We start from the raw sequence: 57671 nt of genomic DNA, 5'->3' as shown, positions 1-57671 counted from the left end.
TCGGCCGTAACCTGATCGTAGCGCTCGCCCATGAAACGCTTGATCGAAAAGACCGTACGTTTGGGGTTGGTGATGGCCTGACGCTTAGCCGGGTCACCCACCTTACGCTCGCCGTCCGCCGTGAAAGCCACCACAGACGGGGTCGTGCGGTGTCCCTCGGAGTTGGGAATAACCACGGGCTCGTTGCCCTCCATCACTGCTACGCAGGAGTTCGTAGTACCTAAGTCAATACCAATAATTTTTGCCATAATCGTATATAAGTTTAATGATATTTTTTACGTTGCCCTGTGCCCCGCCCCTTCGCCCTGCGGTTCCGGTTGCCGGTCACGCCAGTAGATCGAACAAAGGTTGTACCAAACAGCAATCCCTGCCAAATTGTCAGCATAATGGCAGAATTTCCCCGTGCGACCGTCCCGGCAACTGCGCCCAGGGTGTTATTTTGGCAGAAAGGCCGGGGAGGAACGGGAGGTGCAAAGCAGGAAGGCAAGCAACCGGGCAGCGGACGAAGGCATACGGCAGCGACACGGGCAATCAGCAGGGGCGTCGGACAGGGACGGGGAAAGGAACAGCCGGGAAAAGAAGGGCAGTCGGGGAAAGAAAGGGTTGCCGGAAAAACAAGGGGCGCCGGAAAAACAAGGGTTACCGGAAAAACAAGGGGCGCCGGAAAATAGAGCGAAAAAAACAGGCCTGCGTTTTCGCAGGCCCTACGACCCGGCCCGAAGGCCGGACTAACTCTTAACAACTATTTGTTCTGGTCGCCAAGGATACGCATTGCAACATCGAGGATCGTCGTGTCGTCCAGTGTAACGACTCCACCGTCCGGGCCCGGTTCGAAATGAACCCCCACGCACTCCTTAGCCTCGTGCTTGCCCCCGAAATAATTGCGGACGGTTTCTACGTCGAGTCCCAGTTCATCTGCAATGCGTTGCGAGCTGCCGCTGGGCAACCTGTCCTTGATACGGCGCAACTCGTTAAATGTGATAATCATATCCGTTGAATTTTAAGTTGAAGTTCTGCATCACTAAGTTAATACAATTTTGCGGAACTGCAAAATTTCTGCCTTAAAAAGTGAAATAAAAACGTAACAAGAACGGAACATAAATAAAACCGCCCCTTCTATTGCGAAAGGACGGTTTTTCCACACCGGCAGCGAAGCCGGATCAATCTTCCGGTTCGATGTAAAGCTGGAAAATAAGGGGCGTGAACGACGGGATCTCGGTGGTGATGGTCGTCACGGTGGTACCCGTGCTGGAACTGTCGTAGCCGGAGCCGTACATGCTGTCGTAGTAACCGCCGTAGTAGCTGCCGTAATAGCCGCCGTAGTAACCGCCGTAGTATCCGCCGCTGCCGTAGTAGCTATTGGCGTAATTGAGGTAGTTGAGATAATCGAGGTAGCTCGACGAATAACCGCTCGACCCCGAAGTGGACGAACTCGACGAGCCGCTCTTGCCCGACGAACCGTAGGCGTTGGTCGACGTGGTGATGAGCTCCGCCCACTGGCCGAACTTGAGGTTGGGGATGGCGTAGTAGAACGCCTGGATCATCCCGCCGCTCGACGGGGTGTATTCGAGCGCCGTACCCGTTTGCGCGACCTCGCCGTAGATGATCTTCTTCACCTCGTCGATGTTCGTGTCGAAGATGAACCCGTCGAGGAAACGGCCGATATACCAGATTTTGGCCGTGCCTTCGAGCGTCACGGAGTCGGCTTCGAGTTTCTTGACCCCCTCATACTTCTCGTAATCGTCGCCCTCGCCGTGGAAACGTTTTTTAAGTGCCTCGGCGATCTGCATGTCGATATCCCTGACCGAAGCTTCGCTGACATAGGGCTCGTAGCCCACGTGGTAAGGCGCAGGGAAGGAGAGCTGATCCCCGGGCTCGGCCGGGTTGTAGCGCACGTTGACATAGACCTGGGGGATCGAGTCGCAGGCGCTGACCCAGCGCTTGGAAGTCTCGCTGTAGGGGTGTTCGGGATCCTCGGGGTCTTCCGGCACCTCCGTGGCGGGCGTGTCGTCGTCGCCCTTGCTGTAAATCTGCAGGCCGCCGTTCAGTTCGCAGAAGTCATCCACATCGGTACCCTCGCGTTCGAGCGGGTTGCTGACCGTGTCGCGGATCTCCATGGTCACGATGAACGGGCGTTTGGAACTGAGCGAATAACCTTCCTGCCCCTCATATCCGCCCGTACCCTCGACGCCGTTGCCGACCACCGACGAAGGCATGTAGAGCCGGATTTTCGAGCCGTAGCGCAGCGTCACCTCGGGGGAGGTGATGCCCAGCCGGTCTTTGTTATTCCGGAAATAGGTATCGCCGAGCGTCAGCGTACGGCGCATGGCCAGCCACGTCCCTTCCATCAGTCCTGAGTTTTCCGAGCCGCAGTAGCGGTAGAAAGGCACATAGTGGGTATACTTGGAGAAAGACCCGGCCAGCACGGCATCGTCGGCATTGCGCGTGAGGATGATGTTGCCGCTCAAATCGCGCCCCGAAAAATCGAAAGACACCCAGATGTCCTCGGTGTTGATCGGATCGGACGCAAGGTCGCCCGCATCGAGCAGGTCGATATAGTACAGCCCTTCGGACTGGAGGTTCTCCACCAGGTCGCTGCGGTGCTGGGTCATCCATGCCTCGAGCGCCTGGTTCTCGAATTTGTCGTAAGATTCCGTTTCTTCTTTCGCGCAGGACGTCAGCACCAGTAGGCCGGCGAGCGGCACGTACAGAAAACGAGCGATAAATTTCATATGTTCGGTTTGTATTTTACTCAACATTTAATTCGCCGGTTCCACGGGGCCGCCCGGATTCTCCGGGTCGACCGGGTCGACCGGATCCACTGCATCCACCGTAAAAAACCAGGCTATGGGACTCTCCTTCGGGATAATGCCGAAATAGTCGTCGCCATAGGCCATATTGTATGTCATATACACCTCGACGGCATCGCCCTCGCGGCAACCAAGTAACGCATCGGCCATCCCTTTTATTATACCGGGGTGTCGCATATCCACCGTCAGCGGCTCGAACGTCCACCATTCGGTATTGAGCCCCCGCCCTTCCAGAAAACTTTTCAGGGCGGCATCGTTCGTATAATAAGGTACGGTCCAGTTATTTTCCGAACCCGTCGTCACGATATTCGCATAGGTGAAGACATAGGCGCGGAAGGTAATCTTCACGGTCGAGGTCGGGGTTACCTCCGGCCAGTTGACCCGGTCGGGATTGTAGATATCGGTAATGTAGCGGTATACGGCATCGCCTGAAACCGTGTAGTAGGGCTGGTTGCTGCCCTCCTCCAGGTTCTCCTCGGCGACGAGCCGGGGGGCGTGCGTCCCGGTCAGGAAAGAGACTATCTTCTCCTTCTGCGCGGGCTGGATGTCTTCGTCGTCGGAACAGCCGGCCAGCGACACGAGCGCAGCGGATAGGCATATGATCAATAGTCTTTTCATCGTCGTATTATCGTGCAAATTTACAAAAACAATCCGATTTCAAAGCATGAAACGTAAAAAAAGCCCCGGTTAGCGTGCCGGGGACAAAAAAAAGACGGCTTCAGCCGTCATAAATCTCTTTCTGCAATCAGCGGTAATAGTCTTTCCGCGGGTTTTTAAGCCGCTGGAGCCGCCGTTGCTTCAGTACATAGATCCCTATTGCGACGGCGACGGCACCACAAACGATGCAGAGCAAGAGGATAATAAATCCAAGTGGGAGCGCCTCTTCCATTTAGCAAGCAAGTTTAACAAATATTACGGCGTATAAAAATACGATGCCGCAAATGTATAGCAAATAATCTGCCCTGCCAAATTGTGGGGGGGGGATTTTTTACACTTTTATTGATAAAAAAAGCTTTTTCATAGGATTTTTAAGGCCATTCGCACCAAATCCTCGACCGAAACGGCCGGATTATCACGCATGATGCCGCGCAACGCCTTCTCGGCCGGAGCCTTGGCGAATCCCAGCATGACCAGCGCCGAAAGCGCCTCGTCGAGCGACTCCCCGCCTGCGGACGGGATCGCCTGAGTATCGCCCTCGGCCAGTCCGGTGAGCTTGCCGCTCAGTTCGACGATGATTTTCTGGGCGGTTTTCAGCCCCAGACCCTTGACGTTTTTGAGCAGTACGGCATTGCCCGAGGTGATGATCCCCTGCAACTCGCGCGGCGAATAGGTCGAAAGGATCATACGCGCCGTATTGCCCCCCACGCCCGAAACGCTGATCAGATGGCGGAAGAATTCGCGTTCGACTTTCGTTGCGAAACCGTACAGGATCTGGGCGTCCTCACGCACGATGTAGTGCACGTACAGACGGGCGTTTTGCGCATGTTCGACGGCCGCAAATGTTTCGAGCGAGATATGGAGGTAGTAACCGACACCTCCGGCATCGATGACCGCATAGGCCGGGGTCGCCTCGGCGACCGTTCCGCTGATGTATTCGTACATGAAATTCAAAATTTACAAGGCGTGGGGCAAAAATAAAGATTTTTTTTTACCTTTGTGATTCAAAAGCCGAATATTTAACTAAAACAGATAAAAAACGACATGAAAAAAATGCTTTTTACGGCGCTCGTTGCGGCTTGCGCCATGACAGCCTGCGGTACGAAGACCACCGAGACGGCCGCCGCCGAGGAGGTTGCCCGCGAAGTCGGATCAAGCGATATCGCTTATGTGCAGGTCGAAGCCGTACTGGCACAATGCGACCTTTTCCTGAATGAAGGCGCAGCCCTGCAGGAAAAGACCCAGAAAGCTCAGAAGAGCTGGGCTCAGAAAGAGCAAAACCTGCAGGCCGAAGCCGCCCAGTTGCAGGAAAAATACCAGAAAGGGCTGATTACCACCAACGATGCACAGGCCCAGCAGCAGAGCATCGAAAAGCGTGTGGCTTCGTACCAGAGTTCCGCACAGAAAGAGGCCCAGGCGCTCGACGAAGAGAACTACGTGTTCACCAACCGTGCGCAGGATCTGTTGCACCGCGCCGTGCAGGAGATCAACGGCGACAAGAAATACAAGCTCATCATCAACGCCACGGCACTGATCGACGCCGATTCGACGCTCAACATCACGCCCGCCGTGCTTGCGAAGGTCAACGAGCTCTACGCAGCGGACAAGAAAGCCGCCAAGAAATAAGGGAGTGTGCATTGCCCCCCGCCGAGCCGTCCCGATCCGGGGCGGCTTTTTTTTTCGGGCGGCAGAGCAGGCAACATGCTGCGACGGGCGACGGCAGGCACACCAGGTAACGGGCGGTAGTACGCAGGCGGCGGGCAGCCAGGAGACATAATCGGAGCGCAAAAGCGGAATGTCCGTAATTTTTTATACATTTGCAGGCAAATTAACAGCAACACACAAGCAATGGGTTTCGTTCCGTTCACATTCGTCGATTTCATAGACATCATCCTGGTCGCCGTGATCATGTACTGGATCTACCGCATGACCAAAGGCACCAACGCGCCCTATATCCTCTCGGGGATCATCGCCATCTACCTGCTGTGGGTGGTGGTGCGGACGCTCAACATGGAACTGTTGTCGACGATACTCGGACAGCTGATCTCGGTCGGGGCCATTGCGCTGATCATCGTATTCCAGCCCGAACTGCGGAGGTTTCTGCAGGTGATCGGGATGCGCCAGAAGCACTTCAACTTCATCACCCGCATCTTCTCGACGGGCGACGACACGGTGCAGACCAACGTCGTGCCGATCGTCACGGCCTGCCGCGAAATGTCGGAAACGAAAACCGGTGCGCTGATCGTCATCGGCCAGCAGAGCGACCTGCGGCTGATCGCCGAGGGCGGCATCGCCCTCGACGCCAAGGTTTCGACGTCGTTGTTAAAAAACATATTTTTCAAGAACGCCCCCCTGCACGACGGCGCCGTACTGATCGAAGGCGACCGCATCGTGGCCGCAAAGTGCATCCTGCCGGTGACGCAGAGCGACGTCCCGAAATCCTACGGCACCCGCCACCGCGCTGCGATCGGCATGAGCGAGATATCGGACGCCATCATCATCGTCGTTTCGGAGGAGACGGGCGGCATCTCGATCGCGCAGGGCGGGGAGCTCCGCCGCGACATCGACCCCGTGCGCCTGCAGCAGACCCTGCAACGCTACCTGACGATCAACACCCGCAAACGCTCGAAAAAAGAGGTGGCCGAGTAAGGCCGGAGCCGGGGAGGGGCAGCAGAGCCTCAAAAACAGCGGCAAAGCCGACGGAAGATATACAAACCCGGTCGGATTACCCGGCCAATATCCGGCAAGCGACGACAAAGCCCGGCTGCGGCGACCAAATAACGGTAGGTAACCGGATAACGGCAGGCAGATGACGCTGACGGGAAACAGCGACCGGAAAACAGCAACCGGAAACAGTAACCGGAAACAGTAACCGGAAAACAGCAACCGGACGGCACGGCAAAAATCCCGGCAGGCTCAAAACGAAGGTACAGGGTCTGCGCTCGGTTCCGCCTCTATTCGAGACGCAACATTCACACGATAAAGATTAAAACTATGATTTTTCCGGCACAGACATCCCGCCTCGTACTGCGTGCATGGAGGGAGGATGATTTCGACGCGTTTGCGGCCATGAACGCAGACCCGCGCGTGATGGAGTATTTCCCCGCCCCGCTGACCCGGGAAGAGTCGGCAGCATTCTTCGGGCATATCCGCGAAGAGTTCCAAACGGAAGGGTTCGGGCTTTACGCCGTGGAAAGGATTTCGGACGGGTTGCTGCTCGGCTACACGGGTCTGCACCGCGTGACGTTCGACGGGCTGTGCGGCCAGATCGAGATCGGATGGCGGCTGCGTGCCGACGCCTGGGGCAACGGCTACGCCCCGGAAGCCGCGCAGGCGTGCCTTGCGCTCGCGGCAAAACTCGGCATCGAGGAGGTGATTGCTTTCACCGCCGTCGCCAACCTGCGCTCGCAGCGGGTCATGCAGAAAATCGGCATGGAGTGCGTGGGTCAGTTCAACCACCCAGCCCTGCCGGAGGGGCACCCCCTGCGGCGGCATGTGCTCTACTGGACAGGGATCAAAGGATAGGTTCCGGCAACGGGCGAGCCCCGCAGTTCACGCTGCGGCGGATATCGCAGGGCCGCGAAAGCCCGGCAACGACAACCCCCGCAAACCATCGAGTTTGCGGGGGTTGTTGCTATTTCGGGCACAAGGTAGGAGCCGCCTCAAGGGTGGTGCTCACCGCTGGCAGCGGCCGTAGCCTGTCCGCCGCACCCGCTCATTCCGCAGCGCCGGTTCCGCGACGCCCACGCAGCGGGGATTATTTCAGCACGAAATCGACGGTTCCGCGGATGTCGTCCGACGCGGCGCCGACATAGGCGGTGAATTCACCGGGCTCTGCGACCCAGGCACCTTTCGCATCGTCGTAACATGCGAGCATCCCGGGGTCGATTTCGAACGTGACGGTTCGGCTCTGGCCAGGCGCGAGGTATACCTTTTCGAAGCCCTTGAGCTCCTTCACGGGACGCGGCAGCGACGAGAGTTTGTCGCCGATATAAAGCTGCACGACTTCGGCGCCGGCACGTCCGCCCGTATTGGTCACGTCGGCAGAGACCCGGAGCCTGCCCGTCGTTGCAAGCGACGTGCGATCCGCCCGCACGTTGGCAATGTCGAACGTCGTATAGCTCAGGCCGTGGCCGAAGGCAAACAGGGGTTCGATCCGCTCCTTCTCGATCCAGCGGTAACCGACGAAGATCCCGTCGCGGTAGACGACCTGCCCCTCGCCGGGATACTCCCCGGCGGAGTGGGCGCTGCAATCCTCCAGACGCACCGGGAAGGTGAAGGGCAGTTTACCCGAAGGGTTGACGGCACCGAACAATACGTCGGCCAGCGCATTGCCGGCCTCGGAGCCCGAATACCATGCCTCCAGTACGGCGGGCACGCGGTCGATCCACGGCATCGCCACGGCATTGCCCGAGACGAACACCACGGCAAGGTTGGGGTTGGCTTCGGCCAAAGCCCCGATCACGGCATCCTGTCCGTAAGGCAGCCCGAGTTGCAAACGGTCGGCGCCTTCGGAATCCTGATGGTCGCCCTTGTTCAGGCCGCCGATAAACACCACGGCATCCACCTTGCGGGCTGCGGCGATGGCATCGGCGAGGAGCTGAGCCCCGGAGCGTCCTTCCGAGAGATCCTGTCCGGTCACGACCCCGTTGTAGTCGCCCGTCACGTCGCCGACGTAACCGCGCTCGTAGAGCACCTCGGCCTTGTCGCCGACGGCCGCACGGATACCCTCCAGCGGCGTACACTCGTGTTTCACCTTGAGCGACGAGGAACCGCCGCCGACGGTCATCATCTTCACGGCGTTCTCGCCCACGACAAGCAGTTTCTTCGTTTTCGAAAGGTCGACGGGAAGCACCCCGCCGTCGTTCTTGAGCAGCACCATACCCTCGCCCGCAATGCGGCGTGCCGCGGCATTATGCTCCGGCGAGCAGAGCGACCCGAAGGGTTTGCGGCTGTTCATCGCCGTGCGGAAGATCAGGCGCAGCACGCGGCGGGCCTTGTCGTCGAGCTCCCCGGTACCCACCTCGCCCCTGCGGAGCAGTTCGAGGTAGGGATTCGCCAGGTAGTAATTGCCGTAGGCATTGGTCGCGCCCCAGTTCAGGCCGTCCGTCCACGTGCCGAACTCCATGTCGAGCCCCTTGAAGATGGCCTCGCGCGTATCGTGCACGCCGCCCCAGTCGGAGATGACCACGCCGTCGAACGCCCAGTCACGCTTGAGGATGTCGTTCAGCAGGTATTGGTTGTGGCAGCAATGCTCGCCCTTGTATTTATTGTAGGCGCCCATGATGGCCCACGCACCGCCCTCTTGCACCGCAGCCTTGAAGGCCGGAAGGTAGATCTCGTGCAGGGCACGGTCGTCGACCACCACGTCGACCTCATGGCGCCGCAGTTCCTGGTTGTTCACGGCAAAGTGCTTCACGCAGGCGGCAACCCCGTTCTGCTGTACCCCCTGCACGTAAGGCACGACCATGCGGGCCGACAGGAAAGGGTCTTCGCCCATATACTCGAAGTTGCGCCCGTTCAGGGGCGTGCGGTAGATGTTGACGCCGGGGCCCAGCAGCACGTCCTTATCCCGGTAACGCGCCTCCTCGCCAATGGACTTGCCGTAGAGGGCCGACATTTCGGGGTTCCACGTCGCGGCAAGGCACGTCAGCGCCGGAAATGCCGTACACGAGTCGTTCGTCCAGCCGGCCTGATCCCACTCGTCCCACAAGACCTCAGGGCGGATGCCGTGCGGGCCGTCGGTGCACCACACTTCGGGTATGCCCAGCCGCGGAACGCCCGCCGACGAGAATTTAGACTGCGCATGCAGCAACCCGACCTTCTCTTCGAGCGTCAGGCGCGAAAGGGCGTCCTCGACGCGCTTTTCAAGCGGCTGCGACTCGTCCAGATAGACGGCCACATCGCCCCGGGGTTGCTGGACGCCCGTACAGGCGACCGCCGCGAGGGCACAAAATGCGGCAATGCCTTTTACATAAGTTTTGGTTTTCATTAGGAAATATATTTAAAATAAATATACATATACACGTAATATATTGATTAAAACTCTTGACATACAAAGATAAAAATTATTTTATAACCCACCAAAGATAAAGTTATTTTCAAAGAGTCAAAGCCATTAAAAACATTTATTACGATTCCGAGGCTATCACAGAGGAAGGGGGGGGGCAGAAGCGTGGAACGCGGAGAGGAGGCAAAAAGTGGACACCCCCAGGAAGAGGAGGCCCCAGGAAGAGGCTCGAAGAGGATGCAGTAGTAGGACGGCAAACGAAGATAGCAAAAAAATGAAAGATCGCACATGAACAAGTTATGCGGAACAAGAAGCACAGGCTGCAAGGGCAAAGCCGGAAAGGAAGGAGGGAGCAAACAGGGACAGACAGGGACAGACGAAAAAACCAAAGGCAGAAGCAGAGGAGGATGGGGGTGGGCAGATGGGGCAGAGAACGGAGAAGAACGGAGAAAATGCGGGGAACACCGGGAACACCGGGAACGCGGGGAACAGGCGGTGGAAGCAGAAAAGACAGGAAATGTATACAGGAAATGCACAATACAAAAAAAAGACCGCGGAATCGCTTCCGCAGTCTTTTGTCTTCTGTTCCCCGTCGTCAGGGGCAGCCTCCGGGATACTACCCTATTCGGCGGGCTGCTCCGCAGGGGTTTCGGCCGGAGCCTGTGCCGGAATCTCGGCCTGGGGCATCGTGGCGGGCGCCTCGGTCTCAAGGACACGCTCCTGAAGTGCCTTGGCGTCCTTCGAAATTTCGCTGTTGCTCTCTGCGACGCGCCCCTTGTCCATGGCGAGCGTAGCCACGAGGCTCAGCACAACGATAGCGATAGCCATCGTCCAAGTGAATTTCTCGAGGAAATCCGAAGTTTCACGCACACCCATAACCTGGTTGGACGCGCCGAAATTGGCGGCCATGCCGCTCTTGGGGTTCTGCACCAATACCGCAAGGATCACCAGAACGCTGGCAATGAGTATCAAGGCAATGCAAATCGTGTATAACATATCGTTGAAATTTAATTATTGTTTTCCAATTTGCCAATTAGCTCGGCAAAGTAAACACTTTTTTCGGGATTTCGCAAACTTAATTTGCGATAAATCGCTATGGCTTTGTCCCGAAGCCCCTGGGCAAGATAGATTTCCGCCAGTTCCTCGCTCACGACCTGGTCGTCGTCGTCCAGCACGGCCTCGGTGCACACCTCCTCCTCGGGTTCGCCGTCGGCGGCCACGATGCGCAGATCCTCCTCGCGCAGGAAACGGTCGATGATGTCGTCGGACGACAGCCGGCACAGGGCATCGGCATCGACCGCAGCCATGCGCAGCGAACTCTGCGCACGCCACGGGGCGGTCACGTCCAGCCGGGGATCGGGCCTGCCCGTGGCGATTTCGCGCACGATACGCGCCAGGTCGAACCACTCGCAGCGCGCGAGCAACGCGTCGAGTTCCGCCTCTGCGGGAAGTTCACCCGCGCCGGACGATGCGATATATTGTTTCAGGTCAGCCATTGCCGCGAAGGTTTACCAGTTCGAAGCCGAAGCCTGGAAAATGTCCGTCACCAGCTTGTCGACGATCTGCGGGATGAGCTCCCCCTCGACTTCGGTCAGCAGACGTGTGGATTCGTAGTCCTCGTAGGACGTGAAAGTCCTGTTCCAGGACTGTTTCTCGTCGAGGGCATTCGTGAAACGCACCTTGATGGTGATCGTCAGGCGGTTCAGCAGGGCGTAATCGTCGCTCGACACCGACGCCGTGGTGGAGGTATAGTTGATGATCTCGCCTTCGAAAGCGAAGTCGCCGCCCTCTTCGACCTGCATCAGGCGGGTACGGCGGGTGAACATGTCGACGAGCGCATCGGTGAGCGTCGAGCTGAGGATGGGCGCAACCATCGTGGCGTTGTTGGGGAAATAGGCCACGCTGAAAGTCCTGGCATCGGGCGGGATCGAGGCGCCCGAGAGCGAATATTTGATGGCCACGCCGCACCCGGTCAGCAGGGCGGCACAGAGGGCCGTGATAGCAAATTTTATCTTCATAGCACAAAAATTCTCTTCTCCGGGCGGCTCCGGCACGGATACGCCGTGCCCGGGCGGCCTAATTATCTTCGATGCCCAGCTCCTTGATCTTGCGGTAGAGCGTACGTTCGGACATGAACAATTCGGCGGCGGCCTCGCGGCGGCGCCCGTTATTGCGGCGCAGGGCGCGGATGATCTGCTCGCGCTGCATGTCGGCCTTGGTCATCTCGCGCGGCGGCTCGTCGGTGACATCCTCGCTCTCGGCATAGACCGCCGCAGGGGCATAGGCCGAAGCGGAGCTCTGGGCCGTGGTCGGCAGCAGCGCCTTGACGTCGTGCACAGGCCCGCAGGGTGCCTGGGTGTTGTGCATCAACTCGGACATCATCCGCTTGAGGTCGTTGATGTCGGCCCGCATGTCGAACAGCACCTTGTAGAGCAGTTCGCGTTCGGTGGACATCGTGTCGTCCGCGCGCATCCCGCCCATCGGTGCGGGCGTCCCGCCGTCCTGCGGCGGAAGATAGCGGGACAGCACGTCGGCCGTGATAAGGCGGGTCTGTTCGATGGCCGAGATCTGCTCGGCCACGTTTTTGAGCTGGCGGATATTGCCCCGCCAGTAATAATGCATCAGCATCTCGCGCGCCGCGGCATCGAGCGTCACGGCAGGCATACGGTACTGTGCGGCCACGTCGGCGGCGAATTTGCGGAACAGCAGCGGGATGTCCTGCGGCCGCTCGCGCAGCGAAGGCACCGTGATCGGCACCGTGCTGAGGCGGTAGTACAAGTCCTCGCGGAAACGCCCCGAAGCGATGGCCTGCTGGAGGTTCATATTCGTGGCGGCAACGACGCGGACATCGGTTTTCTGCACCTTGGACGACCCGACGCGGATAAACTCGCCCGTCTGCAACACGCGCAGCAGGCGCGCCTGGGTCGGGTGCGGCAACTCGGCGACCTCGTCGAGGAAGATCGTCCCCCCGTCGGCCTCCTCGAAATAGCCCTTGCGGGCTTCGAGCGCCCCGGTGAAGGAGCCTTTCTCATGCCCGAAGAGTTCCGAGTCGATGGTACCTTCGGGAATCGCCGCACAGTTGACGGCTATATATTTATTGTGTTTGCGCGCCGAATAGGCGTGGATGACCTGCGGAAAGAACTCTTTGCCCACGCCGCTCTCGCCCGTGACAAGGACGGTCAGGTCGGTGGGAGCCACACGCACGGCGACCTCCAGCGCCCGGTCTAAAAGTTCCGAAGTGCCGATGATGCCGAAGCGCTGCTTGACTGTGGTGATGTCCGTCATTTATTCCGTTATGGGTTGTTCGGGCGTCGCCGCGCCCGTGTCCGTTGCGGGCTGCGGGTCGGCGGGTTGTTCGAGGTACTGCATTTCGGCCTCCTTGTCGTTCGCTTCACGCAGATAGCCGAAAGCGATGGCGGCGACGGCGATGGCGGCGGCGATGGCGGCGACCCAAATGAAACGGTCGGCACGGCGCCGGCGCGGCGGCCGGTCGACATAGGTGTAGGCGGCGGTAGTCTTCGGCGGCTTGCCGTAGCGCAGGCCCCGCACCGAAGGGTCGGGGTTCATTTTGGCCGAGGGCGACACGCGCGGCTCGGAATAAGGCAGCTTCGGGGGCTTCTGCCCCATAGGGGCAGTCTGCGTCCCGGCCGGAACCGAGGCGGCACCCGGCGCTGCGTCCGCAGCGGACTGCACAGGCCGCGGCTCGTAGGCGAAGGCGATCGTCCCGTTGGGGCCGGGGCGCAACACCCCGAAGCCGTCGAGCCGGAACTCCTGCCCGTGCTGGGCGGCATGGCGCACCTCGAAGACGAAGCGGTCGATCTCGCCCGCAGCCTCCAGTTCACCGACGCCCGCCTCTCGCAGCAGGCCGCGCAGCACACCGTCGTCGCGTTTGAGCAACTCCGAAAAAACAATGCTTACGCCCGGCTCCTTGACGATGAACGTCCCGAGCTGGGGCACGACGAGCCGCTTGTGCGACCCGAGATATTGCGATATGGTCTGAACCAACACGATTGAAATCCACTTTTGAAATCCGGTTCAAAAATACCCTTTTCCGATGAAAAAAGCAAAATTCGGCACGGATTTTCAAAATAATCGGGCAAACTATTGGTTATACGAAAAATATTCGTTTGATTTGCATCCCGAAATTTCAAAAAATCCGGAAGAGCTACTTTGGCCCGAAATTACGGATGTAGCGAAGACGGATTGCCGAAACTTACACGAACCAGCCATGAAAGACAAGTACATCGACCTCATCGAACAGACGTTCGACTTTCCGCAGGATGAGTTCTCGGTCGAAGACAACGAGTTGAATTTCCATGACATCCCGCTCATGGAACTGATCAAGCAGTACGGTACGCCGCTCAAGATAACGTACCTGCCGAAGATCTCGCAACAGATCAACCGCGCCAAGCGCATGTTCAACGTGGCGATGGCGAAGGTCGACTACAAAGGCTCGTACAACTATTGTTACTGCACCAAGTCGAGCCATTTCTCGTTCGTGCTGGAGGAGGCCATGAAGAACGACGTCCACCTGGAAACGTCGTCGGCATACGACATACATATAATCAATGCGCTTTACGACGGCGGCATCATCGACAAAGACCGTTACATCATCTGCAACGGGTTCAAGCGCCCGCAGTACGTGGAGAACATCGCCCAGCTGGTGAACGACGGCTTCGTCAACACGATCCCCGTGCTGGACAACAAGGAGGAGCTCGACCTGTTCGAGGACGCCTTCACCAAGAAATGCAAGGTCGGCATCCGCATCGCCTGCGAGGAGGAACCCAAGTTCGAGTTCTACACCTCGCGGCTGGGTATCCGCTACAACGACATCATCGACTTCTACAAGGCCAAGCTCAAGAACAGCAAGAAATTCCAGCTCAAGATGCTGCATTTCTTCATCAACACGGGCATCAAGGACACGGCCTACTACTGGAACGAGTTGTCGAAGTGCATGAACGTCTACTGCGAACTCAAAGCCATCTGCCCCGAGCTGGACAGCCTCAACATCGGCGGCGGGTTCCCCATCAAGAACTCGCTCAACTTCGAGTACGACTACGAATACCTGACCGAGGAGATCATCGCCCAGATCAAGAACATCTGCCACCGCAACGACACGGAGGAACCCAACATCTTCACCGAGTTCGGATCGTTCACCGTAGGCGAAAGCGGCGCGGCGCTCTACTCGATCGTCAACCAGAAACAGCAGAACGACCGCGAGAACTGGTACATGATCGACTCGTCGTTCATCACTACCCTGCCCGACACGTGGGGCATCAACCAGCGTTACATCATGCTGGCGGTGAACAACTGGGACCGCGAATACCAGCGCGTGCTGCTCGGGGGACTGACCTGCGACAGCGAGGATTTCTACAATGCCGAATCGCACACCAACGCCATCTTCCTGCCCAAGCTCGAACCGGGCAACACGCAATACATCGGGTTCTTCCACACGGGTGCCTACCAGGAGTCGCTGGGCGGTTTCGGCGGCATCCAGCACTGCCTGATCCCGGCACCCAAGCACATCATCATCGACCGCGACAAGAGCGACAACGAGTACTACACGAGGCTCTTCGCCAAGGAGCAGTCCTACCGCTCGATGCTGAGGATACTCGGCTACTAAGGCCGCAGCCCCGGGGCTTCCTGCCGGCGGTCGCTCCCGCCCCGGGAACGGGGCGGAAATACATTTCTGCGGAATATCGACGCATTAATCCGCAAAAAAATAGGAATAACCGAATAATTTGATTACCTTTGTCGGCATAAACAAGGGTTTATATTGAATTCTTCTTTCGTGCGTATTTGTTTCCGCGGTACTTTGGCGGACTGTCCCATCTCAGAATAGATCTCATTATCAGCTTCTTTGTTCATAAACGGCCTCATGGAGGCAACAGGCATCGGAGGTGATGCAAAAAGGAAATGATGGTGAATTTTTTTACAGACAAGCACGAAATCCATGTCCCATAATTCCGTATACCGAGGGAAAGGCCGCCGAATCTGGCACCTTTTCTGCTTTTAACACGGGTATCGGGCAGCGGAAATACGACAAAACCGACGGATACAGTCCCGCGACAGGGGCGATAGCCGCATAACAACATAGAATGGCAAAACGAATAACGACAGGTAAAAGAGACCGGGAAAAGCTCAAGGAGCAAAAACGACAGGAAAAGCAAAAACGCAAGGACGAACGCAAAAGCGGCGGTACGAGTTCTTTCGAGGATATGATAGCCTATGTGGACGAGAACGGCATACTGCACACCACGCCCCAGGATGTCAAACCCAAGACGGAGATAGACGTCTCGCAGATCGAGATTTCGACACCCAAACAGGAGGAAATGGAAATACTGCCCTCCACAGGGCGCGTCGAGTATTTCACCGCCTCGAAAGGCTACGGCTTCATAAAGGATGCCGACAGCGGCGAAAAATACTTTTTCCACATCTCTTCCGCACCTGACACCATTGCCGAAGGAGACAAAGTAACATTTGAAATTGAACGCGGGACGCGCGGATTGGCCGCAGTACGTATATCAATTATAAACAAACAATAATTAAAAACAAGAACGATGAACATTTATGTTTCACATCTGAGCTGGGGTACGAAAAGCGACAGCCTGCAGAACCTTTTTTCACAGTACGGCGAGGTATCCTCGGCTAACGTAATCACCGACCGCGAAACGGGCCGCTCGCGTGGCTTCGGCTTCGTGGAGATGCCTAACGAGACCGAAGGACAGGCTGCGATCGACGCGCTCGACGGCACCGACTTCGAAGGCAAGACCATCGGAGTCAATGTCGCAAAGCCCAAGGCAGACAGACCTGCCGGCGGTTACGGCGGTGGCAACCGTGGCGGCGGTTACGGCGGCGGCTACGGCAACAGGAGATACTAAGCTTCCATACGGAATATATCACCCCTGCTTCATGCGATTGAGGCAGGGGTCTCTTTTTTGCCCGGTCAGTCAAGGCTATGAGGAAATCCCCGAAGGGTGCAGCGTATCGGAAAGGGGCAGACGGACGCCGGAGCATCGGAAGAAAGGAGGAAATTGCAGGCCGCACCGGCCGGGACTGGCATGCCGGGTCACACGGGGAGCACACCAGAATTTCGCCCGAATCACGACGAGGCTGAAAGCGGGGCACACACCGGATCGGAAATAAAGAGGAAACTGCAGGCCGCACCGGCCGGGGCTGGCATGCCGGCTCACACGGGGAGCACACCAGAATTTCGCCCGAATCACGACGAGGCTGAAAGCGGGGCACACACCGGATCGGAAATGAACAGGAAAAGAACAATCTTCCGAACAAACAGCTAACAAACAACGACTTGCAAGCGATTATGCATTGTCGGCCGGTAAACAGGATGGAAACGCGTCGAGCGACAAGGAACCGAGTTTGCGAACCGTCTCCTCGAAATTGTCGCCGCCGTTGAGCGCGGCTTTCTTGATTTTGCTTTTGTAATTATAGATCGTCTGCGGCGAACAGCGCAGGAAATCGGCGATCTGGTTCACGTCGGAAACCCCGAGCCGGATCAGCGCGAAGATACGCAGTTCGGTGTTGAGACGCCCTTCTTCGGGCGTATAGCGGCTCCGGGGGTTGAGCAGGGCGTTGAATTTCTCCACGAAATTGGGATAGAGGTTCAGGAAGGCACGGTCGAAATTGCGGCACAACTCCTCTTCCTCCCTGCCGGGAGCCTGCAACGAAAGGTCGTGCAGGCGGTCGAATTGTTTATTCCTGATCTTCAGGTTTATATCGCGGCGGTATTTGTCCAGTTTGTTGATATAGATGGCGCACTGGTTCATGAAATAACCCAGGTAACGCTCCTTGACCAGGTTCGCTTCGTCGAGGTTGCGGTTCAGGCTGATAAGCTCCTGCGTCAGTGCCGCCAGCTCCCGCCGGGCACGCGATATGACCTTCGTCTGGCGGAAATAGAAAAACAGCGCGATGGCCAGCGCCAGCACCAGCAGGCTCGACATGGTGGCATAGAAGCGCAGGTTGTGCCGCTGCTTGTCGAGCTTATAGAGGTAGCTGCTCTCGATGATCGGATAGAGGCGCGCGATCACGGTGTTCTTGAAACGGGAATTGTAGAAATTGGCATCGTTCAGCGCATAGGAGATATAGGAGTATGCCCGGTCGATGTCGCCCTTTTCGAACAGGCGCGTGGCCAGCGCGAGCAGCGCCTCGTTCTCCTTCACCGCAAGGCGTATGTCCATCGTGGCGGCCAGGGTCAGGTAGCGTTCCTCCATCGCGCTGTCGCCCGCCTGCCCGTAGGCTTTGGCCAGGCACATCGCACCCATAGCATAGGGATGGGTCTGGGGATCGCGCGAACGGAATATGCCTTCGAATATTTCGAGCGCCCCGTCCGGCTGCCCCTGCTCCATGAGCTGGAAAGCCCGCTCGGTCTGCCAGTCCGTGGAACCGACGGGCAGCAGCGACAACAGCGAATCGCGGCAACGGCCGATCTCCCCCTTATATTCGTCCGACAGATGGCTGTCGTTGGTGTATTTTATCAGATTCTCGTAATAGCGGATCGAGTTCCAGTAATAGCGGCATTTCTGGTCGGCAGGCAGCCGTCCGTAGTCGATAGACCGGAAAATGTCGTTGGCCTGCAGGAAAAGCCCCGACAGGGAGTAGAGGAACGCCAGCCGCAGCCTGCTCTCGGAGAGATGATCCGGGTTGCCGAGGCTGCGGGCGATCCGGATATTCTGCAGGACATAATATTCGGCCGAGTCGCACAGGAAGGATTCGTAGTTGTCGATGATTTCGCAGTTGATCCGGTAGATGTCCTCCGTACTCCGGGCACCGCTCTTGCGCAGCCGCAACTCCTCGATGCGCGCCTTTTTATAGCCGGTATAGACTTCGCTGCTGTCGATCGCCGCATTGAGCGTCCGCAGCAGGTCGCCCGGCATAGCGTCACCGCCGCGGACAGAGGAAGAACAAACCAACAGGGAAAAGAGTATGAGGGAAAATTGTTTCATTCGTCAAAAATTTCTCGTCCGGCAGTCCCGGGAAAGACTGCCCGAATTTGAGTTCAGGCCGGCAACCCGCCTTCCCGGGATTTACATGTACAAGTATACGAAATCCGGCCGGATTTTGCAATTTTTCGTCCGCTTTTTCCACGGTGCAGGCCGCAATCCGGGACAAACCGGCCGATCGGGAGGGCACCTATTCCGGCGGCGGCAGAACCACTGTCCGCGTGATGCCGGCCTCGCGGGCAAAATGCCGGTTGCGGGTGACGACGGGCAGCGTTCCCCGATACCCTGCAACGGCGCGGGCAAGGATACCGAAGCAGGCGGGGAAAAAGCCCGGAAGGGCAAAACCGGCAGGGCGCAACAGGACAGAGAAGCCGGAACCGACGAAACCGGAAAGCGGAAACGACGAAACAGAATACCTGCGGGGTATTTTTTCGGATCAACGCTTTGCACTCGCGTAAAAATTCGTAACTTGTGCGGTCAAAATACCGCGATTGGAGAGAATGCGACATATCATACGGAGGACGGCAGGGCTCTTTGCGGGGTGCCTGCTCTTCTTGTCGGCGGAGGCGACCGCCGCGGAGCCCGTACCCGCCCGGGCGGGCGGCGCCCCGCGGCAAAACGCACCGGCGCACCGGGATGCCGCGAGCGCCGGGGATGTCGGAAACGCCGAGCGCGCAAAACGCACAAAGGACGCCGCGAGCGCCGGGGACGGCACGTCCCGCAGCATGGAGCCGGATACGACAGGCATGGCAGGCGGGGCTGAGGCCGGCACCGTGTCCCGGGGAGCGGCACGCCGCCGCGCATCCGCCTACCGGACGGGCTACGATACGGGCTACCGTAACGGCTATGCCGCCGGATACCGGGCCGCCCTGGATCAGACGAAGAAACAAGCCTCAGCCACTACCCCGCTATTGTCCTCCTTCTCCGCGGACACGACAGGCCGGAGGCGGAGGCTCGTCCACAGTATCGGCGCGGAATTCCGCCCGGAGTACATTCCCCCAACGAACATCTTTCTGGCCGGAGCCAACATGGCAGGCGAGCCGATCCAGCGCTCGCTGGCCGCCCACCTGCGTTATTCGTTCCGCTTCCGCCCCGGGTCGCGCCCCGACTGCATCTACGGCGGCGTATACCAGGGAATTGGGGTCTCCTATTACAGCTTCGGCAACCGCGGGGAGCTGGGCAACCCGGTTGCCGTCTACCTCTTCCAGGGCGCGCGCATCGCACGCATCAGCCCGCTGGTATCGTTCAACTACGAGTGGAATTTCGGCCTGTCGTTCGGATGGAAACCCTACGACACGAACTACAACCGCGCCAACATCATGATGGGGTCGAGGGTCAACGCCTACCTCAACGTCGATTTCTACCTCAACTGGCTGCTCACGCAGCGGTTGGAACTCACCACGGGCCTTTCGATGACCCACTTTTCGAACGGCAACACCAAATTCCCCAACGCGGGACTCAACTCGATCGGCATGAAACTCGGGCTCGTATACAGTTTCGGAAGGGTCGACAACCCGCTCTCGCGGCCACGGGCACGGCTGCTCGCGGAACCCTTTCCCCGCCACCTGAGCTACGATCTGGTGCTGTTCGGCTCGTGGCGCCGCAAGGGAGTGGCGGTCGGCGACAAGCAATACGCCGCGCCCGATGCTTACGGCGTGGCGGGGTTCAACTTCGCGACGATGTATAATTTCGGGTACAAGTTCCGCGCGGGCCTGTCAGTGGACGGCGTGTACGACGGCAGCGCCAACGTCTACACCGAAGACTACATCGTAGGCTACGACGGGGACGACCCCGGGTACCAGTTCCATACCCCCTCGTTCGACAAGCAGATCGCACTGGGAATTTCGGGACGCGCGGAGTTCGTGATGCCCTATTTCACGGTCGGCTTCGGGCTGGGTTTCAACGTACTGCACAAGGGCGGAGACCTCAAGTCGTTTTACCAGATGCTGACGCTCAAGGTCGGTGTCACACGCAATACGTTCGTACATGTGGGCTACTGCCTCAAGGATTTCCAGACCCCGAACTACCTGATGCTGGGCGTCGGGTTCCGTTTCAACAACAAATACCCGAGGCTGCGGTAAGGCTGCGGCGCCATAGCGCGTCGAATACAGGGCGATGCCTCCGGTGTTTTCCGGAAGCATCGCCGTTTTTTCAGGCCGGGAAAGGGTTATTTCGACCACTTGCGGCGCAAACGCCCCACCGCCGTGACAAAAAAGCGTGCCGGAACCACGAACAGCGTGGCCGCCCACTGCCAGGCGCAGGAGAGGCGGAATCCGCCGAGGCCGAAATCGGCGAACGACCGGCCGTAGAGCAGGGGAATATACCAGACTTTGATGTTGATGCGGAAATCGTTGCTGACGTTGTCCTCGTGCACGATTTCGAGCCATTTGCCCCGGGCGGTGGAGAGATAGATGGTCGGCAATTGCCGGATGGCCTTGGTATGGCGGTAGGAAATGATGGTTTCGGCATGCGCATCGAACGGCTCGGCGAGGGTCAGGAAGTGATTGTTCGTATAGCGCATCTTGAGCGCGAAGCGGCGGTCGGTGAAATACTGGTAACCGTACAGCAGGCTGTAAATCCGTTTGCCGGGAGCGGGACGCAGCTCGCGTTGCAGCAGTTCGACGACATCGGACGAGAAGGCGTCGTCGTTATCCAAGTTAGTGGTGATCAGCAGCTTCGGGGGGGGGTTCTCCCCTTCCGGTCGCACGACACGTACGCTGTAATCGTCGTGCGGAGATTTTCCGTCAGGTTCGCCGCCTGTGCAGCCGTATAATAGACGGCTTCGAACTGCGGGCACCGGGCCTTATAGCCTTCGATACGGCTGCGGTAGGGCTCGGGCGTCGCGGCATCGAAAAGACATAGCCAGGTGAAGTTCCCGCTCGTCTGCGCTGCCACGGACGGCAGGCAATAGCGCTCGAAGACCTCGAACCGGTGTTCGAGCCACCGATCCGTACGGGTGGGCAGGTCGTGTTTGTCCTGCGCATAAAGGTTCAGGTTGAACCGGGTAATGATAAAATGAGAGTAATTTTCCATTGCGGAGATTTATATCGCCGCAAAGATAGGAAAAATTCCATACGGATTTCACACCACCCGTCATTTGCCATGATGCGGACGACGGCCGCGGCGAAAAGAGAAATATACGGCAAGAGCCGGACTCTGACGAAGAACCGGCGCATGGCCATACCTGCGATCGCAGATCAATGCAGAGGATAGCTGACGATGATCTCTTCGGCTGTCTCGGGATCGACGGATGCGGCGACGAGTCGGTCGCCGACAACCACCATCGGCCCGACAGGCATATCCAATACCAATCTGCGGATAAAGTTACCGTCCCAGTCATAGACATTGATCCGGCGGGGATCGAACGTCGACAACGATTTGCGGGCCCTGGCGGCATCGCGGATCTGCCCATAGGTCGTCTGCGAATATCCGATATAAAATGGTCGTCGTCCACCGCTATGCTGTTGCATCCGTCCTCGCAAGCATCATCGAAGGCATAAGGGTGTCCTTGTTCGCGGGTAGCATGCACCTGCGGCAGTTTGTCATACAAATAGCGGATGATCCGGATATGGTTGCCCTCCTCCAGTTCGAAAATAAAAAGGTACTTGAAATCCTGCGCATTGTAAACGAAGCGGTTTTTGCGCGGATGTTTGCGGATGCGTCCTGTCCAGACGACCTCCTGCACCATCGGGGATAACCCGAGGGGCAGGGCCGGATAGGAAAAATCGAGCGGGACGACCCGCCCGCCGTCAATATCGAGGAGCGAGAACATATTGAGCGAGTCCGTATGGTGTCCCATCGTCAGATAGGACGAGCGGTCGATCAGACAGGGTTCGCCCAATGAACAGTCACCGATAAACGACAACTGCCGGTACTCCCAGGTCGAGACATCGTAAAGATTTTCAGGAGGATCGAGCGAAACCCGGCAAAAGCGGTTCTCCCGGTTATAATCTGCCAGCATCGTGAGGCTCCGTGTATCGGGGTCGAACGCAACCCGGGCGATCATCATTTCGTACGGCCCCCGCCCGTAACCGAGGAACTCGCCCTCTTTTTTCAGGGAGTCGCCCGAAAACCGATAGACGGAAAATTTCTTCTCGGACACCCCAAGATTATGCATCACAATACGATCCCCGGCGACTTGAACCGGATATTCGCCCATATACTCCGTGCCGACGGGAATACGAACCGCATACAGCGAATCGCCCGGTGCGGCAGCATCGAATTGCCCGGCGGACAAAGATACTGCTTGCCGGCCGCAGCCGACAAGCAGTAGGGATAACAAGGAAAAACAAAACCGGGACATAACTACGATTATAGGTATTTATTCGCCTTTGGCAATGAGCTTATTTCACGCTCCGAACAGGAAGACGAACGGCTTGTCGCTCCTGCGGAATTCGGCCGTGGCGTCGCCTGTGAAGGTTCGGCCGCCGACGAGTTTCAGGACACGTTCGGGCGTCCCCTGGCCGAAGTCGATCTTCGAAAGGTCGACCCAGAAAGTTTCCATCGCCAGCGTAGGCTCGAAATAGTAGACCCGGTTCTTCTGGTCACAAACCGTGCGCCAGCGCGTCGACGAGATATGGGGCTTATCGGGGGTCGAGATGCCGTAGGGCACCGAGACGTTGCGCATTACGGACATCACGGCCGGCACGGCGACTTTCGGATCGGCGCTTTTGACGACGGCGTTGATATAGAACGACGCACGCACGAAGCGGTCGGGGGCGCGGTTGGTGCCGGGAAGCATCGTCAGCCCGCCGATCTGCTGCCAGTAATCGAGGATGGCGAGCTGCCGGTCGTAGAACGGCGAATTGGTCATCACCTGGTACTCACGGCCGTGATGCACCGACAGGCGGCCGTCGACATACTCAAAGATGGCGCTGTCGCCCGAGGCGTCGGAGATGGCCAGGTGCAGGCGCGACTTGACACCGTTCGGGAGGTCGGGGGCGTCGATGCGGAACTTCTCCTTCGAAAGCTCCGCAACGGCTTCGTCGACCGTGGCGAAATTATCCAGCACATACTGCGTCCAGATGCTCAGTCCCATGACCGGGCGCGTATCGCCCGGGCGTTCGTAGACGGATTCGGGCAGGAACAGCAGGTTGGCGACCAGCCCGGCCTCGTTCATGCCGTCGGTGATGCCGATGTCGTAGCCGGCAGCCGACAGGGTACCGTATTTCGAGGTCCAGAACACCGTGTTGTCTGTGTTCGCCCCGCGCCGCGCCGTACCGCGCGGAAAGATGTAAAGGTTGGTGAGCGGATCCTCGCGCCAGTCCATGGTACGCCCGGTGACGGTCATACCCTCGGGGCCGAGATAGACGGCCCGCGTGCAGGCCGGGGATTCGGTGGGAAGAAAGGCCAGCGCCGCAGCGCCGAGCACGATCGGAAACAGATTTTTCATAAGCATGATAAGTTAAGTATATCCGTCGCTGCAAATCGGATGCTAAAAGGTACGAAAAATTCACCGTTAAACCAAACCGGAAGGAATTTACGAGGCCCGGCACAGGGAGTCTGCCACGGAACCGCATGACACACAGCCGGTATCAGCCGGATTTATTTGGCATTCAACAGCGGATGTATTACCTTTGCGGAAAACCCCCTCCGGCATGAAACACCCCCTACGCACCCTCCTACTGGCCGTCTGCTGCGGCCTGGCTGCCGCCTGCACGCAGCGGCAGGAACGCCTGAAACTGATGTCCTACAACATCCGCAACGGCATCGGCATCGACAACATACAGGACATCGGCCGCATCGCCCGGGTCATCCTGCGCGAAGCGCCCGACCTGGTGGCGTTGCAGGAACTGGACAGCGCCACGCTGCGTGTGGACGGGCGTTACATCCCCGGTGAACTGGGGCGGATGACGGGTATGCACGCCACGTTCGGCCGCGCCATCGGCTTCGCGGGCGGAAGCTACGGCGTCGGGTTGCTGTCACGCACCGAGCCGTTCGCCGTACGCAGCATCCCGCTCCCGGGGCGCGAGGAGGCCCGGGTACTGCTCATGGCGGAATTCCCGGACTACACGGTATGCGTCACCCACCTTTCGCTGACGCCCGAAGACCGGCACGCCTCGCTGCCAATCATCCGCGAAGCCACCGACACATGCCGCAAACCGGTGCTGCTGGCCGGGGATTTCAACACAGGGGATGCCGCGGCGGTGCTTGCGGGGCTGGGCGGCGGCTTCCGGATACTTTCCGACACCACGCGGATGACGTTCCCGGCCGACAACCCGGCCGTGCGCATCGACTACATCCTCGGCCGCGGGCTGCCCACGTCGGCCACGGTCGCGGAAAGCGCCGTAGACCATACGGCCGCGGCATCGGATCACTGTCCGCTGTGGGTGACGCTCGCCTGGGAACGGGGTAAGCAGCCGGGGAAATAACGGGCAGCCCGGGGAGGGTAAACGAACCGGGGTGCGGCAAGAAGGGATCGGCGGGCGCCGTCCCCGTGCCGTATCCGGAAATATTGCTATCTTTGCACAAAATTCCAACACCATGCAGATCCACAAAGCCGAATTCAGGTGCAGCTCGGAGCGCATCTCGCAAGTTCCGAAGGATTCGCTGAAGGACATCGCCTTCATCGGGCGCAGCAACGTCGGCAAGTCGTCGCTCATCAACATGCTGACCGGCCGGCAGGGGCTGGCAAAGGTCTCGGGGACACCCGGCAAGACACGGCTCATCAACCACTTCCTGATCGACAATGCGTGGTACCTGGTCGACCTGCCGGGCTACGGCTATGCCCGTACGTCGAAGGCCATGCGCAGCGATTTCGCCAAGATCATCACCGACTACGTGCTCAAATGCGAGAAGATGCACTTCCTGTTCGTGCTGGTGGACATCCGGCTCGAACCCCAGAAGATCGACCTGCGCTTCATCGAAATGCTGGGCATGAACGGCATTCCGTTCGGCATCGTCTTCACCAAGGCCGACAAGCTCTCCAAGACGCAGTGTGCGAAGAGCGTGGAGCGTTACAAGGCCACGCTCGGCGAGCAATGGGAGGAACTTCCGCCGATGTTCGTCTCGTCGGGCGAACGCGGTACGGGACGCGAGGAGATCCTCGGCTTCATCGGCGAATGCCTCGATGTTTAACCGATTGTTGAAAAAAGGTTGCCCGCAGGGCTCGTTTTTCCGACGGCATATACTATCTTTGCACCATCAAAAATCCTCGTAACCTATGGCTATCCACAAAATCAAAATTTTCTCGGGTCGCGGATCGGAATACCTTGCCGAAAAAATCGCGGCGAGTTTCGGTACGACGCTCGGGCAATCGGAAGTACTGCGTTTCAGCGACGGCGAGTTCCAGCCCTGCTTCAACGAGTCCATCCGCGGGTGTACGGTATTCATCATCCAGTCGACGTTCCCGCCTTCGGATAACCTGATGGAGCTGTTGATGATGATCGACGCCGCACGCCGCGCTTCGGCCTACAAGGTCGTGGCCGTGATACCCTACTTCGGCTGGGCACGACAGGATCGGAAAGACCGGCCCCGGGTGCCGATCGGCGCGAAACTGGTAGCCAACCTGCTGATGGCCGCAGGCGTAGACCGCGTGATGACGATGGACTTGCATGCCGACCAGATACAGGGTTTCTTCGACGTACCGGTCGATGCGCTCTATGCCAGCGGCATCTTTATCCCCTATATCAAGAGCCTCAACATCGAAGAGCTGTCGATCGCAGCGCCCGACATGGGCGGCGCCAAGCGTGCCAACACCTATGCCAAACTGCTCGGCACGCCGATCATCATTTCGCATAAGGAACGTGCCAAGGCCAACGTCGTGGGTACGATGACCGCCATCGGCGAGGTCGAGGGCCGCAATATCCTGATCGTGGACGACATGATCGACACGGCAGGCACGATCTGCATGGCCGCCGACATGCTCATGTCGCGCGGGGCGAAGAGCGTTCGCGCCGCCATCACCCATCCCGTGCTGTCGGGCCCGGCCTACGAGCGCATCAACGACAGCGCGCTGCAGGAGGTGATCGTGACCGACACCATTCCGCTCAACCCCGACAAAGACCTACACAAGTTCACGGTGCTGTCGGTGGCGGACATGTTCGCCGACGTCATCGAGCGCGTACACAACTACAAGGAGATTTCGTCGATATTCTTCAAATAACGGATTCCCGAAAGACAGTTCGGGCGGGGTGCTTCGGGTGCACCCCGCTTTTTTTCACCCCGGAAGGCGGGGTTTCGGAAATTCTTAGTACATTTGTCCGCAAGGCAGTCCCTGTCTCCGGGAATACGACAGGAAAGCCCGGACGGAAAACGCACACACCAAAGACCCGAACATACCATGACATTATTCATCATCCCCCTGTTCCTCGGCCCGACCGAGTTGATACTTATCCTGTTGGTCGTATTGCTCCTGTTCGGCGGCAGGAAAATCCCCGAACTGATGCGCGGCCTGGGACGCGGCGTCAAGGAGTTCAAGGACTCCTCGAAGGAAGACGGCAAGGACGGCGGGACGAAGAAAAAGGAATAACCGCGCGCAAAGGCTGCGGTGCCGGGGAAAACGACATCGTATTCCCCCGGAGCCCAGGGCTCGCCGGCGCGGAAAACGCATCGTCCGGCACGAGCGAAAAACTACGGCAAGCGGCGCCCCCCCGGAGAGCAGACAGGCAAGCGGCGGGCATCCGGCACCCGGCACCCAGAGAACAGACAGGCAAGCGGGATCGCATCCGGGCAACAAAAGCCATGTACCCAACGCGCAGGACATACGGGACGGCATAGGTAATGCCGGCGAAGCACCGGAGCAGCGGTACCGGAAGCGGTACGGAAAACGGCAGCGCGAAGGACAGCAACCCGGGACACTACTATCGGGGAAACGGCGGACGGAATAATCCACCCCGGCCAACCCGGAAGGAAGAACGGCAAATGGAAGGGGGGGGGCCGGAAAGGCGGGAACGATGAACCGACGACCAAAAAAAGAGGCGCTCAAAATAACCGAGCGCCTTCTTTTATTTTACCACTTACCACGATTTTTTACCCCGCACCACGCGATGGCCGTTGATGACCAGCATGACCGGCGCAACGAAATAAAAGAGCCACCACCATCTCCAGCCGTCGCCTCCGCAAAGGACGACGACCAGCACGACGGACATGAGCGCCAAGCCGCCATACCCCGCCTTGAGTTGCCAGCGGGCGTTTTCCAAAGCGGCCTGACGGCGGATCCCGGCGCAGACGCGCCTGACCTCTTCTTCGGAGTGTTTTTCTTCCCGTGCCATAGTTCCCTTGGTTCAAACCGCTCCCCGGGGCGCGCCCCGCCGGATGCGGCGACGTTATTTCAGCGGCGAATCGGGCTCCCGGGACATCACCAGGTAGAACATGCGGTCGAGGAAGCCGGGGGCGAACTTCTTGACGAAATGCGTGGCACGCCCCTCGTTCTCCATCAGACAGAGGCGTTTGCGCTTCTGTATGCCGCGGGCGACGATGCGGGCGACCTCTTCGGGGGTCATCATCTTCGCTTCGTCGCGCGGGGTTGCGCCCTGCTGCGTGCCGTCGGCCGTAAGGGCCGAGAAGCGGACATTCGACGACGTGAACCCCGGGCAGGCGATCATCACGTGCAGTCCCTTTTTAAGGTTTTCGATGCGCAGCGTTTCGAGGAAACCCGTCATGGCGTACTTCGAGGCCGAATAGCCCGTGCGCCCCGGCAGCCCGTGCAGCCCGGCGACGGACGAGATGCCGACAATCGAACCGTGCGACTGCTGGAGGTACGGCAGGGCGAACTTGCAGCAGTTGACCGTACCCCAGAAATTGACGTCCATCAGGCGGTGCAGCACCTCCAGGTCGACGTCGTCGAAAATGGCGCGCATCGAAAGCCCGGCGTTGCAAACCAGCACGTCGATCCCCCCGAACTCACGTACGGCCGTGTCGATCAGTTCGCGGCACTCGCCGACATCGGTCACGTCGACGCCGCAATAGGCGGCCTGCCCGCCCCGGGAGCGGATGTCGCCCGCGATAAGCTGTAATTTCTGCACGCTGCGCGCGCCCAGCACCACGCGGGCGCCCTGTGCGGCGAACTCGCGTGCCATCGCCTCGCCGATACCCGACGAAGCACCCGTCACGATGACGACCTTATTTTTAAAATCTTTCATATCAATCGTTTATTTCAAGCTGCAACGTATCGTAGGCCATGTGTACGCCGCGGGGGAGCGTCGGCTCCGTCACGGCATGCAGGCCGATGTCGTGGGACATGTGCGTGAGGTAGGCCTCGCGCGGGGCGACGCGGGCGATGAGCGCAAGGGCTTCGGCCACGTTGAAATGGGAATAATGCTCCGTAAAGCGGAGCGCGTTGACGACGAGCACCTCCACGCCCCGGAGTTTTTCGACCTCGGCATCCCCGATGGTCTTGAAATCGGTCAGGTAGGCCAGCCTGCCGATACGGTAGCCCGTGACGGCAAACCGGTCGGAATGGTGTCCCGATACGGGGACGACCTCCAGCCCCCCGACCCGGAACGGCCGGGTGACGTCGATCTCATGCAACTCAATTTCGGGCACGCCGCGGTACTTATCCTGCGCGAAGGCATAGTCGAAATCCTTGCGCACGACGCCGATGGTATGGGGTGCGGCATAGATGTCGACCTTGTGCACCAGCGGCGGGTAATCGACAAAGTTGAAGGCCCGCACGTCGTCCAGCCCGCCGATATGGTCTTTATGTTCGTGCGTGAGGAGGATGGCGTCGAGGTGGCGGATGCCCGTGCGGAGCATTTGGCAGCGGAAATCGGGGCCGGCGTCGATGACCATACGCACGCCGCACGCCTCGACCATGGCCGAAGTGCGCAGGCGGTTGTCACGCCTGTCGGCCGAGGTGCAGACCTTGCAGCGGCACCCGATGACAGGGACGCCCTGCGAGGTGCCCGTTCCCAGAAAGGTGAGTTTCATGCAGGCAAAGATAGTAAAAATAGGGCGACTGCGTACGGGCACGCCGAAGAATCTGCCGCGGTGCACCGGCACGGCAGCAGCAAAGTCCGGAGCTGTCACCACCGTCCCCAAGCCGCAGGCCGCCTGCAAAACCGGAGAAGACAAGCGGGGAAAACTCCCGGAACGTTCCGGAAAGTCCCGGCGCATCCGCTCGGCGTACCCGGAAACACCGGGAAACCCGAACCCTTACCCCGGAGCCCGGGAAAATCCAAAGTACCGGAACCCGGGAAAACTCAGAATGTCTGCTCGATATTCCAGACGAAGGCACGCGAGCCCTGCATCTTGGTAGCGGCGTCCATCTCCCGGAAAGCCTCCATCAGCGGCGCGACCTTTTCGTCGTCGACGATGGCCATGAGCGAAGCGTTCATCGACGGCCAGGCATGCGTGCCGTAATGGGGTTCGCCGTCGAACGACCCGCGCCCCTCGGTCAGCGCCCAACGCGTAAAGCCGCGGATGCCCTGCTCGTCGAGGATGGCGTTCACACGGTCGGTGAGCGCCTGATTGTATGATAAGAATACTGCTTTCATAATTTACGTTCTATTAAATCGAACAATCGTCCGCCGCCCTGCCGTCTTTAGGGATTGTCGCGGAACCCGTACGAGACGGGCTTCCCCAACAACCCGGAATCGCAGGTGTTGCCCCCGATCGCCGGAAGCGGAAGGCGACGTCGCATCACTCGTCATTTTCAGGATCCTCAATGGCTGCTGGCCTGATGTGCTGCTGCCAGGCGTGCCAGTTTTTCCTTCTCCTTGCGCTGCGAACGGTTGACGAATACCGAGTAGAGCGCCGGGATGATGAACAGCGTCAGCAGGGTCGAGAACGTGAGGCCGCCAATCACGGCGATGCCCATGGGCTGCCACGTCTCCGACCCGACACCCGTGCCGATCGCCAGCGGCAGCATACCCAGGATGGTCGTGAACGAAGTCATGAGCACGGGGCGCAGACGGCTCTTTCCGCCGGCGATCACGGCGTCGAAGACACCCGAGCCGCGCTCGACCAGCAGGTTCATGTAGTCGACCATCACGATACCGTTCTTGGTCACGATGCCCACCAGCATGATGGCGCCGATCAGGGCGATGAGCGACATGGGCGTGGAGGTCATCCACAAAGCCAGGAAAACGCCCGTGGCGGCGAACGGGATGGTGAACATGATGATGAACGGGAAGAGCAGCGATTCGAACTGCGTGGCCATCACGATGTAGACCAGGATGACGATCAGGATGAACAGCACGCCCAGGTCGCTGAAGGCGTCGCCCTGGTCTTCGACCGTACCGCCGATTTCGAGGTCGACGCCGTCGGGCACGGGATACCCGGCGATGAGTTGATCGACCTCGGCCACCACGTCGCCCAGGGCGACGCCGGCTCCGAGCGACGACTTGACCGTGATCACACGCTGGCGGTTCTCGCGCTCGATCATCGGCGCGGCATACTCCTCCTGCACGCGGCCGACCTCCTTGAGTTTCACGGGGCGCCCCTGCCCGTTGTAAAGCGTGATGTTCTCCACGTCCCCGAGCGACATGCGGAACGGTTCGGCATAGCGCACCACGATGTCATATTCGTCGCCGTCCTCGCGGTATTTCGAGGCCACAAGGCCGTCGATGCGGTTGCGCACGGCCTGCGACGCCGTAGCGCTGTTCATGCCGTAATAGGCAAGGCGGTCGCGGTCGAAGACCACGTTGAGTTCGGGACGCAGGTCGTCGCGCGAAAGCTGCACGTCTCGCGTACCCTCCAGGCCGCCCAGCTTTTCCTTCAGGTCGTTGGCAACGGCGTTGGTCACGTCCATGTCGTAGCCGAAAACCTTGATGTCGACCGTCGCCGAACCGCTCATGCTGCCGTTATCGCCGCCGGGCATCACCGAATATTCCCGCACCTCGGGGATGCGATCCAGTTCCTTGCGCAGCAGGTCGGAGATAACGTAGATCGACCGCTCGCGCTTGTCGGAGGTGGGCAGGCTGAGGTTGTAATTGATGATGTGCGAACCGGTGGTCTGCATCGCGGCGAACGCGTCGTCCGACGAGTTGGCGCCCGACGAGGCCGACACGAGCGTCACCTCGGGATAGTTCTTGTAGATGATGCTGTCGATCTGGCGGGCGATCCGCGCGGTGTAGTCCACCGAAAGGTTCTGCTCCAGTTTGACCGTGGCCGAGATCCAGCCGTTATCCGAAGGCGGGAAGAATTCGGTCGGCACCTGCGTGACAAGCCCCAGCGAAACCAGGAAAAGCCCCATCATCGAGAAGATCGTGATACGGCGGTGGCGCACCACCCAGTTCAGCGAGCGGGCATAGGCGTCGTCGAGCCATGCAAGTGCCCGGTCGATGGGTTTGTATATGACACCCAGCCCCTTGTAATCGTGCACGCCGCCCTCGAGTTTCAAGAGGTAGGCGGACATCATCGGGGTCAGCGAAATGGCTGCCGTAGTCGAAACGCAGACCACGATGGTCACGATCCAGCCCAGCTCGCGGAAGAGGATACCCGCCATGCCCGGCACCATCGTCAGCGGCAGGAACACGGCAACGACCACGAGCGTGGTGGCAATGACCGACAGCCACACCTCGTTGGTGGCGTAGATGGCGGCCTCCTTGGGGTTCGAACCCCGCTCGATGTGCGTCGTGATGTTCTCCAGCACCACGATGGCATCGTCGACGACCATACCGATGGCGATCGAGAGCGACGAGAGCGAGATGATATTGAGCGTCGAGCCCGTGGCGAAGAGGTAGATGAACGAACAGATCAGCGACACGGGGATCGTCATACAGATGATGAGCGTCGCCCTCCACCGCCCGAGGAAGGCCATCACCACCAGCACCACGAAGATAAAGGCGTACATGATCGTTTCCGAGAGCGACCCGATGGCATTGGTGATTTCCTGCGACCCCTCGAAGATCGTCTCCATCTTCACGTCGCGCGGAAGGCTCGCCTGGATGTCGGGCAGGCGCTTCTGAATCTCATGGACGATATCCACGGTGTTGGCACCCGACTGCTTCTGGATCATCACGCGCACGCTCCGCTGCCCGTTGGCGCGTTCGTCCATCGTGGCCTTTTCGAGCGTATCGCGGATCTCGGCCACGTCGGAGAGCATCACCGTGCGTCCCCCGGCATTGGAAACCACGACCTTGCGCATCTCGTCGCTCAGCTTGAATTCGCCGTCGGCCTTGATGTTGAACGTGTTGTTGCCGATGTCGATCGTGCCGCTCGGAATGTTGACGTTCTCGGCGGCGATGATCTGCCCCAGCTGCTCGACGGTCAGATTGTAGGCTTCGAGCTTGGCCGGGTCGACATTGACCTGCACCTCGCGTTCGGGGGCGCCCATGACCGTCACGGCACCCACGCCGTCGACACGGTTCAGGACGTTGACGAATTTATCGTCGAGGATCTTCTTCAGGGCCGGGTAGCTCTCGTCGGCCGTCACGGCAAGCATGATCACGGGGATCATCGAGGTCGAGAACTTGAAGATCGTAGGATAATCGATGTCGTCGGGCAACTGCGACTGGCTGCGGCTCACCACGTCACGGATCTCGTTGGCGCCCTCGGTCAGGTCGGATCCGTACTCGAATTCGACAATGATCATCGACACGTTGTCCTGCGACTTGGAGGTCAGTTTCTTGAGGTTGCTCACCGTATTGAGGTTATCCTCCAGGATACGGGTGATGTTGGTCTCGATATCCGCAGCGTTGGCACCGGGATAGAAGGTGATGACCGATATCTGGGGGATTTCGATTTCGGGGTACTGGTCTACCGCGAGGTTCATCAGCGAGAAGAGCCCGAAGACCATCACGCCGACGAACATGAGCACCGTGGAGACCGGTTTCCGAACCGCGCTTTCGTATATTTTCATATGTTTCGGGACGTTTTATTCCTGTTTGATTTCCACTTTGGCACCGTCGTAGAGCTTCGAAAGGGCCGTAACGGCCACGGCTTCGTCCGCCCCGACGCCCGAAAGAATGTCCACGCGGTCGCCGACCTGGCGGCCTACGTCCACACGGCGGCGACGGGCAACGCTATCGCCCTCGATGACATACACGAAGCGCTCGGCAGTGCCGACCTGCTTCTGGACGGCCACGTCGGGCACCATGACGCCCTCCTTATGCCCCATGTTGAAGATCGTGCGGGCGTACATACCCGGGCGCAGCGTGCGCCGGGCATTGGGCACCTTCACCTCGACCTTGAACGTGCGGGTCGTGGGGTCGAGCGCCGGATAGATCAGCGACACGGTACCCGTAAAGGTCTGGTCGGGGAAGATGTCCACCTTCAGCTCGACGGGCATCCCGACCTTCACGTTGGGGAAATACTGCTCGGAAATATTGGCGATGACCTTCAGCGGGTCGATCTGCATGATGTGCAGGATGGGCTGCGCCGAGAAGAGGTCGCCCGACTCGTAGTTGCGCGCCGTGACCACGCCTGTGATGGGCGAACGCACCTCGATGTTCTTCTTGAGGTTGGCGACCACCTCGCGCTGCACGTCCAGCTGCGCCTTGGCCTGCTGGATCTGCTGCGCCGAGATACCGCCGGCCTCATAGACGGGCAGCAGGCGGTTGTAATCGTCCTCGACGGTCTTCAGCTGCACGAGCTGCTGGGTGTACTGCGTCGGGTCGAGCGTCACGATGAGCTGCCCCTCGCGCACGGGGTCGCCCACCTCGACCAGGATGCGGTCGATGTGCACGCCCGAAGCCGCCGGAGTGATGTCGTTCTCCCTGAAGGGCTCGATCTCCGAAGTGAACTCCTCGGTAAGCTGCACGGTGGCGGACTCCGCCGTTTCGGTTTTAGTCAGCACACGGTTGTCCTGCTGCACGTCGCCTGCCCCGTTTTTGCCTTTGCAGCCGGCGAGGGCAGCCGCGGCAAACAATATAACTGCTGTTTTCTTCATATGCTATCTTTGTTTTTCAATTTCCACGCTATTTTTCCTTGCCGACGATGCGGTCGTACTCGGCCTTGGCCGTCAGGTAATCGAAGATCGCCTGCGAGTAGTTGAGCTGCGCCTGCGTCTGCGCCAGCTGGGCGCTGTTGAGCTCGAGGATCGTACCCGCCCCCGCACGGTAACGGGTGTCGGAGATCGAGTAGGCCTTGCGCGCCTGCTCGACGGTGAGTTCCTGGGCGTACATCGTCTCGCGCGCCGTCAGCAGGTCGTTCAGCGCCGAGCGAACCTGCACGTCGACCTGCTGCCGGGCGTATGTCCGCTGGAGGCCGATCTGCGAAATCTGGTTCTTGATCTCGCGCGAGCGGTTCATCTTCGTCAGCCCCGAAAAGAGCGGCACGGAGACGCGGATGCCGGCGGAAAGCGGGTTCTGCCAGAAATAGCCGTCCTTGATCGTCGTCATTTCCATCGTCGCCTGGTCGAACGACACCGAGCCCATGTTGTTCCCGGTGAGGGTGAAGTTGCCGAACGCCCCGATGGTCGGCAGGCGGCTCGCATTCTCGGCCTTGAGCTGGAGGCGGAGCAAATCCTCCTGCAGTTCGAGCGTGCGCAGGTCGGAGTTGTCCGAAGTGTCGGTCGTAAGCCCCTCGGTTCCGGCGAGCACCTTGTCGCGCATGGCGTCCAGCTCGCCTTCGACCTCGATATCGACCTGCTCGGGGATCGAAAGGTACATCTTGAGCATCAGCTTGGCGATGCGGATCGAGTTTTCGGTCTGGAGGATCGAGGGTTTCAGGTTGCTGAGCTGCACCTGCGCCGTCAGCAGGTCGTATTCCGAGGTCAGGCCGTTCTGGTACTGCACCTGCGTGTCGTCGACCGTACGCTGTACGGTGGCCTGCGACTCGCGGAGCACGTCGAGCGACTGCTCGGCGAGCAGGATGTTGTAGAAGGCCTTTTTGACTTCGGCCGTCAGCGTGATGCGCGACGAACGAGCCGCCTCGACGGCCGTGGCCATCTGTTTGTCGTTCATCTTCATCATGCGGTAAACCTGCGGCGCGAAGAGCGGCACCGAAGCATCCACGGCCCCGCTGAGCGTCGTATAGGGGTCGTTGCCCAGCGAGAAGCCCTTGGACATCTGCTGCACGATGAAGCTGTGGTTGACCTGCCCGGTCACCGACACCTGCGGCAGCAGGCCGCCCCATGTCTGGCGTTTCACATAGTCGTAGCGCTGCACCTCCATCTCGGCGACCTTGATGGTGGGATTCTCGCTCAGCGCCAGGTCGAGGGCCTGGTCGAGCGTGAGGCGCATCTGCGCCACGGCAGCGAACGTACCCGTTGCCGTGAGGCACAATGTCAGAATCAGTTTTTTCATAGTCATCTATCCAAATTCAATTTATTTCCCGTTTTCGACAGTTTGTACCGCTTCAGGTTGTCGTCGATCAGCTGCAGGCCCTTGGCAGTCGAAATGCCGCGGAAAAAATTGCTGATGATCTGCACGAACGCCTCGCGTTCGGACATCCCGTCGGGCAGCATCAACTCGCGGCGTGTCACGATGGCCGAAGCCGTATAGTAAAGCACCGAAATGGAGAGGTCGATGTTGAAATTATTGACGAACAGCCCGGCCTCGATGCCCTGTTCGAGCATCGAACGCAGGCTCGTGCGGTTTTTCACCATCCCCTCGCGCATCAGCTTGTCGTGCACGGCGGGATAAAACTTCCGGAGGTTGTCCATCATGCGGCGCGAAACCTCGGCGTTGTCCATCACTTCGCCCAGCACCATGAACATGGCTTCGAGAACGTCGTGCGCATCGGCCGTGAGTTCGTTCCACCGCTGGCGGTTACGTTCGGAATAGCGTTCCATGGCCAGGTAGAGCAGGCCTTCCTTGTCGCCGAACATCTCGTAGAGCGTTCGCTTCGACACCCCGAGCTGCTGCGCGATGTCGTCCATTCGTACCGACTTGATACCCTGCGAAACGAACATCTGCATGGCTTGGTCGATAATGCGTCCTTTCTGAGGAGGGGTCATAGCATTCAAATATTTCGGATCCGGTGGCAAATATAGAAAGAAAACCCATGAAACCAAAAAAGTTTTCTGTTTTCTGTCGTTTCATCAGCAAATAACACACCGAACGGCGAACAATGTAGTAAATCCGAACAATATGGGAGGTATCCCCCGTCCGTTCAGGCCGGTAGGGATCGTATCCGGGGAGACGCCGGGCAAACTGCCGCAACGCATGCCGGGCCGGCGGGGCTCGCATCAGCGCAGCACGGGCGAAGGAACACGACTGCCGGAGCCTGCATGCCAGCCCACGGGCGCGGCAGGGACGCATGCCATCGAGACACGCACCGGGGGATACGCCCCACGCACCGTCTACGAAAAAAAAGCCGCTGCGGTTTGTCCGCAGCGGCCATAGGGAGAACATGACACGGGGTTATTTCGTCACCCGTTCGAGCCAGCGCACCATCGAGAGCATGACGAGCATCGACATGCCGCAGGCTGCGACGAAGACGCACCACGTAGCCCACATCGGGGTGTGCATGTAGAGCCATCCGCCGACGAACAGCAACGCATTGCCCACGGCCGTAGCGGCCAGCCAGAAGCCCTGCATAAGGCCCTGCATGTGCGGGGGCGCCACCTTCGATACAAATGCCAGTCCGAGGGGCGAGATGAAGAGCTCGGCGACGGTAAGGATGAAATAGAGGCCCACCATGACCCACGGGGTCACCAGGATCGACTGCACCTGGTCGGCCTTCATGCCTGCGAGGGCGGCCTTGTCGGGCAGTGCGAACGAGAAGAACATCAGGAAGAGGTAGGCCGTGGCGGCGATACCCATACCGATGGCGATCTTCATCGGGGTCGAAACCTCGATGTTGCGTTTGCGCAGCCAACCGAAGAACCACATGATCAGCGGCGTGAGGGTCACGACGAAGAAGGGGTTAACGCTCTGGAAAATCTCGGCGCCCTTGATGGTCGTGAAGCCCAGGTTGATGTTGATGACGTCGAGGTTGACGTAGTCACGTGCGAAATAGGTCAGCGAATAGCCGTTCTGGTGGAACGAAACCCAGAAGAAGATCACGACGCCGAACACGGCGAACAGTGCGTAGATGCGCTGGCGGATCTCCTGCGCCGACATGGTGATCTCCTCGGCCGAAGCCTTGGCACCGCCGGCCGCGGCTTTCTTCGACGGGTCGGGAAAGCGCTGCTTGTTGGACAGGTAGATGACCAGCGACACGAGCATCATCACGATGGCCGCGATGAACGCATAGTGGAAACCGCGGTTGAAGACATCGAGGTAGCCGTTGCAGAAATCGTGTAGGCCGGCAGCCGACACGGGCGTGCCGTCGAGGTAGGCCGAATTGGCGTACGACGTGAGGTTGGCAAGCCCCTCGCCGGCCATGTGCTCGCCCTTGGCAAGGTATTCGTGGCACAACTCGGGCAGCTTGGCGTTATAGTCGAAATTGTTGACCTTAAGCCACCAGTTGCGCACGCCGATGGCGACGAACGGCGCGAAGAAGCCCCCGATGTTGATGAACATATAGAAAATCTGGAAACCCGACTCACGCTTGGCGCTGAACTCCTTGTTGTCGTACATCTGCCCCACGAGCGCCTGGAGATTGCCCTTGAAAAGGCCGTTGCCGAAGGCTATCACCAGCAGGCCGACGCACGTCAGCGTCAGGTAGAGCGGCAGGCTGGACACGGGCGTCGGCGTGGGGATGGCGATGATCAGGTAGCCCAGCGACATCACCACGAGCCCCCACATGATGGTTCCCTTGTAGTTGCGGGTTTTGTCGGCAATGATACCGCCGACGAGCGCCAACAGGTAAATCGAAGCGTAGAATCCCGAATAGATATACCCCGCGGTCGTTTCGTTCAGGCCGAACTTGGCGGAGATGAACAAGGTCAGGATAGCCATCATGATGTAGAAACCGAAACGCTCGCCCATATTGGCAAGGGCCGCCGCGATCAGTCCTTTGGGTTGTCCTTTCATAAGTTGATTTTGGTTTTAGTAATTTTTTTTAATAAGGTGCTGTTTTTTAGTCTTGGACAAAGATAGAAAAAAAATTCATATATTTGTATAAAAGGAAAACCGCTATGGAAAAAACGACCCGCAGGCTCCCGATCGTAGAACGCGACGAGTGGCTGCTCCCCGCCGAGCAGGAGCTCAACCGCCGCTACGAACGGTATACGGACAAAATAAACGCGATCGAGCAGGCGGCAGGCTCGATCGTCGACTACGCCAACGGCTACCGTTATTTCGGCTGGCAGCGGGACGAGCTGCTCGACGGATGGTGGCTGCGCGAATGGCTGCCGGGCGCGCACGACGTCTACGTCTTCGGGGATTTCAACAACTGGCAGCGTACCGAGATACGTATGCAGCGCGACGCGCACGGCGTATGGAGCGCCTTCTTCCCGGAGGCGATGTACCGCGACCGGCTCCGCCACGGGTCGCTCTACAAGCTCCACGTCCACGGCGACAACGGCTGGAAAGACCGCATCCCGGCCTATGCCACGCGCGTGGTGCAGGACGAGGCGACGAAGAATTACACGGCCCAGTTCTGGGCGCCGGAGCCGTTCGACTGGCAGGGCGACGCGTTCGACGCCTCGAAGAACGGCAGCCTGCTGATCTACGAGGCCCATGTGGGCATGGCGCAGGAAAAGGAGGGTGTGGGCACCTACCGCGAATTCACGGAGAAAATACTACCTATAATAAAAAAGGACGGCTACAACGCCGTGCAGCTCATGGCCATCGCCGAGCACCCCTATTACGGGTCGTTCGGTTACCACGTGTCGAGTTTCTTCGCACCCGCATCGCGCTGCGGCACGCCCGAGGAGCTGAAGGAGCTGGTGCGCCGCGCCCATGAGCTGGGGCTGACGGTCATCATGGATCTGGTGCATGCCCACTATGTCCGCAACCTCAACGAAGGCATCGACGAACTGGACGGCACCGACCATCTGTACTCGCTGCCCGGCAAGGCCGGCTACCAGCCCTACTGGGACTCGAAGCTCTTCGACTACGGCAAGGACGAGGTACAGCATTTCCTGCTGTCGAACGTCAAGTACTGGCTCGACGAGTTCCATTTCGACGGCTACCGCTTCGACGGCGTGACGTCGATGATCTACCACCACCACGGCTATGTCGACTTCGACTGCCGCGAACACTTCTTCGACGAGGGGGTCAACCGCGACGCGCTGACCTACCTGACGCTCGCCAACCGCCTGGTGCACGACTTCCGGCCGGCGGCCATGACCATCGCCGAGGACGTGAGCGGAATGCCGGGCATGTGCATCCCCATCGCCGACGGCGGCATCGGGTTCGACTACCGGCTGGGGATGGCGATCCCCGACTTCTGGATCAAGGAGCTGAAGGAGGTGCCCGACGAGGAGTGGAACATATGGGAAATGTGGGACGTCATGACCAACCGCCTGCCCGAAGTGAAAACCGTGGCCTATGCCGAATCGCACGACCAGGCGCTGGTGGGCGACAAGACGCTGGCATTCCGGCTGATGGACAAGGAGATGTATTTCCACATGGACAAGGCGTCGGAGAATATCGTGATCGACCGCGGCATGGCGCTGCACAAGATGATCCGCCTGATGACCATCTCGACGGGCGGGCAGGCCTACCTCAACTTCATGGGCAACGAGTTCGGGCACCCCGAGTGGATCGACTTCCCGCGCGAAGGCAACGGCTGGAGCTACGCCCACGCCCGGCGGCAATGGTCGCTGGCGAAGAACGGGTTCCTGCGCTATTCGTGGCTGGGGGATTTCGACAAGGCGATGATAAAGCTGGTGAAGCGTTACAAGGTACTCGCGGACGGCTATGCCTGGAACCTCGCGATGGACGAGTGCAACAAGACGATGGTTTTCTCGCACGGCAACCTGCTGTTCGTGTTCAACTGGCACCCCACGGCCTCGATCCCCGACTACGAACTGCCCGTGCAGGCGCCGGGCAAGTATGTGCCCGTGCTCTCGACCGACGAAAAGCGCTTCGGAGGGCAGCAGCGGCAGGCGATGGACGCCGAGCATTTCTCGTTCCCGGCACGCGACGGCGACAACACCGAACGGCCCCATATCCGCATCTACAACACCTCGCGCACGGCGACGGTTTACCTGCGGAAGAAATAGCGGCGGGTGCGTCCTCCGCACCGACGAAAACCAGCCGGAGACGACAAACAGCAGGCCTGTCCCATGCGGGGACAGGCCTGCTGTTTTATCCTCGGGCAGGGACGACCCTCACCGGCCGGAAAGGGCAGGCTCCGGGTCACGCAACCGCGGTTGCCGGCAAAGAGGCGGGCTTTCGGGCCGCAACGCTCCCGGCCTGAGGCAGTTTGTCGGCCGGGAAAGGCGCATTCCGGGCAGGGCAACAGTGTTTGTCGGCCGGGAAAGGCGGGCTATGGGCAGGGCTGCAACGCTTGTCGGTCGCAAATGGCGGGCTTGGGACGCGCAACGGCGTTGGTCGGCCGGGAAAGGAGGCCGCCGGACGGGGAGAAAGGTTCCCGGACGGACAAGCGCTACACCTCTACGGCAACCTGTCGGCGGGATAGGACACGCCCAGCTGGCGGCGCACCTGGTCGATGATCTCCATCGTCACGAGGGAGTTTTCGTGGCTGTTGACGGTGGATTCTATCCGTCCCTGTTCGATGAGGTCGATGAACTCCGCGACCTCATAATAATAGGTATCCTTCTCCAGGGGGAGCCCGACGCTGTGGCGGACGGGGGCGTCGCCCCGCCCCGAAGCGGCCGCCGGGCGCGGAAGGTACGCCACGTCGCGGATGGTGTGGATGGCGTCCAGCAACAGGTTGCCCTCCTCGCCCTGGATCTCGGTCGGAAGCGATGAATTGGCGATCTTGGAGTAGAGCACCGTGGCATTCATCCCCTCGTAGCGGAAATTGACGACGCCCTGCCCGTCGGCACCCGAAGAGAGGACGATGCCCTGCGCTTCGACCTCCAGCGGACGCCCGAACAGCGCGACCATCGGATAGACGGTATAGACCCCGATGTCCATCATGGCGCCGTTCGACAGTTCGGGGTTAAAGGCGTTGAGCACGATCCCCTGCCGGAACTTGTCGTAGCGCGAGGAGTACTGGCAGAAGCTGGCGAAATAGCGGCGGATCGTCCCGAGCCGGGGCAGGTACTCCTGCACGACGCGGAAATTGGGGTTGAGCGTCGAGATCATGGCCTCCATGAGCGTGACGCCGCATTCGCGGGCGACGGCGACCATCTGCCGCGCCTCGCGGGCATTGGAGGCCAGGGGCTTCTCGCACAGCACGTGCTTGCCGTGGCGCATGCAGAGGATGCTCTGCGAAGCGTGCAGGAAATTGGGCGTGGCGATGTAAACGGCGTCGACGAGCGGGCTTGCCGCCATCTGCCCGAGCGAGGTGAAGGTGTGCGGGATGCCGTGCTTCGCAGCGAAGGCGTCAGCCCTCTCCTGCGAACGCGAACAGATCGCCACGGCCTCGAAGCGCGCGTCCTGCCGCGCCCCGGCCAGCACCCAGTCGGCGATGAACCCGGTGCCGACCATGCCGAATCGAATTTTCCCCGGCATTCCCTTATCTCCCGGTTATGCGTTCCACGGCCGCGGCGACGTCGGCGTACAGCTTCGGCAGGTCGACACCGGCCACACGGCGGTTTTCGACCACGATGCGGCCGTCGACCACCACCGTGTCGACATCCGACGCCTTGCCGCAATAGACCAGGTTCGAGACCAGGTCGTGGATCGGCTGCAAGTGGGGTTTCTGCAGGTCGACGACGATCAGGTCGGCCAGCGCCCCGGGGCGGATGACGCCCAGCTCACCCTCCGCATAACCCATGGCGCGGGCGCCGTTGACCGTAGCCAGCTTCAGCGCCTCGTAGGCCGGGAGTGCCACGGGATCGCCCGTGGCGGATTTTTGCAGGAAGGCCGCCGTGCGCAGCTCCTCGAACATGTCGAGGTCGTTGTTCGAGCAGGTGCCGTCGGTGCCGATGGTCACCAGCGCACCCGCGGCACGCATCTTCTCGACGGGAGCCACGCCGCTCGAAATTTTCATGTTGCTCTGCGGGTTGTGCGACACGGCCACGCCCCGCCGGGCCAGCGTGCGGATGTCGCTGTCGGTGACATGGATGCAGTGTGCGCCGATGGTCTTGTCGTCGAGCATACCCAGCGCATCGAGGTGCTCGACGGGTGTCGCGGCGTATTTTTCGCGCACGATACGCACCTCGTCCCGCGTCTCGGCGATATGGGTCATGAAATGCAGCCCCCATTTGCGGGCCAGCTCCTTGCCGCGCCGCAGGTTTTCGGGCGACACGGTATAAGGCGAATGGGGTGCGAGGGCAATCTGTATGCGGTCACAGTCAGCAGCCAGCGCAACGGCCTTCTCCGCCTCGGGCAGCACCTCGTCGACATTGTTGTCGAAATAGTTGCATCCCAGCATCGCGCGGATGCCCAGCCGCCGGGCGACCTCCACGCAGCGGTTCTCGTGGTAATACATGTCCACGAACGAGGTGATGCCGCCCAGGAGCATCTCGACGATGCCGAGCGTCATGCCCAGCGCCACGTCGTCGGCCGTCTGGCGCGCCTCGAAAGGCCATATATAGTCGTTGAGCCACTCCATCAGGGCGATGTCGTCGGCATAGCTGCGTTGCAACGTCATGGCCGCATGGCAATGCGTATTCACAAGGCCCGGCATCAGGAGCCGGCCCGTGCAGTCGATGACCCGCACGCCGGGACTGCAGGTGCGGAACGCGTCGGCTTCGGAGCCGGACGCAGTGACGAGCGCGATGCGGTTGCCCGCGACGCCCACAGCCCCCGTGAAGGTTCTGGGTTCGTCCCCGGCCGCCGTCATCGGCAGGATCGTTGCGTTGGTAAACAGGATGTCCATATTATTTGTATTTCACTTTCACTTTGTCGGTCTTTATCTTGCGCGGCGGGGTGTCGATCGAATTGCCCTGCACGGTGATGACATCGCGTCCGTCCACGGAGTTCGAATAGACCTGGATCACCTTGTTGAACACGCCCGGTTCGCTCTTGTGAGGTTCGTAGGTGATGCGGATCACGCCCTGTCCGCCGGGTGGTACGGGACGTTTGGGGAACGACGCCTTGAGGCACGAGCACGACGTGATGACGCGCGTCACCACGAGCGGCGCCGTGCCGTCGTTGGTAAAGGTAAATTCCCGCACCAGGTCGCCGCCCTTGCGGGGTACGTCGCCGAAATCGTGGCCGGCGACCTCCATGCGAAGGTGCGCCCCCCGCGCCTTCGCGTCTTGCTGCGCCCCGGCCGTTTCCGGGGCCGGGTTTTGCGCCGCCCCGGCATGTCCCGCCGTGAAGGCCAGGCACCCGAGGATTGTCAGTAATAAGGTTCGCATGTATACGCTCGTTTCAAAAATTACTCCATACGGAAAACATAAGTGATCGTCCCGCCCTGCAGCGTGGCGCGGCTCTCCGTGAAGCGGGCCTTCAGCGCCGCGCTCTTCGCCGCCCCGACAAGCTCGGCGGCATCGGTCGTCGAGCCTTTCGGTTCGTAGGAAGCGCCCGTCACCTTGCCCTTGGCGTCCACCGTAACGCGGATGACGACTTTCCCGCTCTTCGAACCGGGATACGAAGGTTTGGGCAGGTTGCCCACAAGGCCGCGTCCCTGAAGCCCCTGGTCGAGCTGGTCGAGCCCGTCGGGGTTCAGCCCCGGGCCGTCGCCGCTCGCCTTGTCCTCGCCCTGAGGCGCGCGGGGGTTGCCCGCATTGTCGGGTTCGTCGGCGCCACCCTTGTTCATCTTGAACAGCGCTTTGGGGTTGGGCGTCTGCGTCGTCTCGTCCTTGCCCGCCACCTGCGCGGTCTGTTCCACGGGGGCGGCCTTGTCATGCACGCGGGGCTCGGTAGCCGCCTTCACGGGCGGCTTGGGGCGCTCGGGGACAGGTGGTTCGGTGAAATCGACCAGGATCGTATCGCCGGGTTTGTCGTGGATCTTCCGGAAATCGAACGAGACCAATGCGAACGAAGCAGCGATCAGCAGCACATAGGCTGCCGCCGCGATCGCCGCCCACCTGCGGGGCGACTTGCCGTTCGGGTCGTAATAGTACATAGGCCTTTATTCCGGCGATGTCGCCGCAATGAGTTTATATCCGTTGTTCTTGGCGACGTTCATCACCTTGATGATCTCGTCCCATGCCACCGTCTTATCGGCATGCAGCGATACGGTGGGTTCCTTCTGACCGTCGAGGCGCGACTTGAGCGCCCGTTCCACGCCCTCGACCGAACCCACGTCCTGCAATTCGACATAGTAGCGGTACTTGCCGTGCCCCGTATCCTGGATCGACACCGTGGTCACCGCCTTGTCTTTGAGCATGTTCGAGCTCTTGGGAAGCATCAGCTTCAGGGCATTGGGGTTGATCAGCGTCGTAGCGATCAGCAGGAACAGCAGCAGCAGGAACATCAGGTCGGTCATCGACGATGCCGAGAAGGATTTATCGACTTTCGATCCGTGTTTAATTGCCATAGCGCGTTATTTTTGAACGGGTTGATTCAGGATGTCCATGAAGGCGATCGAGTTGGCCTCCATCTGGAAGACCAGCTTCTCGATGCGTGCAACGAGGTAGTTGTAGCCGAAATAGGCCGGGATGCCGACGATAAGACCGCCGACCGTGGTGACCATCGCCACGTACATGCCGCTGGCCAGCAGGCTCAGGTCGACCGTGCCGCCCGCAGCCGCCATGTCCATGAAGGTCTGCACCATCCCGAGCACCGTACCGAGGAAACCGATCATCGGGGCGCCGCCGGCGATCGTCGCCAGAAAGGGAAGGCCGTTTTCGAGCTTCGAGACTTCGAGGTTGGCGACATTCTCGATGGCGGTCTGCACGTCGCTCATCGGGCGGCCGATGCGCTCAATACCCTTCTCGATCATGCGGGCAATCGGCGTGTCGGTCTTCTTGCACAGGTTCACGGCCGTATGGATCTTGCCGTCGGAAATGTAGTCGCGGATGCGGTTCATGAAATTCATGTCCAGCACCGACGCCTTGCGGATGGCCATGAAGCGCTCGACGAAGATGAAGATCGTCACGCCGCCCAGCGCCAGCAGCGGCCACATCAGCCAGCCGCCCATCGAAAACAGTTTCCAAAGTCCCATGCGGGTTTCTTCACTGGTGGCCACCGCCTCGGCGGCCTGCAAAAATGTCATCATAGTTTAAAGAAAAATTGTTATTGTTTGATTCGAGTTCTTTTTCTGCCGTTCAGTTGTTTTCGTCCTTCTTATCCATAACGGGCCGCAGGGCCGAAAGCGTATCCGCCGGCTGCCGCAGCCGCTCCTTTTCCTCGCGGGCGGCCTGCCGCCGGGCTTCGCGCCGCGCCTTGCGTTTCTTGTTGGTGAAACGCTCCCTGATACGCCTCCGCAGATCCCGGAAATTATTGAAATCCTCCTTGAAATAAATACCGATGCCGGTCTCCTGCAGACCCTGGTTCTCGTCGAAACGGTCGATGGTCTGCGTGAAGGCCTTGGCCTTGAGCGTCCCGGCTCGGTCGATCAGGTAGGTGATGTACGCCTCGCCCATGAAGTTGGACATCGAACTGTTCACAGCCTGCTTGTTGTCGATCAGGTAGTTGCCCTCGACCTCGACGAACAGGCGGTTGTTGATCAGGCTCTTCGAAAGGCCGAAGTCCACTTCGTCGCTGGTCAGTTCCGATTTGGGACGGTAGCGGATGACGATGTTGTAGTCGTCGTTCGAGAGCAGGTTGCTCACCATGTTCGACACGAATTCCAGACCCGTGGCGGCCGAGACCGAGGTGCCGATGTTCGACGACGACGAGCTGTTCTCGCCCATGAAGCTGTTGAACAGCAACAGGTAGGCGAACTGCGTATCGACCGTCTCAGGCGTGGTGAGGGCATTGGCGATCACGGTCTGCGTCTCGGGGTCGGTGCCGGGGACATGCACGTCGAAGGTGACGGCCGGGTTGGAAAGCCGCTCGCCGAGGTGGATGACGCACTCCACGGGCACCGAACGGTCAGCCGCGAGGTTGTCGGACGTACCCTGCAACAGGGGCTGCAACGACGCCTTGAGCTTGTAGATGGCGTTGATGTTGAGCATGGCATCCATCGGCGAGCCCGTCCACTGGATTGTGGAGCCATCCTCGATGACGAACTTCTTGTTGATGATGTTCTGCAGCGAGAAGAGGAAGCTCCCCTCGGTGATGGTATAGTCGCCGTACATCTCGAAGACGTTGGAACGGGGGTTGATCTGCAGGTTGAGCGTACCGTCGCCGCGCGCCCGGAGCGTGTTGCCCGAGACGGTGAGTTCGACCTCGACGCCCGGCCGCACGTTCAGCGCCAGCGAGATATCCATCCGGCTGCCGGCATCGGACTTCTGCTGCCGCTTGCGTTCGAACATCATCTTCTTGCGGGCGAGGTTGTCGACCGTATCGACCCTGGCCGGTTCTCTGAAGGTCACGAAGTCGGCGCTCGATATATTGGACTTGTTGGACAGCGGCATGAAGAACGACGAACGGTCGTCGGTCGTGGCGGCGATATCCATCTTCACGAGCCCCTTGTCGCCCGAAATGCGGGCGGAGCCCGTGGCGTAGACCTTGCCGTAGAAAGAGTCGTTGTCCTGCGGGGTGGTGTTGAGCACCATCATCTGCCGGGGTGCGACGCGTACGTCGTAGGCGATGTTCGAGAGGTGTTGCAGGCTCAGGTCGATGTCGAAGCGCCCCTCGTTGCCCTCGGGGTCGAATATCGGGACGTTCGAAGCCCGGAAGCGGTTGCCCCTGACGTTCAGCACCGCCCGGGGCATGGTGTAGGGCACCTGCGTGAAATCGACGCACGTCGACAGTCCCGTGACGCGGATTTCGCCCGCGAGGTCGGCTTCGCGGCGCTGCCCCTGGAGCACCAGCTCGGCGGAGGCGTGCCCCCGGGTATCGGAAATGACGCCCGTGAGGATCGGGTCGAGCAGCCCCATGTCGAGGCTGTCGACGTCCAGGCGGGCATAGTAGCGCACCTGCGACGGGACGTAGAACCCCCGCACCAGCGTATCGCGCTTATGGCGGTCGGTGACGGTAACGCCCGCACGGTTGCGCAGGAAATCCCAGCGCGAGGTGAGGCGCAGCGGCGGCGCGGGTATGTCGTTGACCTGAAGGCTGTCGAGCAGGATGTCGGCCGTGATCTCGCCCGCATGGAGCGCTGATTTCATCGTCGCGGAGCCGTTGGTGCGCCCCTCGAAGACGTAGCCCATGCGTTCGATGACCTGCGTGAAGGGCGCGAGGTCGAAATTGCGCAGGCGAAGCGTCACCGAATCCTCGCGGCTGCGCGAAGCGATACCGTCCAGCAGAAGTTCCTGCTCGCGGTTCATCACGAAGAACTTGTCGATCACGACCTGCGCCGTGTCAAGCTGTATCTTGTGGGCGAAGATCTGCCAGGTCTTCGAGCCGCGGGTGATGTGCGACGGCAGGATGCGCAGGTCGACGACGCGGCCGTTGGGCCCGTGCTCGTCGACTACGTCAGCCCGGACGCCCACCAGTCCGGATACCTTGCGCAGCGTATCGTTGAAGCCTGCCGAGAGCTGCACGCGCCCCTGCTTGGCGCCGCCCGTGAGCGAAAGCCCCGGCAGGTGGAGCATACCCGCATAGAGGTCTTCGGCCGAAGCGTAGACCGTGAGCGAGTCGCCCCGGTTCGAAGCGTTGACGTTGAGCCGCGTGGCCAGCATACGCTTGCGTTCGATATATTCCGAAGTCGCCTTGAGCGAAAGCTGGTCGCTCGCGGGGTTGAAAAGCAATTGCAGCGACGAGCCGTCGGCGACCTGCAGGCCGGGCGAGATGGCATCTGCGATCGGGTCGATATGGCGGATGTCGACCGAGAGGAGCGAAAAGTCGTTGGCCACGGCCATCCCAGATGCGCGGGGCCCCGACTCCTCGTCGCCGTGCCGCAACAGGGGGAGGTATTTCCAGGCACTCGCACGCAGGTAGCGGAAGACCTCGCGGTAGCTGGTCTTGCTGCGGAACGTGGCGTCGGCGAAGTCCGAGCGCAGTTCGACCAACTTGCTCCGGGCCGAGTTCTCGCCCGTGACGGTCATGCTCTTCGACGTGAGCTGCTTGTCGTTATAGCGGTAGAGGACGTCGGTGACCCGGATGCGGCCGTTCAGGTCGTCGAGCGAGCGGCCGCCGGCCTTGGCGACGATATGCGCCGAAAGTTCCGAGACCGAGTCGCGGCGGTTGACATGCAGCCGGGCCAGGTCGGCACGGCGCAGATCCATCGTAAAGTCGTAACGGGGCACCGAGTCGTTGAAGTCGACCATGCCGAGGAAATCGAAATCGAGGTTGGGGTCGCGTGCCGTGATACGGCCGTCGAACTCGCGGTTGCGCAGCCGCCCGTCGAGGCGCAGCGAATCGTAGACATAGCCGTTGAAGCCCAGCTGCGTGACGTTGCCCACGACATTGGCGTCGGTGAAACCACGCCCGACGACGCCATCGACGAAGGCCGTAAGCGTGGCGTTGCCCAGCAGGTCGCGGCGGCCGAGCAGTTCGCCCAGCCTGAGGTTGCGCGCGGCCACATCGCCCTTGACGCTGCTGCGCCCGTCGCGCAAGGGGCTCATCTGCAGGTTACAGTCGATGCCGCCCACGTCGGTCTTGGCACCCACCCGCATGTCGAACGACGAGAGCAGCCCGCGGAAACGGGCGTTGACGTCGATGTCGCCCGAATTCCCGAGGATCGCGACCAGCTTGTCGGAGAGCGCACGGCCGCCGATGCCGGCAGCCAGGGCGTCGATGGATTCGGCCGTGGAGGTCAGGCGCGGGATCGTCAGGTCGAAATGCGTCGCGCGGATGTCGGGCAGCCCCTTGATCGCGGCGTCGGCCGTGAACCACGTCCCCTGGCCCACCTGTAGGCTCCTGACCTTGCCCGTGAAGTCGGAGACGACGCCCGCGACCTCGATGTCGATATTGCTGAAAACGGTATGCCACCCGCGGAGCCGCGGGGCGAAATAGGCGATGTCGTCCGTGGAGACGGTGCTGTTGCGCAGCTTGCCGTCGATGCGCACCTCGCCCAGGAAATCCTTGTAGCCGGCCCACGAATCGCCGACGAGCGAAATGTAGGGGATGTCGACGTTCGAACGGGGCGTGACGACGGAGGTATCCTCGAAGCCCAGCGCACCGTTCGTGAGGTAGAAACGTCCCGAGAACCGGTCGAGCACGAAGCCGCTGCGCTCACGGGCCGACATGGCCTCGATGGTGGTGTAGATCGACTGCCCGTCGATGGTGAAGTCGCCGACACGCGCCGAGATGCCGTAGAGGTGCATGTGGCTGAAGTCGATGCCGAATTCGGGGTCGCGCCGCGTGAGCCGCTCCAGGCAGAGATCCATGCCTTCGATGGAAGCCTTGCGCAGCGACAGGCGGAAATTGCCCTTCCGGGGCTTGTCGGGGTCGCTGATGCGGTTGACGATCTGCTTGATGTTCATCTCCCCCTCGGGGGTCTCGCGCAGGTAGAGCTTCGCCCCACCGATCTCGCCGCGGCTGAGTACTACCCCGCCGCCGAAAATGCCCAGCCCCGTGATGTAGGCGTCGAGGCTGCCGACGTAGAGCAGCGTGTCGCGCTGGTAATCCTCGACGTAGAAACCCTTGACCTTGACCTTGCTGAAAAGCCCGATGTCCACGCGGTCGATGCTCACGGTGGTTTCGAGCTTCCTGGACACCATGCGCACGGCTTTCTGTACCACGTAGTTCTGCACGGCGGGAATATCGAGCAGCAACGAAAGCACCATGGGCAGAATTATCAGCAACAAAACCGCTACCGAGAACACCTTTCCCAATATTTTTATACCTTTGCGCATTGATAGGTCGTTATAACCTGCAAATTTAACTAAAATAGTTAAAAAAAACGAAAAACCGGATGGATATTACAATTCTCGGCATCGAATCCTCGTGCGACGATACGTCGGCTGCCGTGATCCGCAACAACCTGCTGCTGTCGAACGTGATCGCCTCCCAGGCCGTGCACATAAAATACGGCGGCGTGATCCCCGAACTGGCTTCGCGGGCGCACCAGCAGAACATCATACCGGTGGTCGACACGGCACTCCGAGAGGCCGGGCTCACCGTCGGGGAGATCGATGCCATCGCCTTCACGCGCGGCCCCGGGCTGCTGGGTTCGCTGCTCGTCGGGGTATCGTTCGCCAAGGGGCTCTCGGTGGCGCACGACATCCCGATGGTCGAGGTCAACCACCTGCAGGGGCATATCCTCTCGCACTTCATCGACCTGCCCGACCGCGAACTGCCCCATCCCGGCTTCCCGTTCCTCTGCCTGCTGGTCAGCGGCGGGCATACGCAGATCGTACGCGTGGATTCGCCGCTCGATATGGAGATCATCGGCACGACGATCGACGACGCCGCAGGCGAAGCGTTCGACAAATGCGCCAAAGTCATGGGCCTGCCCTACCCCGGCGGCCCGGTGATCGACCGCCTGGCAAAGGAGGGCAACCCCAAGGCGTTCCGCCTGGCACACCCCCATGTCGACGGCTACGACTATTCGTTCTCGGGGCTCAAGACCTCGTTCCTCTATATGCTGCGCGACGCCGTGGCCGGCGACCCCGATTTCATCGAGCGCAACAAGGCCGACCTCTGCGCGTCGCTCCAGAGCACGATCGTGGAGATCCTGCTCGACAAACTGGTACGGGCGTCGAAGGACACGGGCATCCGCGACATCGCCATCGCCGGGGGCGTATCGGCCAACTCGGGACTGCGCAACGGCATCGTCGAGCAGGGCCTCAAGCGCGGCTGGCGCACGTTCCTGCCGGAATTCAAGTTCACGACCGACAACGCCGCGATGATCGCCATGGCAGGCTACTACCACTACCAGCACGGCGACTTCTCGTCGCTCGACGTGTCGCCCGTGGCACGGCTCGAAGAGCTGTAATGCGGCCGGGAAGATGAAACGGCTCGCGGCATTCGTGCTGCTCCTGGCGGGGATCGGCAGTGCATACGCCGGCGACGGCGATGCGGAGCGGCTTCGCGCATGGCGCGCCGGGGAAAAGGTCTCGGAAGAAGCGGTGGCGGAATACGGCATCGACCGCTGTTTCGCCAGTTCGGAGATCGGCGACGCACTCTCCGCGCGCATGTACGGCAAATCCTACAAGCCGGACTGCACCGTCCCCCGCTCGGAGCTCCGCTACCTGCGGGTGCTGCACCGCAACCTCGCAGGCGAAACCCTGCTGGGCGAGCTGGTCTGCAACGAAGCGATCTGCGGCGACCTGCTCGATATTTTCCGGGTGCTTTACGACACCTCCTACCCCATCGAACGCATGGTGCTGATCGACGAATACGACGCGCAGGACGGCCCTTCGATGCGGGGCAACAACTCTTCGGCATTCAACTTCCGGTTCGTCGCAGGAACCGGGGTGCTCTCCAGCCACAGCCAGGGCATGGCCGTCGACATCAACCCGCTCTACAACCCCTATGTCAAAACGAACGGCGGCCGCACGGTCGTCGACCCCGCGGAAGCAGCCCCTTATGCCGACCGGACACGGGATTTCCCTTACAAGATCGCCGAGGACGACCCCTGCTGCCGGGAGTTCCTGCGCCACGGATTCACCTGGGGCGGCCACTGGAAAAGCCTGAAGGACTACCAGCATTTCGAGAAAAAGCAATAGCCGCCCGGAAGCCTCAGCACTGCGCAGGGAGGCCACCGCGGTTATTTCGGGAGGGCAACGATCGATTCGGGAGCGCTCCCGGGTATTCCGGGACAGCATCCGGCCAGTTCGGGACAACACAAAGGCTCCCGACCTTTCGAGGTCGGGAGCCTTTTTTCCTCCGGGCATCCCCGGATTTTCCGGAGACCGGATTATTTTACGCCGAAGAGTTTTCCCTTCAGCGAAAAATTGTCGTACTCGGCTTTGAGCGAAGCCATCAGGTCGCGCACCGACTGGATCTTTTCGGCCCGCCATGCGTTGGCGCCGCAGAAGGCATAGCCGTTCTGCAATTTTCCCTTGAAGGCGTTGTAGAGCGCCAGCATGATGCAGTAAGGGCTGTGCGTCACGTCGCACGTCTTGATGCAGTCGAACGGGCAGTTCTTGGGGCGTTTCAACCCCTCCTTCACCCGGTCGAGGAACGAGCTGTGGATGGCCCGCCCCGGCATACCCACGGGGCTCTTGATGATCTCGATATCCTGCTGCGTGGCATCGAGGTAGCTCTGCTTGAACGCCGGGTCGGCGTCGCACTCCTCGGTCGTGACGAAGCGGGTGCCCATCTGCACACCCTCGGCGCCCAGCGACATGATGCGGTAGATGTCCTCGCCGGTGTAGATGCCGCCGGCCGCGATGACGGGGATATGGCAGCCGTGCTCGGCCTCGAACGCATGTACTTCGGCGACGATTTCGGGAACGATGCTCTCGAGCGCATAGTGCTCGTCGACAAGCTGCTCCTCCTTATAGCCGAGGTGGCCGCCCGCCTTGGGGCCTTCGACCACGATGGCGTCGGGAATGTACTTATATTCTGCAAACCATTTCTGGCACAGCAGTTTCGCGGCGCGCGCCGACGATACGATGGGTGCCAGTTTGGTTTTGGCTCCTTCGGTAAGGAACGACGGCAGGTTGAGCGGCAGCCCTGCGCCCGAGAAGATGATGTCCGCCTTCTCGGCGATGGCGGTTCTGACCATGTCGGCGAAATTGGACATGGCGACCATGACGTTCACGCCGACGATGCCTTTCGTGGCCTCGCGGGCCTTTTTCAGTTCCTGTTTCAGACCCCAGATCGAGGCCGTACGGTAATCTTTCGAATAGTCTTTGTAAATCACTCCCAGGCCGGCCGACGAAATGACGCCGATGCCGCCCTGGTCGGCGACGGCCGAAGCCAGCCCTGCGAGCGATATGCCTACGCCCATACCGCCCTGCACGATGGGGACGGGAGCGAGCAAATTTCCGATTTTCAGTGCTTTCATTTTGTTGTGGATTAGTGCAAACCTAATTAACCGCACCAAAGGTACGAAAAACAAAACGGAACACACCATATCCCATACGAATTAATTGTTAATTCTCTGCCGGGCGGCGCCGGAACCGTCGGGAAGGCACGGGCGGAGGATGCAGCGCCCCGTCATGCCGCCGGGGAGCGGGAATTACAGGAACCGGACACCTCTCACCCGGGCGCGGTTGCGGCCGGGGGCTTCGCGCTCGACGATACCGGTCACCACGTCGGCGGCATCGTGCCAGCGGTTGGCGCGGAACCGGCGGCGGTAGGTCGTCAGGTGGGCGTATAGCTCCGGCCAGCGCAGGTTCCAGCCCCGGGGAAAGCGCACGAGGTGCAGCGCCGTGGCCGAATTGGAGAGGATGCGCGCCTCCTTGTTGGCGCCCTGGTGGAACCATTCGATGCGCACGGAGGGTGCCAAAGCCTGCAGCGAGCGTGCAAAACCGCGGCCGCCGTTATTGCTTTCGACGGCCGCCTGCCGCGTATCGGAGCGCAGGAGCATTCCCGCCACGAGCGGCTCGGTGACCTCCATCGGTTCGCGCGAATAGACGGCATCGGTAATGTAGACTACCCCGTCGGCATCGACTGCATACGAGAGCGAACAGAGGTAGTCGTCGCCCGTATCGGCCGTATCGGTATAGTTGGCGCGGCGGACGATCTCGTGCGGCAGCTGGTCGTACTCGGCGAAGTTCAGCCCGTAGAGCAAACCCTCGCGGGACGAGGGATGCCCCTGGTACATACTTTCGAATTGCAGCGGGTCGAGCCGCCGTTTGGCTTCGAGCAACGCACGCCCCTGCTGCCCTTCCCACAACGCCTCGCCAGGGACACGGGGGTCGACCTCGGTAGGCGGCGAGGTTTTCAGCGCCTCGAAATTCAGATGCAGCCACGTGTCGGGGGACAGCCCGTCGAGCTGCGCCCAGCGGGTGAATTCGACGACGGGTTCACGCGCGGCGAGCGTGCCGATAAGGTCTTCTTCGTGCCAACGAGTGAAGACGATCAGTTCGCGCGAGGCGTTGTGCATGCGCGTCCGCACGACCGAGGTATACCACTCCCAGCAATTGGCGCGGACGATGGGCGAATTGGCTTCGAGGGCATCCTTGTAGAGGTCGTCGAGGATGAAGCAGTCGACTCGGTTACCCGTGAGCGCCCCTTCGCGCCCGACGGAGAGCAGCCCGCCGCGGCGGCCGATGACCTCCACTTCGTCGGCCGTACGGATATAACCGGGCGGCTTCGCCCCCTGTTTGATGGTCGTGGCGGGAAAAAGCGCGGCATATTCGCGCGATTCGATGATACGTTGCACGCGGCGGTTGAATTTCGAAGCCAGCGCCCCGGAATAGGAGGCGATCGCAACGCGCAGGTCGGGATCAAGCCCCAGCACATAGGCCGGAAGCAGTGTCGTCGCGCCGACGCTCTTGCCGTGCTGGGGAGGCATGGTGACGATCAGACGCCGGATGCGCCCGGCGGCAAAGGACTCCAGCACACGATAATACGCCCGGTGGAAGGGTTGCAGCTCGAGGAAGGGATAGACCGCCAGCGCGAATGCGCCCAGCGAAGGGGGCACACCCGCGACGGAGGGAAGAGCCCCGGACGGCCCGGCTCCATCCGTGCAGACCGCCCCGTACCCGGGCACGGCGGGCCGGCCGGCAATGGCACCTTGGGCGGGGGAAACAGGCCGGACGGACACAGCTGGAAGGCCGGGTGTGACGGGCTGACCGGAGGCGACGGAAATATCGCCGGGAACGGACTGATCGCAGGGAACCGATTGGGCGCAGGGAACGGAAGATCCCGAGGGATCGGGCTGGCCGGGCGCGGCGCGAAGGCCGGGGAAATCGGGATCGAGGATGGCGGCAGGTACGAAAACCTCTGCGGAAGGAATTTCCGCAGAGGCCGGGTCGGTTTTAACAGACATTGGTTTGATTTTTGAACCCTATGCGCGGCGCCGCGGCGGGAGGTTCGGAAGAAAATGCCGTTCCGGCGGCTGCGCCGGGCCCGGAGGGATGGCCGGAACGGATGAAGCGGATTACACGCAGCGCTTCAGCTCGGAGAAGTCGAAGTCGTTGAGCACTTCGCCCCCGGCTTGCGTGGTGTGGAATTCCCACCAGACGGGCACGAGATCCGTAACGGGGTGCTGCACCCCTTCGGGCAGCGAAAGGCGGCCGCGGTAGACGATGACCGACGCCGTGAGGCGGCAGTCCGTATCGCCGAAGCGGAACGCGAGCGAACCCGAAAAATAGTTCCCGCCGTCGATGGCGTCCGACAACCGTGCCGCCGCCTCATGGTAAAGTTCAGGTGAAACCGAATACATAATTGATAATTAGCAAGATTTTTGCAAATAAATTTGCAGGTAGAAATAAATTGTTTAACTTTGCAGGACAAAGATAAGTTCAAATATTGAATTCCCAAATAAAACATTCAATTTTTTAATATAAAATTTTCCGATTAAAAGTTATGAACGAACGGGTAAAACTGATACGGAAACAGTTGGGGATGACGCAAGAACAACTGGCACAGCGGCTTGGCATCGGCAAGGCGGCGCTCTCGATGATCGAGACCGGCAAGGCGGGGCTCTCGGCACGCAACCGGAACATCCTGGTTCAGGAATTGAACGTAAATCCCGAATGGCTCGAAAGCGGCAAGGGCAACATGTTCAACGCCGAACCCGACCTGACAGCTTACATGCACCGCACGGACAATTCGCTGCCGTTGCAGAGCGTGCCCCTCTACTCGATCGAGGGCACGGCGGGACTGGTACCGCTGTTCGCCGACCAGGCGCAGGCCAAACCCGTGAATTTCATCCACATTCCCAACCTGCCCAAATGCGACGGCGCCATATATATCGTAGGGGATTCGATGTACCCGCTGCTCAAAAGCGGCGACATCGTACTATACAAACAGCTGGGCGACATCAACGATATCTTCTGGGGCGACATGTATCTGCTGTCGATCGACATCGACGGCGAGGAGTACGTGACGGTGAAATACATTCAGAAATCCGACCGCGAGGGGTATGTGAAACTCGTGAGCCAGAACCCGCACCACGCAGACAAGGACGTGGCGATCAACCGCATAAGGGCAATCGCGCTGGTCAAGGCCAGCATCAGGATGAACTCGATCCGGTAGCGGCCCGGACGGGGCGCCCGTATGCCCGTATCTCCCGGGAAACGATCCCGGCGGCAGCGCCCCGATGTCCGCCGCAAACCCGCTGCCGGACATTGTACTGCAAAAACGGCACAGCAGAAGCGGGAAGGGCGGAACCCGCAGCCGGGAACCTGCCGCAAAAGAAGATGAACCGGCACCCTGATTCCGAAAAAATTTCCTATCTTTCGGAAAATAAAACCGCCTGACATGGAACTATCCGATAAAAAATTCGCGGTGCTGATCGACGCCGACAACATCTCGCACCGGAAAATCAAGGACATACTCGACGAAATCGCCAACTACGGCACACCGACGATCAAGCGTATCTACGGCGATTTCACCGACCCGAAGTTCGCGGCATGGAAAAGCGTGCTGCTCGAGAATTCGATCACCCCGATCCAGCAATACGCCTACACGACAGGCAAGAACGCGACGGATTCGGCGCTGATAATCGACGCGATGGACATCCTGCACAAAGAGTCGGTCAACGGATTCTGCATCGTGTCGAGCGACAGCGACTACACCCGCCTGGCGAGCCGTATCCGCGAATCGGGACGGGAAGTACTCGGTTTCGGGGAGAAGAAGACCCCCAAGCCGTTCATCAAATCGTGCGACAAATTCATCTATGTCGAGATACTCGGGCAGTCCGCACCCGCCCCGGCTCCGGTATCGGCACCGGCACAAACAGCGGCAGCTGTGCCGGCAGCAAAAGCTGCGACGCCGAAAAAAACCGCGAAAAAACATCAGGGGCGCAATGCACCCGAAACAGACATGCCGGAAGCAGCCGTCGCGGAACACGTTGCTGCGGAGGCAGCCCCCGCAGAACCCGCCGCTGCGGAGAAAAAGGTAGCCCCGGCTCCGGATACGGCACAGCCCCAGCCGATCATCCGTCCGATCGACGACGATTTCAAGACACTGCTCGCAAACACGATCGAAGACGCCGCCGACGACAGCGGCTGGGCCTTCCTCGGAATCGTGGGCGGGGTACTCACCAAGAAGATGCCGGATTTCGACCCCCGCAATTACGGGTACAAAAAACTGTCGCTGCTGGTAAAATCCCTTTCGAAAATAGTCGAAATCGAAGAGCGCCCGTCGGAAAATAAGGAGCTGAAACTCGTTTACGTCCGAAACCGTATCCGGTAGACGTCCAAGCCTGCCCGCCCCGGCAACCGAACCACGCAGGGATCACGGGCGCCCATGCAAAATACGCCGGACAGGCACCCCCGCAAGATTTTCCGGGCCACTATCCCTGCAGGATTCCCCGGGTCAACATCCCTGCAGGATTCCCCGACCGGATGCGGCATAACAAGCACGTTACGGCAACGAGGCCGCTGCAACGCAATTTTGCAGCGGCCTTTCGTATAACTCCCAATGCGGGTTGCGTATGTCCCGTCCTGAAAAAGGTTTACAGTGATTGATAATTAAAGATAAACATTTT

51 protein-coding genes (1 of these 51 running past the window's edge) are annotated in these 57671 nt (G+C 60.1%); 16 read left to right on the top strand and 35 right to left on the bottom strand.

Annotated elements, in window-relative coordinates; genetic code table 11:
- The 5 genes from dnaK to ruvA form a co-directional block, all read right to left on the bottom strand.
- A protein-coding gene (gene dnaK / locus DW189_RS12535) for a molecular chaperone DnaK (protein ID WP_032134379.1) crosses the window boundary here: on the bottom strand, window positions 1–248 show its beginning. It extends 1678 nt beyond the left edge of the window; 248 of the gene's 1926 nt are visible here — the first part of the coding sequence; the start codon lies at window positions 246–248; the stop codon falls past the left edge of the window.
- Window positions 249–742: 494 nt separating this feature from the next.
- Entirely contained in the window at window positions 743–988 is a 246-nt protein-coding gene (locus DW189_RS12530; RefSeq protein WP_018697335.1) for a hypothetical protein, read from the bottom strand.
- Window positions 989–1160: 172 nt separating this feature from the next.
- Window positions 1161–2732, bottom strand: coding sequence for an FKBP-type peptidyl-prolyl cis-trans isomerase (locus tag DW189_RS12525; protein ID WP_117508421.1), 1572 nt, complete (start codon window positions 2730–2732; stop codon window positions 1161–1163).
- A 27-nt stretch (window positions 2733–2759) separates the two neighbouring features.
- Window positions 2760–3428 carry an FKBP-type peptidyl-prolyl cis-trans isomerase gene (locus tag DW189_RS12520; RefSeq protein WP_117508420.1) on the bottom strand — a complete coding sequence of 223 codons (669 nt, stop codon included), beginning with the start codon at window positions 3426–3428 and terminating at the stop codon, window positions 2760–2762.
- A 399-nt stretch (window positions 3429–3827) separates the two neighbouring features.
- The gene (gene ruvA, locus DW189_RS12515; protein ID WP_117508440.1) at window positions 3828–4412 is read right to left on the bottom strand and encodes a Holliday junction branch migration protein RuvA; all 585 of its coding nucleotides are present in this window, start codon (window positions 4410–4412) and stop codon (window positions 3828–3830) included.
- A gap of 99 nt (window positions 4413–4511) precedes the next feature.
- On the opposite strand from ruvA, the gene DW189_RS12510 reads away from it, so the two are divergent.
- From DW189_RS12510 to DW189_RS12500, 3 genes are all read left to right on the top strand, one after another.
- Complete coding sequence (locus DW189_RS12510; protein WP_117508419.1) at window positions 4512–5093, top strand: OmpH family outer membrane protein; 582 nt, start codon at window positions 4512–4514, stop codon at window positions 5091–5093.
- A 222-nt stretch (window positions 5094–5315) separates the two neighbouring features.
- A complete protein-coding gene (gene cdaA, locus DW189_RS12505) occupies window positions 5316–6116 on the top strand; it encodes a diadenylate cyclase CdaA (RefSeq protein WP_022332284.1) in 801 nt (266 codons plus the stop codon).
- A 345-nt stretch (window positions 6117–6461) separates the two neighbouring features.
- Window positions 6462–6992 carry a GNAT family N-acetyltransferase gene (locus tag DW189_RS12500; RefSeq protein WP_117508418.1) on the top strand — a complete coding sequence of 177 codons (531 nt, stop codon included), beginning with the start codon at window positions 6462–6464 and terminating at the stop codon, window positions 6990–6992.
- Window positions 6993–7224: 232 nt separating this feature from the next.
- On the opposite strand, the gene DW189_RS12495 is transcribed toward DW189_RS12500, so the two are convergent.
- The 6 genes from DW189_RS12495 to DW189_RS12470 form a co-directional block, all read right to left on the bottom strand.
- Window positions 7225–9459, bottom strand: coding sequence for a glycoside hydrolase family 3 C-terminal domain-containing protein (locus tag DW189_RS12495; RefSeq protein ID WP_117508417.1), 2235 nt, complete (start codon window positions 9457–9459; stop codon window positions 7225–7227).
- A gap of 639 nt (window positions 9460–10098) precedes the next feature.
- Window positions 10099–10473: a preprotein translocase subunit SecG gene (gene secG / locus DW189_RS12490; RefSeq protein ID WP_018696927.1), complete on the bottom strand. Its 375-nt coding sequence runs from the start codon at window positions 10471–10473 to the stop codon at window positions 10099–10101.
- Between the two features lie 11 nt (window positions 10474–10484).
- On the bottom strand, window positions 10485–10973 hold the full coding sequence (locus DW189_RS12485; protein ID WP_022333790.1) for a hypothetical protein: 489 nt from the start codon (window positions 10971–10973) through the stop codon (window positions 10485–10487).
- Between the two features lie 12 nt (window positions 10974–10985).
- Window positions 10986–11495 carry an LptE family protein gene (lptE, locus tag DW189_RS12480; protein WP_117508416.1) on the bottom strand — a complete coding sequence of 170 codons (510 nt, stop codon included), beginning with the start codon at window positions 11493–11495 and terminating at the stop codon, window positions 10986–10988.
- A gap of 58 nt (window positions 11496–11553) precedes the next feature.
- Entirely contained in the window at window positions 11554–12762 is a 1209-nt protein-coding gene (locus DW189_RS12475) for a sigma-54 interaction domain-containing protein (RefSeq protein ID WP_018696930.1), read from the bottom strand.
- Window positions 12763–13482: a hypothetical protein gene (locus tag DW189_RS12470; protein ID WP_174760571.1), complete on the bottom strand. Its 720-nt coding sequence runs from the start codon at window positions 13480–13482 to the stop codon at window positions 12763–12765. It abuts the gene before it with no gap.
- 223 nt (window positions 13483–13705) lie between these two features.
- Here DW189_RS12470 and DW189_RS12465 point away from each other — a divergent pair, with 223 nt between their 5' ends.
- The 3 genes from DW189_RS12465 (at window position 13706) to DW189_RS12455 (ending at window position 16358) form a co-directional block, all read left to right on the top strand.
- A complete protein-coding gene (locus DW189_RS12465; protein WP_018696932.1) occupies window positions 13706–15100 on the top strand; it encodes a decarboxylase in 1395 nt (464 codons plus the stop codon).
- Between the two features lie 475 nt (window positions 15101–15575).
- Window positions 15576–16022 carry a cold-shock protein gene (locus DW189_RS12460; RefSeq protein WP_018696933.1) on the top strand — a complete coding sequence of 149 codons (447 nt, stop codon included), beginning with the start codon at window positions 15576–15578 and terminating at the stop codon, window positions 16020–16022.
- Window positions 16023–16037: 15 nt separating this feature from the next.
- Window positions 16038–16358 (top strand): RNA recognition motif domain-containing protein, encoded by a 321-nt coding sequence (locus tag DW189_RS12455; RefSeq protein ID WP_022333785.1) that lies wholly within the window; start codon window positions 16038–16040, stop codon window positions 16356–16358.
- A gap of 441 nt (window positions 16359–16799) precedes the next feature.
- Here the strand turns inward: DW189_RS12455 and DW189_RS12445 are convergent, their stop codons facing one another.
- Complete coding sequence (locus tag DW189_RS12445; RefSeq protein WP_117508414.1) at window positions 16800–18440, bottom strand: DUF6377 domain-containing protein; 1641 nt, start codon at window positions 18438–18440, stop codon at window positions 16800–16802.
- 497 nt (window positions 18441–18937) lie between these two features.
- Here DW189_RS12445 and DW189_RS12440 point away from each other — a divergent pair, with 497 nt between their 5' ends.
- Window positions 18938–20518: an acyloxyacyl hydrolase gene (locus DW189_RS12440; RefSeq protein WP_117508413.1), complete on the top strand. Its 1581-nt coding sequence runs from the start codon at window positions 18938–18940 to the stop codon at window positions 20516–20518.
- An 86-nt stretch (window positions 20519–20604) separates the two neighbouring features.
- On the opposite strand, the gene DW189_RS12435 is transcribed toward DW189_RS12440, so the two are convergent.
- From DW189_RS12435 to DW189_RS12420, 4 genes are all read right to left on the bottom strand, one after another.
- Entirely contained in the window at window positions 20605–21093 is a 489-nt protein-coding gene (locus DW189_RS12435; protein ID WP_162508150.1) for a glycosyltransferase, read from the bottom strand.
- Between the two features lie 11 nt (window positions 21094–21104).
- Window positions 21105–21470: a glycosyltransferase gene (locus DW189_RS12430; protein WP_117508411.1), complete on the bottom strand. Its 366-nt coding sequence runs from the start codon at window positions 21468–21470 to the stop codon at window positions 21105–21107.
- A 164-nt stretch (window positions 21471–21634) separates the two neighbouring features.
- On the bottom strand, window positions 21635–21907 hold the full coding sequence (locus DW189_RS14275) for a hypothetical protein (protein ID WP_141417959.1): 273 nt from the start codon (window positions 21905–21907) through the stop codon (window positions 21635–21637).
- 878 nt (window positions 21908–22785) lie between these two features.
- On the bottom strand, window positions 22786–23835 hold the full coding sequence (locus DW189_RS12420) for a linear amide C-N hydrolase (RefSeq protein WP_117508409.1): 1050 nt from the start codon (window positions 23833–23835) through the stop codon (window positions 22786–22788).
- A 199-nt stretch (window positions 23836–24034) separates the two neighbouring features.
- On the opposite strand from DW189_RS12420, the gene DW189_RS12415 reads away from it, so the two are divergent.
- From DW189_RS12415 to tatA, 4 genes are all read left to right on the top strand, one after another.
- Window positions 24035–24808: an endonuclease/exonuclease/phosphatase family protein gene (locus DW189_RS12415; protein ID WP_022333778.1), complete on the top strand. Its 774-nt coding sequence runs from the start codon at window positions 24035–24037 to the stop codon at window positions 24806–24808.
- Window positions 24809–24920: 112 nt separating this feature from the next.
- Window positions 24921–25514: a ribosome biogenesis GTP-binding protein YihA/YsxC gene (gene yihA / locus DW189_RS12410; protein WP_022333777.1), complete on the top strand. Its 594-nt coding sequence runs from the start codon at window positions 24921–24923 to the stop codon at window positions 25512–25514.
- Window positions 25515–25599: 85 nt separating this feature from the next.
- Window positions 25600–26541, top strand: coding sequence for a ribose-phosphate diphosphokinase (locus DW189_RS12405; RefSeq protein ID WP_018696943.1), 942 nt, complete (start codon window positions 25600–25602; stop codon window positions 26539–26541).
- 177 nt (window positions 26542–26718) lie between these two features.
- Window positions 26719–26907: a twin-arginine translocase TatA/TatE family subunit gene (gene tatA, locus DW189_RS12400; RefSeq protein ID WP_117508408.1), complete on the top strand. Its 189-nt coding sequence runs from the start codon at window positions 26719–26721 to the stop codon at window positions 26905–26907.
- A 487-nt stretch (window positions 26908–27394) separates the two neighbouring features.
- Here tatA and DW189_RS12395 read toward each other — a convergent pair whose 3' ends face one another.
- The 9 genes from DW189_RS12395 to DW189_RS12355 all read right to left on the bottom strand — a co-directional run bounded on the left by DW189_RS12395 (window position 27395) and on the right by DW189_RS12355 (window position 38182).
- Window positions 27395–27649, bottom strand: a complete 255-nt coding sequence (locus DW189_RS12395; protein WP_055212131.1) for a hypothetical protein — start codon at window positions 27647–27649, stop codon at window positions 27395–27397.
- 54 nt (window positions 27650–27703) lie between these two features.
- Window positions 27704–28519 (bottom strand): SDR family oxidoreductase, encoded by an 816-nt coding sequence (locus DW189_RS12390; RefSeq protein WP_117508407.1) that lies wholly within the window; start codon window positions 28517–28519, stop codon window positions 27704–27706.
- 1 nt (window position 28520) lies between these two features.
- Window positions 28521–29306 carry an MBL fold metallo-hydrolase gene (locus DW189_RS12385; RefSeq protein ID WP_117508406.1) on the bottom strand — a complete coding sequence of 262 codons (786 nt, stop codon included), beginning with the start codon at window positions 29304–29306 and terminating at the stop codon, window positions 28521–28523.
- Between the two features lie 272 nt (window positions 29307–29578).
- Window positions 29579–29872, bottom strand: a complete 294-nt coding sequence (locus DW189_RS12380; RefSeq protein WP_022333772.1) for a PG0541 family transporter-associated protein — start codon at window positions 29870–29872, stop codon at window positions 29579–29581.
- 167 nt (window positions 29873–30039) lie between these two features.
- Complete coding sequence (locus DW189_RS12375; RefSeq protein WP_022333771.1) at window positions 30040–33180, bottom strand: efflux RND transporter permease subunit; 3141 nt, start codon at window positions 33178–33180, stop codon at window positions 30040–30042.
- A 15-nt stretch (window positions 33181–33195) separates the two neighbouring features.
- Entirely contained in the window at window positions 33196–34209 is a 1014-nt protein-coding gene (locus tag DW189_RS12370) for an efflux RND transporter periplasmic adaptor subunit (RefSeq protein ID WP_117508405.1), read from the bottom strand.
- A 28-nt stretch (window positions 34210–34237) separates the two neighbouring features.
- Window positions 34238–35566, bottom strand: a complete 1329-nt coding sequence (locus tag DW189_RS12365; protein WP_117508404.1) for a TolC family protein — start codon at window positions 35564–35566, stop codon at window positions 34238–34240.
- 2 nt (window positions 35567–35568) lie between these two features.
- Window positions 35569–36219, bottom strand: coding sequence for a TetR/AcrR family transcriptional regulator (locus tag DW189_RS12360; protein WP_018696954.1), 651 nt, complete (start codon window positions 36217–36219; stop codon window positions 35569–35571).
- 406 nt (window positions 36220–36625) lie between these two features.
- The gene (locus tag DW189_RS12355; protein WP_018696955.1) at window positions 36626–38182 is read right to left on the bottom strand and encodes a peptide MFS transporter; all 1557 of its coding nucleotides are present in this window, start codon (window positions 38180–38182) and stop codon (window positions 36626–36628) included.
- A gap of 104 nt (window positions 38183–38286) precedes the next feature.
- Here DW189_RS12355 and DW189_RS12350 point away from each other — a divergent pair, with 104 nt between their 5' ends.
- Window positions 38287–40320 carry an alpha-amylase family glycosyl hydrolase gene (locus tag DW189_RS12350; protein ID WP_117508403.1) on the top strand — a complete coding sequence of 678 codons (2034 nt, stop codon included), beginning with the start codon at window positions 38287–38289 and terminating at the stop codon, window positions 40318–40320.
- A gap of 394 nt (window positions 40321–40714) precedes the next feature.
- Here the strand turns inward: DW189_RS12350 and DW189_RS12345 are convergent, their stop codons facing one another.
- The 7 genes from DW189_RS12345 to DW189_RS12315 are packed head-to-tail and all read right to left on the bottom strand — an operon-like array spanning window position 40715 to window position 49971.
- Window positions 40715–41740 carry a Gfo/Idh/MocA family protein gene (locus DW189_RS12345; RefSeq protein ID WP_117508402.1) on the bottom strand — a complete coding sequence of 342 codons (1026 nt, stop codon included), beginning with the start codon at window positions 41738–41740 and terminating at the stop codon, window positions 40715–40717.
- A 4-nt stretch (window positions 41741–41744) separates the two neighbouring features.
- Window positions 41745–43052: an amidohydrolase gene (locus tag DW189_RS12340; RefSeq protein ID WP_117508401.1), complete on the bottom strand. Its 1308-nt coding sequence runs from the start codon at window positions 43050–43052 to the stop codon at window positions 41745–41747.
- Window position 43053: 1 nt separating this feature from the next.
- On the bottom strand, window positions 43054–43536 hold the full coding sequence (locus tag DW189_RS12335) for a DUF1573 domain-containing protein (protein WP_055203106.1): 483 nt from the start codon (window positions 43534–43536) through the stop codon (window positions 43054–43056).
- A 20-nt stretch (window positions 43537–43556) separates the two neighbouring features.
- Window positions 43557–44246 carry a TonB family protein gene (locus DW189_RS12330; RefSeq protein ID WP_055203108.1) on the bottom strand — a complete coding sequence of 230 codons (690 nt, stop codon included), beginning with the start codon at window positions 44244–44246 and terminating at the stop codon, window positions 43557–43559.
- 6 nt (window positions 44247–44252) lie between these two features.
- Window positions 44253–44660, bottom strand: coding sequence for an ExbD/TolR family protein (locus tag DW189_RS12325; RefSeq protein ID WP_018696961.1), 408 nt, complete (start codon window positions 44658–44660; stop codon window positions 44253–44255).
- Between the two features lie 6 nt (window positions 44661–44666).
- On the bottom strand, window positions 44667–45341 hold the full coding sequence (locus DW189_RS12320) for a MotA/TolQ/ExbB proton channel family protein (protein WP_018696962.1): 675 nt from the start codon (window positions 45339–45341) through the stop codon (window positions 44667–44669).
- 49 nt (window positions 45342–45390) lie between these two features.
- A complete protein-coding gene (locus tag DW189_RS12315; protein WP_117508400.1) occupies window positions 45391–49971 on the bottom strand; it encodes a translocation/assembly module TamB domain-containing protein in 4581 nt (1526 codons plus the stop codon).
- A 59-nt stretch (window positions 49972–50030) separates the two neighbouring features.
- Between DW189_RS12315 and tsaD the strand changes: the two genes are divergently transcribed.
- Together tsaD and DW189_RS12305 are read left to right on the top strand one after the other, a co-directional pair.
- The gene (tsaD, locus tag DW189_RS12310; RefSeq protein ID WP_022333759.1) at window positions 50031–51053 is read left to right on the top strand and encodes a tRNA (adenosine(37)-N6)-threonylcarbamoyltransferase complex transferase subunit TsaD; all 1023 of its coding nucleotides are present in this window, start codon (window positions 50031–50033) and stop codon (window positions 51051–51053) included.
- A gap of 13 nt (window positions 51054–51066) precedes the next feature.
- Window positions 51067–51786, top strand: a complete 720-nt coding sequence (locus DW189_RS12305; protein ID WP_117508399.1) for a M15 family metallopeptidase — start codon at window positions 51067–51069, stop codon at window positions 51784–51786.
- A 191-nt stretch (window positions 51787–51977) separates the two neighbouring features.
- Here the strand turns inward: DW189_RS12305 and DW189_RS12300 are convergent, their stop codons facing one another.
- The 3 genes from DW189_RS12300 to DW189_RS12290 all read right to left on the bottom strand — a co-directional run bounded on the left by DW189_RS12300 (window position 51978) and on the right by DW189_RS12290 (window position 55400).
- Window positions 51978–53072: an NAD(P)H-dependent flavin oxidoreductase gene (locus DW189_RS12300; protein ID WP_117508398.1), complete on the bottom strand. Its 1095-nt coding sequence runs from the start codon at window positions 53070–53072 to the stop codon at window positions 51978–51980.
- 174 nt (window positions 53073–53246) lie between these two features.
- A complete protein-coding gene (gene terL / locus DW189_RS12295) occupies window positions 53247–55004 on the bottom strand; it encodes a phage terminase large subunit (protein ID WP_232045525.1) in 1758 nt (585 codons plus the stop codon).
- 111 nt (window positions 55005–55115) lie between these two features.
- Complete coding sequence (locus DW189_RS12290) at window positions 55116–55400, bottom strand: hypothetical protein (RefSeq protein ID WP_130065856.1); 285 nt, start codon at window positions 55398–55400, stop codon at window positions 55116–55118.
- 143 nt (window positions 55401–55543) lie between these two features.
- Between DW189_RS12290 and DW189_RS12285 the strand changes: the two genes are divergently transcribed.
- A complete protein-coding gene (locus DW189_RS12285) occupies window positions 55544–56215 on the top strand; it encodes an XRE family transcriptional regulator (protein ID WP_055203121.1) in 672 nt (223 codons plus the stop codon).
- Window positions 56216–56440: 225 nt separating this feature from the next.
- Window positions 56441–57376, top strand: coding sequence for an NYN domain-containing protein (locus tag DW189_RS12280; RefSeq protein WP_117508395.1), 936 nt, complete (start codon window positions 56441–56443; stop codon window positions 57374–57376).
- Window positions 57377–57671: the final 295 nt, after the last annotated feature.

Origin of the sequence: Alistipes sp. AM16-43, assembly GCF_003435745.1 — a bacterium.
GTDB classification, from domain to species: Bacteria; Bacteroidota; Bacteroidia; order Bacteroidales; family Rikenellaceae; genus Alistipes; species Alistipes onderdonkii.
The sequence above is the reverse complement of the archived record's forward strand: the minus strand, read 5'-3'. Positions and strand labels throughout refer to the sequence as shown.

Coding starts and splice junctions, on each gene's coding strand:
- DW189_RS12530 (WP_018697335.1), bottom strand. CDS start 988: ATGATTATCACATTTAACGAGTTGCGCCGTATCAAGGACAGGTTGCCC.
- DW189_RS12525 (WP_117508421.1), bottom strand. CDS start 2,732: ATGAAATTTATCGCTCGTTTTCTGTACGTGCCGCTCGCCGGCCTACTG.
- DW189_RS12520 (WP_117508420.1), bottom strand. CDS start 3,428: ATGAAAAGACTATTGATCATATGCCTATCCGCTGCGCTCGTGTCGCTG.
- ruvA (WP_117508440.1), bottom strand. CDS start 4,412: ATGTACGAATACATCAGCGGAACGGTCGCCGAGGCGACCCCGGCCTAT.
- DW189_RS12510 (WP_117508419.1), top strand. CDS start 4,512: ATGAAAAAAATGCTTTTTACGGCGCTCGTTGCGGCTTGCGCCATGACA.
- cdaA (WP_022332284.1), top strand. CDS start 5,316: ATGGGTTTCGTTCCGTTCACATTCGTCGATTTCATAGACATCATCCTG.
- DW189_RS12500 (WP_117508418.1), top strand. CDS start 6,462: ATGATTTTTCCGGCACAGACATCCCGCCTCGTACTGCGTGCATGGAGG.
- DW189_RS12495 (WP_117508417.1), bottom strand. CDS start 9,459: ATGAAAACCAAAACTTATGTAAAAGGCATTGCCGCATTTTGTGCCCTC.
- secG (WP_018696927.1), bottom strand. CDS start 10,473: ATGTTATACACGATTTGCATTGCCTTGATACTCATTGCCAGCGTTCTG.
- DW189_RS12485 (WP_022333790.1), bottom strand. CDS start 10,973: ATGGCTGACCTGAAACAATATATCGCATCGTCCGGCGCGGGTGAACTT.
- lptE (WP_117508416.1), bottom strand. CDS start 11,495: ATGAAGATAAAATTTGCTATCACGGCCCTCTGTGCCGCCCTGCTGACC.
- DW189_RS12475 (WP_018696930.1), bottom strand. CDS start 12,762: ATGACGGACATCACCACAGTCAAGCAGCGCTTCGGCATCATCGGCACT.
- DW189_RS12465 (WP_018696932.1), top strand. CDS start 13,706: ATGAAAGACAAGTACATCGACCTCATCGAACAGACGTTCGACTTTCCG.
- DW189_RS12460 (WP_018696933.1), top strand. CDS start 15,576: ATGGCAAAACGAATAACGACAGGTAAAAGAGACCGGGAAAAGCTCAAG.
- DW189_RS12455 (WP_022333785.1), top strand. CDS start 16,038: ATGAACATTTATGTTTCACATCTGAGCTGGGGTACGAAAAGCGACAGC.
- DW189_RS12445 (WP_117508414.1), bottom strand. CDS start 18,440: ATGAAACAATTTTCCCTCATACTCTTTTCCCTGTTGGTTTGTTCTTCC.
- DW189_RS12440 (WP_117508413.1), top strand. CDS start 18,938: ATGCGACATATCATACGGAGGACGGCAGGGCTCTTTGCGGGGTGCCTG.
- DW189_RS12430 (WP_117508411.1), bottom strand. CDS start 21,470: ATGGAAAATTACTCTCATTTTATCATTACCCGGTTCAACCTGAACCTT.
- DW189_RS14275 (WP_141417959.1), bottom strand. CDS start 21,907: ATGCAACAGCATAGCGGTGGACGACGACCATTTTATATCGGATATTCG.
- DW189_RS12420 (WP_117508409.1), bottom strand. CDS start 23,835: ATGCTTATGAAAAATCTGTTTCCGATCGTGCTCGGCGCTGCGGCGCTG.
- DW189_RS12415 (WP_022333778.1), top strand. CDS start 24,035: ATGAAACACCCCCTACGCACCCTCCTACTGGCCGTCTGCTGCGGCCTG.
- yihA (WP_022333777.1), top strand. CDS start 24,921: ATGCAGATCCACAAAGCCGAATTCAGGTGCAGCTCGGAGCGCATCTCG.
- DW189_RS12405 (WP_018696943.1), top strand. CDS start 25,600: ATGGCTATCCACAAAATCAAAATTTTCTCGGGTCGCGGATCGGAATAC.
- tatA (WP_117508408.1), top strand. CDS start 26,719: ATGACATTATTCATCATCCCCCTGTTCCTCGGCCCGACCGAGTTGATA.
- DW189_RS12395 (WP_055212131.1), bottom strand. CDS start 27,649: ATGGCACGGGAAGAAAAACACTCCGAAGAAGAGGTCAGGCGCGTCTGC.
- DW189_RS12390 (WP_117508407.1), bottom strand. CDS start 28,519: ATGAAAGATTTTAAAAATAAGGTCGTCATCGTGACGGGTGCTTCGTCG.
- DW189_RS12385 (WP_117508406.1), bottom strand. CDS start 29,306: ATGAAACTCACCTTTCTGGGAACGGGCACCTCGCAGGGCGTCCCTGTC.
- DW189_RS12380 (WP_022333772.1), bottom strand. CDS start 29,872: ATGAAAGCAGTATTCTTATCATACAATCAGGCGCTCACCGACCGTGTG.
- DW189_RS12375 (WP_022333771.1), bottom strand. CDS start 33,180: ATGAAAATATACGAAAGCGCGGTTCGGAAACCGGTCTCCACGGTGCTC.
- DW189_RS12370 (WP_117508405.1), bottom strand. CDS start 34,209: ATGAAGAAAACAGCAGTTATATTGTTTGCCGCGGCTGCCCTCGCCGGC.
- DW189_RS12365 (WP_117508404.1), bottom strand. CDS start 35,566: ATGAAAAAACTGATTCTGACATTGTGCCTCACGGCAACGGGTACGTTC.
- DW189_RS12360 (WP_018696954.1), bottom strand. CDS start 36,219: ATGACCCCTCCTCAGAAAGGACGCATTATCGACCAAGCCATGCAGATG.
- DW189_RS12355 (WP_018696955.1), bottom strand. CDS start 38,182: ATGAAAGGACAACCCAAAGGACTGATCGCGGCGGCCCTTGCCAATATG.
- DW189_RS12350 (WP_117508403.1), top strand. CDS start 38,287: ATGGAAAAAACGACCCGCAGGCTCCCGATCGTAGAACGCGACGAGTGG.
- DW189_RS12345 (WP_117508402.1), bottom strand. CDS start 41,740: ATGCCGGGGAAAATTCGATTCGGCATGGTCGGCACCGGGTTCATCGCC.
- DW189_RS12340 (WP_117508401.1), bottom strand. CDS start 43,052: ATGGACATCCTGTTTACCAACGCAACGATCCTGCCGATGACGGCGGCC.
- DW189_RS12335 (WP_055203106.1), bottom strand. CDS start 43,536: ATGCGAACCTTATTACTGACAATCCTCGGGTGCCTGGCCTTCACGGCG.
- DW189_RS12330 (WP_055203108.1), bottom strand. CDS start 44,246: ATGTACTATTACGACCCGAACGGCAAGTCGCCCCGCAGGTGGGCGGCG.
- DW189_RS12325 (WP_018696961.1), bottom strand. CDS start 44,660: ATGGCAATTAAACACGGATCGAAAGTCGATAAATCCTTCTCGGCATCG.
- DW189_RS12320 (WP_018696962.1), bottom strand. CDS start 45,341: ATGATGACATTTTTGCAGGCCGCCGAGGCGGTGGCCACCAGTGAAGAA.
- DW189_RS12315 (WP_117508400.1), bottom strand. CDS start 49,971: ATGCGCAAAGGTATAAAAATATTGGGAAAGGTGTTCTCGGTAGCGGTT.
- tsaD (WP_022333759.1), top strand. CDS start 50,031: ATGGATATTACAATTCTCGGCATCGAATCCTCGTGCGACGATACGTCG.
- DW189_RS12305 (WP_117508399.1), top strand. CDS start 51,067: ATGAAACGGCTCGCGGCATTCGTGCTGCTCCTGGCGGGGATCGGCAGT.
- DW189_RS12300 (WP_117508398.1), bottom strand. CDS start 53,072: ATGAAAGCACTGAAAATCGGAAATTTGCTCGCTCCCGTCCCCATCGTG.
- terL (WP_232045525.1), bottom strand. CDS start 55,004: ATGTCTGTTAAAACCGACCCGGCCTCTGCGGAAATTCCTTCCGCAGAG.
- DW189_RS12290 (WP_130065856.1), bottom strand. CDS start 55,400: ATGTATTCGGTTTCACCTGAACTTTACCATGAGGCGGCGGCACGGTTG.
- DW189_RS12285 (WP_055203121.1), top strand. CDS start 55,544: ATGAACGAACGGGTAAAACTGATACGGAAACAGTTGGGGATGACGCAA.
- DW189_RS12280 (WP_117508395.1), top strand. CDS start 56,441: ATGGAACTATCCGATAAAAAATTCGCGGTGCTGATCGACGCCGACAAC.